Source organism: Streptomyces sp. NPDC006372 (assembly GCF_040612515.1).
Lineage (GTDB): Bacteria > Actinomycetota > Actinomycetes > Streptomycetales > Streptomycetaceae > Streptomyces.
Genome location: NZ_JBEXQJ010000002.1, coordinates 454,911 through 511,122 on the forward strand (window position 1 = coordinate 454,911; position 56,212 = coordinate 511,122).

The window sequence follows — 56,212 nt, forward strand, 5'->3', positions numbered from 1 at the left end:
ACTTGTCGCCGGCCTGGTCCCACCCATGGTGATCGATGCCTCCGGCTCAGAGACGAGTGACACCACCGATGTCGCGGTAGCGGTCGTGCTGGGCATTGTGCTGCTCGCCATCGTCGCTGTGCCCGCGCTGTTCATCCTCCGCGCACTGGGCAAGCGGTCGGCTCGACGCTTCGAACTGCTACGCCAGTGGGCGGCAGTAGACCGTGGACACGACGCGGACTTCCCCCGTCGCTACGGTGCGGAAGGTTACCCACACGGCCGTTTCTTCTACGCCGCGCTGGTGCTTGTCCTGGTCCTCTTGTCGGTGGTGGCCGTCCTCGCCGGCTTGTCCGACCCCACCGTCCTCGGCCTGCTGCCCTGCCTGATCGTCGCGGGACTCTTCGCTTGGAGCACGATCAGAAAGTACGCGGCTCGGTACGGCTGGTCCGAACGTGAGCAGGTGATCCGTACACGTGCGCGCAGGCGAGAGCTGTACCGCGCACAGCTGGCACAGGCGGCATCACCCCGCGCCGATTCTCCGATGGTCTCTCTGTCCGGCGTTCGCATTCACCCGGCTCTGCTCTACGCGGCCCTCTTCAGCCCGGCTGTCGTCGTCACCCTGGTCTTCGTCGTCGCACGCCCGCACGATGCCTCCGGCATGGCGGTAGCAGGCCTTCTGGCGTTGCTGGTCCTCGTATTGGGACTCCCCAAGGTCCTACGCATGCGCCGCCGCGAGCATGCCGAGCTCAATGCCGCGGCTGATTCTCTCGCCTCTGCTTTTCCGGGCGGAGCCGCCGTGCACCCTGTGCGTTACGGACTCGGCGAACCGGACAGCCAGTCCACTGTGTCAGCCTTCTCAGCCTGGGATCTCGGCCCTTCGCGCACGGGAGCCCTCGCAGTTGGCGCAAGTGCCCTGCAGGTTCGTGGGACAGACGGAGCCACGCTCGACCTGCCGCTCACCGAAGTGCAGGGCGCGGTCCTCGGCGCCAGTGGCGTGGCGTGGCTCCCCGCCTCGGTCGACGTGCTGCTTCGCTCGGGAGAGGCGATCGAGTTCCGATCCCCGGACGCCAAGAGCATCACGGACGCTTTGGCAGGGGCGGGCGTGGCCGTGACGACTGCCTAGCAGTCACTCTCGCCTGCGAGGCGGTGGTGCCGGCCAAGGCCCGCGCCACCGCTCACCCACCTGTCGGCCCGACCTAGCGCCGCCTGGCCGCTCGGCTCTTCCCCTTTTTGCGCAACCTCCGCAATCTCTCCCGCTCGCGCGCCGCCCGCTCTTCCGTCCGCGCGTTGATCCAGCGCCGGAGGAGCCAGCCAGCCACACCGACGGCAGCGACGTACGCCAGCAACGCGCCACCGGTGCCGGGAACATAGGCACAACTGGATGAACGGCAGTTCTTGCTGGGGAGCCCACCCAGGAGAAAGAAGAGCGGGCCGAATGTCGCTGCGTAGCATGACGCCAGACCGATCCCCCGCAGCACACGTGCCGGCCGCGTGCCTCCCGACACGGGAGCGGCGCACCTCAGCGCTCCGAGTGCCCCCAGGACAGAGATCAGCCCAAGGACACCACCAGTAGCCCAGGAGCCGGGCAGGTTCACCAGTACGGGCAAGGCCTCGCGCGCGAAGCGCTTCCAGAGGCCCATGGCCAGGAGGATCACGGCCAGGACGGCGCCCAGGAAGAGAATCGTCCCGGCGATGCCAAAGCCGTGCCGCGCCCGGAATCTAAGAAGCCCTGCGCCTCTTTCCGCTGCCCTTCCGGCCGGTCTCCCCACCCGTTGGTCTCCCCTCACACAGCCCTCGTCATTTGGAGCATCCAGACGTGACACATGCGCGTAAGCAGCGCCTGAAGGCGGCCCGCCTCGGCATCCAAGCCGAAGCCGCCGACTGGTGCTGGATCGACAAGATCCCGCAGCCTCCCGCAGACGTACTGCAGGCCGCGGGCAACCCCCGTCTCCGCCCCGCCAGACTGCCTCCACTGGGCATGATCGGCGCGGTGCTCGGTGCGCCGTTCATGCCTCTCCTCATGCTGTTGAGCCTTCTGGCCGACGCGGAAGAAGCCGTCAAGCGATCCCTCGGGACGAAGGAGGAGAAGGCGCGGTGGCGGGCCAAGAAGGAGGAGGACAAGCGCCGGGACGCCACCATCGCCCAGCAAGGCCTCGACAAGGTCTTCGACGGCGACTGGCACGGCAACGCCGGGCAGTTCCTGCTGCGTTGGTACAGCCACTCCACCCACCACCAGCGACTGCTCCTTGCGACCCAGGACGGAATCGTCCTGGCCGCTCCGCCGCGGCGCGTCAGCGTGGGGCGGGAGAAGCGCCTGGAGGTCGTTGCCCGCCTGACCGCCTCCGAGGCGACCCTCGTCGACCCGTTCTCCGGCGAGTTCGAGACGAGACTGCTGCTCATACGCTTCCCGGACGGATCCTGGCTGCGCGTCGACACGGAAGAGCTCCGCAGCGACCTCCACATGTACGTACTCCGGCAGCCCCTGCCCGACAGCTGACGGGACCCGGCCCGCCGGCCGCCTGCCCGGTGCATGCGGCATCCGCCGCCGCACCGGGCAGGCGGCAATCGGCTACTTACGAGCCTGCTTCGCCAGCTCGTCGTCGATCTGCTCGAACTTGTCCGCGGCCATGGTCAGGTAGTCCCCCATGCCGTCCAGACCGTCGAGCGTGTCCTTCGTGCCGCGCACGAACTCGTCGAAGTTCTCGTCGAACGCCTTCGACGAGCTCTTCGTGACGTAGCCGCCCTGCACGAGGTTGTTGATGTACTTGCGGAGGCCCTCCAGCTTCTCCTGGAGCTTCTCCTTCTCCTTCACGACATGCTTGGCAGCATCCCGCATGTCCTGATATGTGACATCAAGGTCCTTGGCCATGAAGCCGCTCCCTCTCACAACGCCGCAGGGCCAACCCCCGTGGCTCCCTGTTTGCGGACTCATCGGCCCCCAGGCCGAGTTACTGATCGCACGTGGCAACCGGTGTGATCGTCCGCTCTTGCGGTTGCAGCTTACGGGGGTGGCCTGTGATGCCCCATACCCGCCTTGTGAACGAGCCGTCATGAAGTCGTGCACAACGTTGCCATCGGGAACGTCACGACGCCTCCCCATTGCCCCATCGCCGTGCCGAACGGATATCGTCCCCTACGACTGTGACCCGCGTGGCTGAAGCGAAAGCACAACGACAGCACAGCGAGCAGCACAGCGAGCAGCACAGCGGACGCAGCAACGAAAACCACAGCGGCCATACCGGCCGAGTGGCAACGGGGAGGACAAGTCGTGCGCCTGACTCTGACCGTCGTCGACCCGTACGGCGGTGGCACCGCCGACGTCGTGCTCGATGCCGATCCTGAGTCCACCGTGGGGGACATCGCCCAGGAGCTGGCCAAGCACGTCGGGCTCAGCGGGGCGCAGGTCATCCCGCTCGGGCAGCACCGGCACGCGCCGGCGAACAACGCGCCCCTCGTGTACGTGGACGGATACCCCGTCGACCCCGGTGCCAACGTCGTGGGGTCGCCCCTGCGCGAGGGCGCCGTCGTCAGTCTTCAGGATCCGTCCGGGTGTCTGCCGGGTGAGCCGACCGGGCTCGTGGAGCTGCGCGTCGTCGGCGGGCCCGCCGCCGGGTTCGTGCACCGGCTCGGTGTCGGGCGGTACGACATCGGCAGCGGGGCGGCGTCGTACGTCCGTATCGACGACCCCGAGGTCGACGCCCGGGCCCTCACGCTCTCCGTCGCCACCGACGGCACCTGCCAGGTCGCCGTGCACATGGACAAGGAGACCGTCACCCTCGACGGCGCGTCCCTCGACGGGAACGACAAGGAAGAGAAGCGAGAGCAGGAGAAGAAGAGCGGCAGGAAGAAGGGCCAGGAGAAGAAGGAAGAGAAGAAGGACGGGCCTCTCGAGTGGCCCCTCGGGGGACAGATCGCCCTCGGCAACACCCTTCTCGAACTCACCCGCTACACGCCCCCGAACGCCGCCCTGAAGTGGTCCGAAGACGGCATCGGCCTCGACTACAACCGGCCCCCGCGGCTGCGTCCGCCCGAGCGGCAGACCAGCTTCCGGCTGCCGGCACCGCCCCGCGAGTACGAGGCGCGGCCGCTGCCCTGGCTGATGGCGCTGACGCCGCTGGTCGGTGCCCTCGTGTCGGTGATGATCTTCCAGAAGTGGTACTACCTGATCATGGCCGGGCTGAGCCCGATCCTGCTCTTCGCGAACTACTACAACGACAAGAAGCACGGGCGTAAGTCGCACGCCAAGCAGGTCCAGGAGTACGAGGAGCAGAAGGAGCGGATCGAGAAGGACGCGCAGGACGCGCTGGTCGCCGAGCGGAACGACCGGCGGCACGCGATCCCGGACCCGGCGACCGTGCTGGCCCTCGGGACCGGGCCCCGTACCCGGCTCTGGGAGCGGCGGCGCACCGACCGCGATCACCTCCTGCTGCGCGTCGGGACCGGGCAGTTGCCCTCCGAGGTGGTGCTCGACGACCCCGAGCAGGACGACCACCGCCGACAGGTGACCTGGAAGATCGAGGACGCCCCGGTCGCCCTGCATCTGCGCACCCTCGGGGTCATCGGCATGGCCGGGCCCGGGGATTCCGCCCGTGCCCTCGGGCGGTGGGCCGTCGCGCAGACCGCGACGCTGCACAGCCCGATGGACGTGCAGTTCTACGTGCTGAGCGAGAACGCCGCGCAGGAGTCCTGGGACTGGACGCGCTGGCTGCCGCACGCCCGGCCGTCCGGCGGTCAGGACGTCAACGTGCTGATCGGGACCGACGCCGAGACCGTCGGCGCCCGGATCGGCGAGCTGACGCAGATCCTCGACGCGCGCAAGAAGGCCGCCGAGCAGAACAAGTCGCAGGGTCCGTCGTCCTTCGGCGACCCCGACATCGTCGTCGTGTGGGACGGGTCCCGGCGCCTCAGGTCCCTTCCCGGCGTGGTGCGGCTGCTGCGCGAGGGGCCGGCCGTGTCCATGTTCGCCATCTGCCTGGACGCCGAGGAGCGGTTCCTGCCCGGCGAGTGCCAGGCGTACGTCGTCGCCGAGCCGAAGGCGCAGGAGTACGACCCGGCCCAGCAGGTCCAGCAGCAGTCCCAGCAGCAGGCCGCCGGTGGTTTCCCCTCCTTCCAGGCCTGGCACACCACCGCACAGCAGCCCGAACAGGCCGGGCGCAGCGAGCAGTTGCGGCTGCGCGTCGAGGAGGCCGGAGCGGAGCGGCTGAAGGACGTACGGCCCGACTTCGTCTCCGCGGCCTGGTGTCTGCGGCTCGCCCGGTCGCTGTCGGCGCTGCGGGACATCAGCGGTGAGACCGAGGACTCGGCGCTCCCGGGGTCGAGCCGGCTGCTGGACGTGCTCCAGCTGGAGCCGCCGACGAGCGAGGCGATCGAGGCGCGGTGGCGGATGGGCGGGCAGTCGACGCTGGCCGTCATCGGTGAGTCGTACGACGGGGCGTTCGGGATCGACATCCGCAAGGACGGACCGCACGGTCTCATCGCCGGTACGACCGGTTCGGGTAAGTCGGAGCTGCTGCAGACCATCGTGGCGGCGCTGGCGGTGGCGAACACGCCCGAGAACATGACGTTCGTGCTCGTCGACTACAAGGGTGGCGCGGCCTTCAAGGACTGTGTGCATCTGCCGCACACCGTCGGCATGGTGACCGACCTCGACGCCCACCTGGTGGAGCGGGCCCTGGAGTCGCTGGGTGCCGAGCTGCACCGGCGCGAGCACATCCTGGCCGCCGCCGACGCCAAGGACATCGAGGACTATCAGGATCTCGTACGCCGGGATCCGTCGCACCAGCCTGTACCCCGACTGCTCATCGTCATCGACGAGTTCGCGTCGATGGTGCGTGACCTGCCCGACTTCGTCACGGGCCTGGTGAACATCGCCCAGCGTGGCCGTTCCCTCGGTATTCACCTGCTGCTGGCGACGCAGCGGCCGTCCGGTGTCGTGTCTCCCGAGATCCGTGCCAACACCAACCTCCGGATCGCGCTGCGCGTGACGGACGGCGGTGAGTCGAGCGACGTCATCGACTCGCCGGAGGCCGGGCACATCTCCAAGAACACCCCGGGTCGCGCCTACGCCCGGCTTGGGCACGCCTCCCTGGTGCCGTTCCAGTCCGGGCGCGTGGGTGGCCGCAGGCCCGGGGCGGCCGATCCGGCCGTGCTCATGCCCTGGGTGGGGCCGCTGGGCTGGGAGGACCTCGGACGGGCGGCGCTGGTCAAGCCGAAGGCCGAGGCGCGCGAGGAAGAGGAGATCACCGACCTCAAGGTCCTCGTCGACACCATCCGTGACGCCAACAGCTCGCTCGGCATCCCGCCGCAGCACAGCCCGTGGCTGCCCGCGCTGGACGAGACGCTGCTGCTGGACGACGTGGAGCTGCCCGCGTTCGCCGGTGGAGCCGGCAAGCTGCCGCCGGCGCCGTACGGCATCGAGGACCTGCCGGCCAGCCAGGCCCGCCGTCCGGTGGTCGTGGACTTCGCCACGTTCGGCCACCTGATGATCGGCGGTGCCCCGCGCAGCGGCCGCTCCCAGGTGCTGCGCACCCTCGCGGGTTCGATCGCCCGCACCCACGCCGTCTCCGACGTGCACCTCTACGGCATCGACTGCGGCAACGGCGCGCTGAACGCGCTGACGCGGCTGCCGCACTGCGGCGCGGTGGTCGGCCGTAACCAGACGGAGCGGGTCGTGCGGCTGGTCAACCGGCTCAAGGGCGAGATGGGCCGCCGTCAGGACCTGCTGGCGGACAAGGGCTTCGCGGACATCGGCGAGCAGCGGGCCTCGGTCGCCGAGGACGAGCGGCTGCCGCACATCGTGGTGCTGCTGGACCGCTGGGAGGGCTGGGTGCCCACGCTCGGCGAGATCGACCACGGTTCGCTGACGGACGAGCTGCAGACAATGATGCGCGAGGGCGCGAGCGTCGGCATCCACCTGGTCCTGACCGGTGACCGCACCCTCCTGGTCGGCCGGATCGCGACCCTCACCGAGGACAAGTACGGTCTGCGGCTGGCCGACCGCAGCGACTTCTCGGCGCTCGGCATCCCGGCCCGCAAGGTGCCCGAGGAGATCCCGCCGGGCCGGGCCTTCCGCAACGAGTTCGGTACGGAGACGCAGTTCGCGCTGCTCTCCGAGGACACCAGTGGTCAGGGACAGGCCGCGGCGCTGGCGGCGATCGGTGAGGCGGCGGCCGCCCGGGACGCGGAAGTGCCGCGCTCGCGCCGCCCGTTCCGCGTCGACAGCCTGCCCAGCCGGATCTCCTTCCCGGAGGCCTGGGAGATGCGGGACCCGGACGCGTCGCGCTCGCGCCTGTGGGGTCTGGTCGGCATCGGCGGCGACGAGATCATCGGCTTCGGTCCCGACCTGGCGGAGGGCGTACCGGCGTTCGTCGTCGCGGGCCCGGCCAAGTCGGGCCGCTCGACGGTGCTGATGAACTTCGCCCACTCCTTCCTGGCCCAGGGCACCCGCCTGGTGATCGCGGCCCCGCGTCAGTCCCCGCTCCGCCAACTCGACGGTACGGAGGGCGTCCTGAAGGTCTTCACCGGCGACGACATCGACGAGGACGAGTTCGAGGAGCTCGTCGACCAGGCGTCCCAGGAGGAGCCGATCGCGGTCCTCGTCGACGACGGTGAGCTCCTGGAGGACTGCGACGCCGAGAGCCAGCTGAAGAAAGTCTGCTCGCGTGGCGCCGAGCGCGGCCTCGCCCTCGTCATCGCCGGTGACGAGGAGGACGTCTGCAGCGGCTTCTCCGGCTGGCAGGTCGACGCGAAGAAGGCCCGCCGCGGCATCCTCCTCTCCCCCCAGGAGTCCTCCAGCGGCGACCTCGTCGGCGTCCGCCTGAACCGCGGCATGGTCGGCGGCCAGGTCGCCCCGGGCAAGGGCATGCTCCACCTCGGCGACGGGGAGCTGCGGACGGTCGTCGTCCCCGGGTGAGTCGGTGAGGTGGTGAGCGGGGGTTCGGCTGCTCGTCGGGTACGACGACGGCAGGCCCCCGCTACCCCACCCTCGACATCCGAGCCTGCGGCCGGCCCGACTCCGCGCTCTCCGAGCGGTACTGGAGATCGTCGCCCACCGGCTTGAGATGGACGGTCGTCTCCGCCGGGTTGCAGCCGCTGTGGTTGGTCTTCGCGCCGGCCGACGTGGCGACGAGCTCCTTCTTCGTGACCTGCTTCAGGGTCAGTACGTCGACGCAGACGCCGCCGATCTGGTCGGTCTGGCGGAGGCGGCCCAGTTCCTCGCCCACCGCGGCCCGTTCGACGGTGATGCGGAACGTGCCGAGGGGCAGGTTGCCGTCCAGGGCGGTGCCCTGGCCCTCCCAGGTGCCGAGGTAGGCGGCGGGCACCGTGCCGGAGGGGGCGGTGCTCGCGGTCGCCGCCGGGGGCGAGTCGGAGCCGCTGCCCGAGTCCGCGTCGTCGTGGCCGCCCCGGTCCGGCAGCAGGTCGAAGACGAACACCGACCCGATCGTCACGGCCGCCATCGCCCCCGCGACGGCCAGGGCCACCGTGCAGCTCAGCTTCCGCACCCGCCCGCCGCCCTCCGGCGTGGACGTCGCCGCCACGGAGACGGAGACCTTGCCCGGGGGGCGGCGATCGGAGGGCTGTGTGCCGTCGCCGTCACGGGGGTCGGGGACGGCCGGAAGGGGCGTGGGCATGACCGGCGGCGGGCCGAAGACCCCGGCGTCGGCGGGTTCCGGCGCCCCCACCGACAGGCTGCTGAACCCGACCGGCCCGGACGGGCCCCCTGCCCCGGTCCCTGTCGCCTCCAGGTTCAGCAATCGCACGGCGCTCCGGCTCACCTGCTCCACCAGCGCTCCCGGCAGCCAGCCGCCCGACACCAGCCGGGCCGCGCCCTCCGGAGCCAGCCACCGGGCCACATCCCCCGGGGCGGGGCGCGCGCCCGGGTCCTTCGTCAGACAGGCCGCCGTCAGGTCACGCAGTTCCCCGTCCAGCGGGCCGAGCTCCGGTTCCTCGTGGACGACCTTGTAGAGGAGGGCCGCCGAGGAGTCCCCGGGGAAGGGCGGTTCGCCGGTCGCCGCGTACGCGAGGACCGCTCCGAGCGAGAAGACGTCTGCGGCGCCCGTGATCCCCTTGCCCAGGATCTGCTCGGGCGACATGTAGCCGGGTGAGCCGATCGAGACGCCCGTGGAGGTGAGGGACGCCGTGCCGTCCGTGGCCCGGGCGATCCCGAAGTCGATCAGGAGCGGGCCGTCCAGGGTCAGCAGTACGTTCGACGGCTTCACGTCCCGGTGCACCAGACCCAGCTCGTGCACCGCCGCCAGCGCCTCGGCGAGTCCCGCGCCCAGCGCCCGTACGGTGTGGGCCGGCAGGGGCCCGCCCTCGGCGATCGCGGCCGACAGCGACGGGCCGGCCGCGTACGCCGTCGCCACCCACGGCACCCGCGCATCCGGGTCCGCGTCCAGGACGGGCGCCGTCCAGGCACCGCCCACCCGGCGCGCGGCCTCGACCTCGCGCCGGAATCTCGCCCGGAACTCCTCGTCCAGCGCGAAGTGCGGGTGCACGATCTTCACCGCGACGGTACGGCCGCCGGCACTGCGCCCCAGATAGACCCGGCCCATCCCGCCGGAGCCCAGCCGGCCGAGCAGCCGGTAGGGCCCCACGACCGTGGGTTCGTCGGCTTCGAGCGGCCGCATGGCGTCACCCCTCCCCCGTGGGCGCACGGGGGCATCCCCCGTGCGCCCGCACTCCCCAGAAGAGTAGTGCCGCGACCACGCCCCGCTCAGGGCTGGAGCAGGTCCACCTTCACGTCCGCCGGGAAGCCGGTCGTCGGGCCGACGCGCCGTGCGAACTCGGCGACCGCCTCCAGCTGCGGGCCGCCGAAGCGGAAGTCGAGCGTCGTGAAGTACTGGGCGAGGGTCTCCTCGTCGAAGTCCTCCCAGCGGGCGGCCTGCTCGGCGACCTTGCCGACCTCTTCCAGGGAGAGGTTGCGGGAGGCGAGGAAGGCCTCGTGCACCTTGCGCGTGAGGACCGGCTCCCGCTCCAGGTAGTCGCGGCGCGCCGCCCAGACCGCGAAGACGAACGGCAGTCCCGTCCACTCCTTCCACAGCCGTCCCAGGTCGTGCACGTCCAGGCCGAAGCGCGGCCCGTCGAGCATGTTCGCGCGCAGCGCCGCGTCGCCGATGAGGACGGCCGCGTCGGCCTCCTGCATCATCAGGCTGAGGTCGGGCGGGCAGGTGTAGTAGTCGGGCCGTACGCCGTAGCGCTCGGCGAGGAGCAGCTGGGCGAGGCGGACGGAGGTGCGGGAGGTCGACCCGAGGGCGACGCGGGCGCCGTCCAGCCGGTCCAGCGGGACCTGCGAGACGATCACGCAGGACATCACCGGGCCGTCGCAGCCGACGGCGATGTCGGGGAAGGCGACCAGTTGGTCCGCGTGCTTGAGGAACTCGACCAGGGTGATCGGTGCGATGTCGAGTTCGCCCTGCACCAGCTTCTCGCTGAGCTTCTCCGGGGTGTCCTTCGTCAGCTCGAAGTCGAGGAGCGTGCCCGTTCTGGCGAGCCCCCAGTACAGGGGCAGGCAGTTCAGGAACTGGATGTGGCCGACGCGCGGCCGGTTGCGAGGATTGTCCACATCGTGAGGCTAGCCCTCACGGCCTAGCGGGCTGTGACCGGCCCCGCGGTCGGTCCGGGATGGGCGACGGAGGCCTTCACCGCCACTCGGCGGACACTGTTCAAACATTCGGGTGACGTGATCTTGACCCCTATTGCATTCCGGGGCCTGCGTGCTAGGCTCATCGCAAGTTGCAGTTTGGTTTCCCTTGCAGTACAGAGCCTGCGGAGCATGTGACCGCGGGCTCTCGTCATTCTCAGACGTATGCAGTTGTGCAGAATTCATCTTCACACTTGCTGGTTCTGGAGCAGGGCAACCCTTTTGGGCCCAAGGAGGGCTTATGGCTACCGGAACCGTGAAGTGGTTCAACGCCGAAAAGGGCTTTGGTTTCATCGCCCAGGAGGGCGGCGGCCCCGACGTCTTCGTCCACTACTCCGCGATCAACGCGAGCGGCTTCCGCTCCCTCGAGGAGAACCAGCAGGTGTCTTTCGACGTCACGCAGGGCCCGAAGGGCCCGCAGGCTGAGAACGTCACGCCGGTCTGATCAGTAGTACCCAAGGAGCCCCCCGCCGTCCAGGCGGGGGGCTCCTGCCTTTCCTTCCCTTTCTCCCTGGTGAATTCCGGGCGAATTCTGCGCCGGCCGGACCGTGGAAGGATGTCCGGATGCAGAGAGACGCCGAGAACGGTGGAGAAGACAGCGGGACGCCCGCTGACAAGCGCATGGCCACGGGTCTGTCCCTGGGGCTGTCCCTCGGCACGGCCGGGGGGATCGCGCTCGGAATGACCGTCTTCGACAACATCGCCCTGGGGCTGGCCCTGGGCCTGGGCCTGGGCACAGCGATCGGAGTCGGGGCAGGGCGGGCGCGCGGCGGCGGGGGCGACGGGGCGGCGGAGTAGCCGCAGGCGCCGTTCACGGAGCCCCGAGGCGCGCACCACACCGCCCGCGCCCGAGCGACGCCGCCCGCACGGGAATGGCCGGAACGCCGTCACGCCACCCCGGAGGCCCCGGCGCCCCCATAGGGTCGGCCCATGACCGACGCCGACTTCCTGATCGAGACCCGCACCTTCTACGACACCGTGGCCGAGGACTACGCCGTCCAGTTCAGCGACCCGCTCGGGGCCCGGCCGCTGGACCGGGGGCTGCTGGACGCCTTCGCGGAGCTCGTGGGCGTGGGCGGTGAGGTCGCCGACCTGGGGTGCGGGCCCGGGCGGGTGACGGCGTACCTGGCGTCGCGGGGACTTTCCGTGTTCGGCCTGGACCTGTCGGAGTCGATGCTCGCGATCGCCCGCCGCGAGAATCCGGACCTGCGGTTCGAGCAGGGCTCGATGCTGGACCTGGACCTGCCCGACGGCTCGCTCGCCGGGGTCGTGTCCTACTACTCGATCATTCACACCCCGCAGAACCGGCTGCCGGAGGTCTTCGCCGAGTTCGCCCGCGTGCTGCGGCCCGGCGGCCACCTGCTCCTCGCCTTCCAGGCCGGTGACGAGCCACGCCGCTACGAGGAGGCCTGGGGGCACCGGGTGGCGCTGGACTTCCGGCGGCGCAGGCCGGAGCGGATCGCCCCGCTTCTGGAGGCCGCCGGATTCTCCGTGCGCTCGCGCACCATGAGGGAAGCCGACGAGGAACTCGGGGAGCCGACCCCACAGGCACTCCTGGTGGCCCGCAAGCGGGCGGTGCCGGAGGTGGGGGCGGGGGCGGGGTAGGGGGCAGAGGCGTAGGGAGGTCCGGTGCCGCGCCCGCGGCCGATACCCACAGCTACCCACAGCGCGGCTGCAGGGGCTTCTGGGGCGCCGGAGCCGCCGCAACGCCGCGTGGCCCGAGGTCCCGGAAGCCCCGCGTGCCCCGAGGCCCCGTAACCCGGCGAGCCCCGGAAGTCCGCCCGCTCGCCGCACCTACAACGTTCCCCCTATGTCCCTCGCGGCGATGTACCCGAACGTCATCGCCGGGCCGATGGTCGAGCCCGCGCCCGCGTAGCTGTGGCCCATGACGGCGGCGCTCGCGTTGCCGGCGGCGTACAGGCCGCGGATCACCGAGCCGTCCTCCCGCAGCACGCGGGCGCGGGCGTCCGTCCGCATGCCGCCCTTCGTGCCGAGGTCTCCGGGGACGATGCGGAAGGCGTAGTAGGGCGGCAGCCAGAGCGGGGCGAGGCAGGAGTTCGGGAGGACGTTCGGGTCCGTGTAGTAGTGGTCGTAGGCGCTGTCGCCGCGGTGGAAGTCGGGGTCCTTGCCCTGCCGTGCCTGGGCGTTGAAGCGGTCGATGGTGGTGCGCAGGGCCGCCGGGGGGACGCCGATCGAGGCCGCCAGCGCGTCCAGGCTCCAGGCCTTGTGCGCGGCGCCCGAGTCGTACCAGTCGTCGGCGAGGGGCAGGACCGGCAGGACGTCCTTGAAGAGGTACCGGTTGCGGTAGTTCTGGTCGGTGATCAGCCAGCAGGGGATGGCCGGGTCCGTGTCGTGGACGTCGTACATGGTGTGGACGACGTCGCTGTAGGGCGCGGCCTCGTTGACGAAGCGTCTGCCCGCCCCGTTCACCAGCAGCCCGCCGGGCAGGGTGCGTTCGGCGAGGCAGAAGTACGGATCGCCGGGGAGCGGGATCGCCGGTCCCCACCAGGCGTCCTCCATGAGGTCGAGGGCCGCGCCGAGCCGCTCGCCCGCCCGGATGCCGTCGCCGGTGTTCTCCTTCGCGCCGACCGTCCAGTCCGTGCCGATCGGCTGCCGCTGGTAGCGGTCGCGCATCGCCGCGTTGTGCTCGAAGCCGCCCGAGCCGACGATCACGCCCCGGCGGGCCCTGATCAGGCCGGGGGTGCCGTCGCGGGTGACGACGGCTCCGGTGACGGTGCCGTTCTCGACGTGCAGGTCGGTCAGGGGCGTCTTGAGCCACACCGGCACCCCGGCGGACCGCAGCCCCGCGCGCAGACCGGCCGCCAGGGCCTGGCCCATGGTGAGGGGTTTCTCCCCCCGCAGGGCCGCCGCAGTGCCCCGCGCCAGTGCCTGTGCGGCCACGGCGGCGCCCTTGGCGTGCACCGCGGCCAGGGCGATCCACTTGTAGTCGGCGCCGAAGACGACCATGCCGGCGGGGACGTCCAGGTACGGCGGGTTCAGGCGGGCCAGTTCGGGGCCGAGGAGGCGGCCGTCGAGCTGGTCGGGTTCGATGGAGCGGCCGTTCGGGAGGCCGCCGGGCAGCTCCGGGTAGTAGTCGCTGTAGCCCTCCATCCAGCGGAACCGCAGGGGGCTGTGGGCCATGACGTGGGAGATCATCGCCGGGCCGTGGGTGAGGAAGGCGCGCTGCCGGTCGGCGGGGACGTCGGGGCCGACGACGGCGGCGAGGTAGGCGGCGGCCTTGGCCGGGGTGTCGGGGACGCCGGCCGTAAGGATCACCTCGTTGTTGGGGATCCAGATCCCGGCGCCGGAGCGGGCGGTGGAGCCGCCGAAGGTCGGGGCCTTCTCCACCACCACGCAGCTCAGTCCCTGCCCGGCGGCGGTCAGCGCGGCCGTCATCCCGGCCGCGCCGGACCCGATGACGACGACGTCGTACGTGCCGAGCGGGGGGAGGTCGGCGGCGTGGGCGTCCTGGGCCACCCCGGCGGCGACCGCCAGCCCGGCACCGGCGGCACCGGCCAGCACTCGTCTTCGGGACGGTGCTCCGGATGTACCCGCGGAGTTCGTGCTCGTGGTCATGTCCGCTCCAGCCCGAGAGGAACGCGAAGGGGTGGGGAATGTCGCGCGTGGGCCTTGCGAAGTCAAGAGGCGTGCGGAGAGGGCGAGTTCAGACCTGGTCCGCTGCGGCCCGGGCGCCCCCGCCCGGCACCCCCGAGGCCCGGCGCCCCCGCTACTCCAGGCCGATCGCCGCGCAGTCCGCCTTGTACTTCGGGGTGCAGATGTCCTTCACGGTGTACACGCCGTCCGTGATCACCGTCTCCTTGATGTTGTCCTTGGTGAGGGCGACCACCGGCACCAGCATCGCGGGGATGTTCTTCGCCGTCGGGCTGTCGACCGTCTCCCGGGTCAGCGCGGCGAACTCGATCGCGCGGCCCTGCACCTTGGCCACCGCGATCTTCGCTGCGTTCGTCGCCTCCAGCAGGAAGGACTTGTAGACGGTCATGTACTGCTCCCCCGACACCACCCGCTGCACCGCGTCGAGGTTGGCGTCCTGCCCGGTCACGGGCGGCATCTTGGTGGCGCCGGCGTCCTCGAGCGCCTCGATGACGGCGCCCGCCATCCCGTCGTTGGCGGAGTAGACGGCGGCGATGTTGTTCAGCCCGACGGCCTGGATCGCCTTCTCCATGTTCGCCTTGGCGATGGAGGGCTTCCACTCCTTGGTGTCGTACTGCTTGACGATGTCGACCTGGCCCTGGAGCTCGCTCAGGGCGCCCTCCTTGAACCGTGCGGTGTTCGGGTCGGCCGGGTCGCCGTTCATCATGACGACCTTGCTCTTCTCGGCCTTGTCACCGAGTTCGCCCATGATGGCGCGGCCCTGCACCTGCCCGACGAGTTCGTTGTCGTGGGACACGTACGCGTCGATGGGGCCCTCGGCGAGCCGGTCGTAGGCGACGACCGGGATGCCGGCGTCCTTGGCCTTGCGCACGTCCGAGGCGATCTTCTTCGAGTCCAGCGCGTCCACCAGGATGACGTCGACCTTGTCGTCGATCATCTTCTGGAACTGCTCGCTCTGTCTGGACACGCTCGCCTCGGCGTTGGCGTAGCGGACCGTGCCCTTGTTCTCGGTGAGGGAGGCGACCTCCTCCTTGATCAGCGGGTAGTCGAACTTCTCGAAGCGTGCCGTGTCCCGGTCGGGCAGCAGCAGCCCCACCGTGATGTCGTTGCTCGTCTTCGCACCGGCGGAGTCGTCGCTCCCACCGTCACCGCACGCGGCGAGGGACAGGGCCGACACGGATACCGCCAGGCCTACGGTGAGGGGACGCAGAGCGGTCCGACGGGTGTTACGCGCTTTCACTGGTGGTGCCTTCCGATGGGGGGAGCATCGCGACGAGATTGCTCGAAAGCCAAGGGGAGACGGCGTGCGGCGTCAAGGAATCCGTGTGAAGACCTCGCAAAGGCCGCGCGACGGACCCGCTCCACGGCAAGCCCTTCCCGCTCGGGGCGCTGAAGGCCGCGCCCTGTCTCACCTCGCGTACAGCTCCTCCACCTCCGTCGCGAACGTGCGCATCACCGCCTCGCGGCGGAGTTTCATGGAGGGGGTCAGGTGCCCCGCTTCCTCCGTGAAGTCGGCGGGGAGGATGGCGAAGCGGCGGATGGACTCGGGGCGGGAGACCAGTTTGTTGGCCTCGTCGACGGCGCGCTGGAGGACGGCGCGGAGTTCCTCGTCGTCGACGAGGAGGGTGGCCGGTACGGGGTGTTTGCCGTTCATCTGGCGCCAGTGGGTGATGCCGTCGGGGTCGAGCGTGATGAGGGCGGAGACGAAGGGGCGGCCGTCGCCGATGACCATGCACTGGGAGATCAGGGGGTGGGAGCGCAGCCAGTTCTCCAGGGGTGCCGGGGCGACGCTCTTGCCGCCCGCGGTGATCAGGAGTTCCTTCTTGCGGCCGGTGATCGTCAGGTAGCCCTCGTCGTCCAGTTCGCCGATGTCGCCGGTGGCGAGCCAGCCGTCGGGGGCGGCGGGGACGACGCCCCCGGCCTGGGGGTCCCAGTAGCCGCGCAGCACGTGGTCGCCGGCGAGGAGGATCTCGCCGTCGGCGGCGATGCGGACGCGGGTGCCGGGCAGGGGCCAGCCGACCGTGCCGAGGCGGGGTTTCAGGGGCGGGGTGACGGTGGACGCGCCGGTCGTCTCCGTGAGGCCGTAGCCCTCGAAGATCTCGATGCCGGCTCCGGCGTAGAACGCGGCCAGGCGCCGGCCCAGCGGTGAGCCGCCGCAGATGGCGTAGCGGACCCTGCCGCCCATGGCGTTGCGGATACGGCGGTAGACCAGCGGGTCGTAGAAGACCCGGGCCGCCTTGAGCGCGCGGTTGGGGCCGGGGCCGGTGCCCGTCTGCCGGGCCTCCATCGCCTCGCCGTAGCGCTGCGCGACGGACACCGCACGGTCGAACGACGACAACCGGCCGCCCGCCTCGGCCTTGGCGCGGGCCGAGTTGAAGACCTTCTCCAGCATGTACGGGATGGCCAGCAGACAGGTCGGGCGGAAGCTGGCGAGGTCCGGCAGGAGGTGGTCCGCCTTGATGCTGGGCGCGTGGCCCAGCCGGACGCGGGCGCGGATGCACGCGATGGCCACCATGCGGCCGAAGACGTGGGACATGGGCAGGAACAGCAGGACCGAGGCCTCTTCGCTGGTCTTCGCCTTGAAGACGGGGTAGAGCAGCTCGATGGCGTTGTCCACCTCGGCGAAGAAGTTGCCGTGGGTGAGCACGCAGCCCTTGGGGCGGCCGGTGGTGCCCGAGGTGTAGATGAGGGTGGCGAGCGTGTCGGGGCCCAGCATGCCGCGCCGCACCTCGACCTCCTGGTCGGTCAGGTGCGCCCCGGCCTCCACGAGCCGGTCCAGGTGTCCCTTCTCCACGACCCACACGTGCTGGAGGTCGGGCAGGCGTTCCCGCTCCGGGCCGAGGGCGGCGGCCTGTCCCCCGGTCTCGGTGACCAGGGCGACCGCGCCGGAGTCCTGGAGGATCCAGCGGGCCTGGTAGACGGAGGAGGTGGGATAGATGGGGACCGTGACCAGTCCGGCCGACCAGGCCGCGAAGTCCAGGACCGTCCACTCGTAGATGGTGCGGGCCATCACCGCGATGCGGTCGCCCGGCATCAGCCCCTCGGCGATGAGCCCCTTCGCCACGGCCAGCACCTGTCCGGCGAACTCGGCCGCCGTGACGTCGCTCCACTGTCCGTCGGAGTCCTTGCGGCTGAGCGCCACGGTGTCCGGGCCCGCGCTCGCGTTGTCGAACGGCAGGTCGGCGAGCGACCCGTGCGTCCACGGCGGCGCCAGCGGCGGTACGGACGCCTCCCGCACCGCCCCGTCCAGGCGCCGCGTCTCGGGCTCGACCAGGACCGGTCCGCCGTACACGTCGCCGTAGGCGGAGGAGGGATACGCAGTGGACACGGGCGGCTCCTGGGGCGTGCAGCGATGAACTGCTTGCTGCATGACGTACGTGCCTCGCACGCCGAGGCGCTCAACCGGCTGAACCCCCAGAAAGGGGTTACTGGCGGTAGGAACCGGATCGTACGGCCCTCACGTGGCGGGTTTGTGCGGGTTCGGGAATGGTCCGGAGCCGGGCCTGTGCATTCTCGGAGGTTACGTGAGGGACTTTCAGGTCTGGTACGTGCGCCGCGCTCAGGCCCGCTCCAGGATCGCCGTCACCCCCTGCCCGCCCGCCGCGCACACGGAGATCAGTCCGCGCGCGGGCGCGTCCCGTTCGGCGAGGAGCCGGGCCAGGGTGGCCACGATCCGGGCGCCGGTGGCGGCGAAGGGGTGTCCGGTCGCGAGGGAGGAGCCGGCGACGTTCAGCCGGTCGCGGTCCACGGTGCCCAGGCCCCGCTTCTCCCAGGCGGCGAGCGTCGCCAGCACCTGAGAGGCGAACGCCTCGTGGATTTCGACCAGTTCGAAGTCGGACAGCTCCAGTCCGGCCCGCTCCAGCATGCGCGGGACGGCGTACGCGGGTGCCATGAGCAGGCCGTCCTCGCCGTCGGCCACGTCACCGCCGACGAAGTCGACGGCCGCCGTCTCGTACGCCGTCAGGTACGCCAGCGGCTCCAGCCCGCGCTCGCGGGTCCACTCCTCGCTCGCCAGCAGTACGGTGGCCGCGCCGTCGGTCAGCGGGGTCGAGTTCCCGGCCGTCATGGTGGGGTTGGGTTGGTCGAGGCCGAACACCGGCTTCAGGGCGGCCAGTTTCTCCACCGTCGATCCGGGGCGCAGGTTCTGGTCGCGGGCCAGGCCGCGGAAGGGGATCACCAGGTCCTGGAAGAAGCCGCGTTCGTACGCGGCCGCCAGTCGCTGGTGGCTGGCCGCCGCCAGTTCGTCCTGAGCCTCGCGGCCGATGTCCCAGGCGCAGGCGGTGACGGCGGCGTGTTCGCCCATGGACAGGCCGGTGCGCAGCTCGGCGTTGCGCGGGATGTCGGGGACGAGGTGCGAGGGGCGCACCTTCGCCAGGGCCTTCAGCCGGCCGCCCGCCGACTTCGCCCGCCGGGCCTGAAGGAGGATGCGGCGCAGGGTGTCGTTGACGCCGAGGGGCGCGTCGCTGGCCGTGTCGGCGCCGCCCGCGACGGCCGACTCCGTCTGGCCGAGGGCGATCTTGTTGGCGGCGGCGATGACGGCCTGGAGGCCGGTGCCGCAGGCCTGCTGGATGTCGTAGGCGGGGGTGCGGGGGTCCAGTTTCGAGCCGAGGACCGTCTCGCGGGCCAGGTTGAAGTCGCGGCTGTGCTTGAGGACCGCGCCGGCGACGAACTCGCCCACCGCACCCGGCTCCTGGAGGTCGTACCGCTCGACGAGGCCGTCGAGGGCGGCGGTGAGCATCTGCTGGTTGGAGGCGGTGGCGTACGGGCCGTCGGAACGCGCGAACGGAATGCGCGTTCCGCCGACGACCGCCACGCGCCGCACCCGCGTTTCCTGGGGGCTCATCTCGACCGCTCCTCGCCTGTGACGTAGCCTTACCTTCGGTAACCTTACTCCAGAGTAAGCAAGAGTGCGCCTCTCCGCAGTGCGCCTTCAGTGAGCCGTCGTCGGGAACTGGGAGTTGGAATGGCCGACCGCTATCTGCGCTTCACCGGTACCGCGCCCGGCCGCTTCCTCACCCGCCGGCTCGGTCTCCCCCAGCCCGCGCCGCTGACCCGCTGGTCCGCCGAGCGGCCCGCCCTGGACGGCGGGCTGCTCCACCTCACCGCCGGCGGCTCCGGCCTCGACCTGGCGCCGGTCCTCGCCCGTACGGGGATCGCCCCGGCCGGCTCCGACCGGGCCGCCGCCGTCGTGCTGGACGCGACCGGAGTGCGGACCGTCGAGGAACTGGCCGACGTCCACGCGGCTCTGCACCCCGCCGTGAGGTCGGTCGCCGCGAGCGGGCGCGTGGTGGTGCTGGGCGCGCCGCTCGACCCCGCCGACCACCATCAGGCCGCCGCCCAGCAGGCCCTGGAGGGCTTCACCCGCTCACTCGGCAAGGAGATCGGCCGCGGCAGGACCGTGAACCTGGTCCGGCTCACGGACGCGCCCGCCGCGGAATCCACCCTCCGTTTCCTGCTGTCCCCGAAGTCGGCGTACGTGAGCGGGCAGGTGATCGAGGTCGGGCCCGGTGAAGAGCCCACCGCCTCTCCCGACCCGGACCGCCCCCTGACCGGCCGCACCGCCCTGGTCACCGGCGCCGCCCGCGGCATCGGCGAGGCGGTCGCCGAGACACTCGCGAGAGACGGCGCCCGGGTCGTCGTCCTCGACGTGCCGCAGGCCGAGCAGGACGCCCGGCGCGTCGCCGGCCGGCTCGGCGGCACCGCCCTGCTCCTCGACATCACGGCCGCGGACGCGGGCGCCCGGATCGCCGAGGCCCTGCCCGACGGCCTGGATCTGCTGGTCCACAACGCGGGCATCACCCGGGACCGCCGGCTGGTGAACATGCCGGCCGAGCGCTGGATCCCGGTGCTGGAGGTGAACCTGGCGAGTGTGCTGCGCACCACGGACGCACTGCTCAAGGCCGGGACGCTGAACCGCGGCGGCCGGATCGTGGCGACGGCCTCGATCGCGGGCCTCGCCGGCAACGCCGGGCAGACCAACTACGGCGCGAGCAAGGCGGGCGTCGTCGGCCTGGTCCGCTCCCTCGCGCCCCGCGCGCTCGCGGAACACGGGGTGACGGTCAACGCGGTCGCGCCCGGTTTCATCGAGACGAAGATGACGGCGGCCGTCCCGCTGTTCATCCGCGAGGCGGGCCGCCGGATGAACTCCCTCGCCCAGGGCGGCCTCCCCGTCGACGTCGCCGAGACCACCGCCTGGCTCGCCCACCCGGGCTCGGGCGCGGTCAACGGCCAGGTCGTCCGCGTCTGCGGCCAGAGCCTGCTGGGGGCGTGATGGCCGGCGCCGCTCTCGTCCTCACCCAGCCCCCCTCCCTCCCGCCGCTCCTCGCCCGCGGCGCCCTGCTGTCGCCCTTCAAACGGCCCTCCCCCGAAGCGGAGTTCCCCCGCACCCGGCTCGTCCTGCCCGGCCTGCGCGTCGACCTCGCGCGCCTGGCGGCGTACGAGCGGGTGTGCGGATTCCCCACCGGGGACGACGCGCTGCCGCCGACCTATCCGCACGTCCTGGGCTTCCCCCTGGCCATGCGGCTGATGAGCGGCCGGGACTTTCCGCTGCCACTGCTGGGCCTCGTCCACACGTCCATCACCGTCACCCGGCACCGGGGCATGCCGGCCACCGGCGCGTACGACCTCACGGTGCGGGTCGCGGGGCTGGCGCCGCACCGGCGCGGCACCGAGGCGACCGTCGTCACCGAGGTGCGCGAGGGCGGGGACGTGGTGTGGGAGTCGAGCAGCACGTATCTCGCCCGGCACCGCACCCGCCGCCCCGCCGGGGCTCCCGCCGGGACTCCTGGCGAGGAGGTGCCCAAGCCGCTGCCCGCCGTCGCCGAGTGGCGGATCGCCGAGGACGTCGGGCGGCGGTACGCGGCGGCGTCCGGCGACCGCAATCCGATCCACCTCCACCCGCTCACGGCCCGCCTGTTCGGCTTCCCCCGGGCCATCGCCCACGGCATGTGGACGGTCGCCCGCTGCCTCGCCGCCCACGGCACACCGGACTCCTGCCGGCTCCGCGCCGACTTCCGGGCACCGGTCCTGCTGCCCGGGACGGTGACGTACGGGGCGGAGGACGGCCGGTTCGAACTGCGCGGCCGGGACGAGCGGTTGCATGTGTCCGGGGAGGTCCGCCGGGCCTGAGGCGGGGCTAGGGGGTTTCCGCAGGCTCCTCCGGAGGTGACCAACGACGCCCCACCATGAGGTCCCCCAAGCCCGCCCACGCGAAGTTCATCAGGGTGGCCGCGGCCTGCCGGGCCGTGACGCCGGGGGTGGTGTTGGCCCATGCGGCGAGCGACTCGGCGGCGCCGACGAGCGCCTCGGCGAGGCCCCCGACCTCGCGCTCCGGCAGATCCGGATCATGGTGGGCTTCACGGGCGGCGGCGAGGATCAGCTGGGTCACGAACGCGACGATCTCCTCGCGCATCGCGGTGACCTCGGCGGCGAAGGGCTCGCCGTGGGTACGCGCCTGGAGGTGCAGCACGGCCCAGGCCTCCGGGTTGCGCCCCGTGTGCGTGAAGAACGCGCCCAGCCCTTCCCAGAGTTGCCGGTCGGCGGGCAGATCGCGCCGGACCCCCGCCCGTACCGCGTCGACGAGAGCCGCGGCCTCACGGCGGATGCAGGCGGTGAAGAGGTCTTCCTTGGAGTTCAGGTACAGGTAGACCAACGGCTTGGACACGCCCGCCAGTTCGGCTATCTCGTCCATCGACGCGGCCCGGTAGCCGCGCCGGCCGAAGATCTGCACGGCGGCGTCCAGCATCTGCTGTTCACGGACCGCACGCGGCATGCGCTTGGTCTTCACGGCACCCATGGCGCTTAGCGTACGGTCCCCCTGGCCGGCCCTCGGCCGGGAACCGAAGGGACCGGCCAGGGGGACCGGAGAAGCGTTGGCCGGGAAGTCGGCCGTCAGGCCGCCGCGGGCACCTGCTCGGGCCGCTCGTCGCGCGGCTCGTCCAGGGAGGAACCGTCGGCCGTGGCGTAGGCGTCACGGTCGAGCAGGTTCTCCCGGGCGGAGACCAGGACCGGGATCAGGGCCTGCCCGGCGACGTTGGTCGCGGTGCGCATCATGTCGAGGATCGGGTCGATCGCGAGCAGCAGACCGACGCCCTCCATCGGCAGGCCGAGGGTGGAGAGGGTGAGGGTCAGCATGACCGTCGCGCCGGTCAGGCCGGCCGTGGCGGCCGAGCCGACCACCGAGACGAACGCGATCAGCAGGTAGTCGCCGACACCGAGCTGGATGCCGAAGATCTGGGCGACGAAGATCGCGGCGATCGCCGGGTAGATCGCGGCGCAGCCGTCCATCTTGGTCGTCGCGCCGAACGGCACCGCGAAGGACGCGTACTCCTTCGGCACGCCGAGCCGCTCGGTGACCTTCTGCGTCAGCGGCATGGTGCCCACGGACGAGCGGGAGACGAAGGCCAGCTGGATCGCGGGCCAGGCGCCCTTGAAGAACTGGATCGGGTTGGCCTTGGCGACGGTGGCGAGAAGGACCGGGTAGACCACGAACAGGACGATCGCGCAGCCGACGTAGATGTCGACGGTGAAGGTGGCGTACTTGCCGATCAGGTCCCAGCCGTACGTGGCGATGGCATTGCCGATGAGGCCGACGGTGCCGATGGGGGCGAGCCGGATGACCCACCACAGCGCCTTCTGGAGCAGGCTCAGGACGGACTCGCTCAGGGTGAGGATCGGCTGGGCCTTCTCGCCGAGCTGAAGGGCGGCGATACCGGCGACGGCGGCCATGAAGACGATCTGCAGGACGTTCAACTGGGTGAACGGCGTGATCACGTCGGTCGGCACGATGCCGGTGAGGAAGTCGATCCAGGAGCCGGTGTCCTCGGGCTTCGCACCGTCCTTGGGTGTGAGGCCGGTACCGGCGCCCGGGTTGGTGAGAAGGCCGATGACGAGACCGATGCTCACCGCGATCAGCGACGTGGCCATGAACCAGAGGAGGGTGCGCGAGGCCAGACGGGCCGCGTTGTTGACCTTCCGCAGGTTGGTGATCGAGACCAGGATCGCGAAGAAGACGAGCGGCGCGACGGCGAGCTTCAGCAGCCCGATGAACGTGTCGCCGACCTTCTCCAGGGTCGTGACCAGCCAGGACAGGTCCTGGCTGCGGGCGAGCCAGCCGAGCAGCACGCCGAGGACGAGACCGGCGATGATCTGGGCCCAGAAGGGCACCTTGAAGGATTTCGTGTGTGAGGACACGGACCGACTCCGTTAGGGGACGCGTAGGGGAGCTGACGTGGGAGACGACGGGGTTGGCGTTACGTCAGGGACGATCAGGTAGCGGACGCGCACCGACAGAGATCCACGTGCAGGCGCGCCACGAGCGAGACGCTCTGGGGCGTGTGGGGCGCGACTGCTGACTTCATGACAATCACCTTAACACCTGAACTTTGAGGACCCCAAAGCCTGGCTTTGACAGGCGAAAACGCGGATGCACCCATACAAGGCAAAGCGCCCCGTTTCCGAGCATGTCCGGAAACGGGGCGCTGGACGCCTGTGAGGGGCGTTACGAGGTCTGGGCGCGGGACGTGTCGTCGGCCACGTCGTCCACATCCTCCTGGCTGCGGTTGGCCTCCATGGTGGCCTTCATCCGGTCGACCCGCTGCACGATCTGCACGGACGCCCGGTCCCGCTCCTTGCGCAGCACGATGAAGCTGATCGGCGCGGAGAGCAGCAGCGCGAGCAGCACGACCCACAGACCGTTGCTGTCGCCGAGGCCACGCGGGGCGAGGCCGGAGTAGACGAGACCCCAGACGACCACGAGGCAGCCCACGAAGATCCCGAGGCGCATCAGTGTGTAGCGGAGCATCTCAATCCACTCTTCCGATTCCAAAAAGGGCCACTGTTCAGTGAAGCACGCCCGGAGGCCGATCTTGCAGGGGGGTCGGTTCAGCCGGACAGAGGGTCAGTTCAGCGGAAGGAGCATGATCACGTCGTCCCGGTCGTCGCCCGGAGCGACCCGGATGGCGTCGGGAATCCGCCCGACCTCCTTGTAGCCGCAGGACCCGTAGAACCGCTCGAGCCCGAGCCCGCCCCGGCAGGTCAGCCGGATCGCCTCGATGCCGTCGAGCCCCCGGGCCGCGTCCGCCGCGGCGGCCAGCAGATCACGCCCGTACCCCTTGCCCTGGTGACGCGGGTGCACCATCACCGTGTACAGCCACAGCCAGTGCGCCATCAGCTGGTGCGTGTTGAGGGTGAGGAACGTGGTCGCCGCGACCCGCCCGTCCTCGTCATGACCGACGAGCAGCCGCACCCTCCCCTCCGACGTCGACGCGAAGTGCTTCAGCAGCGACGGCCGGATGTCCTCCCGCGTCACGGGCGGCACGAACCCGACGGCTCCGCCGGCGTTGGAGACGTCGGCCCACAGATCGAGGATGCCGTCGCGCAGCTCGGGGGTGACAGCGGGATCGAGCGTGAAGGTAAGGGGCATACGCGGATTGTAGCTATTACCCCAGCGCTCGCGCCGCCACTGTCAGATCAGACAGCAACCCCCGGTACGCCGCCTCCCGGTCGTCCGCCCGCAGCACCGAGGAGGGATGCACCGTCGGCACCAGCCGCTCCGGTCGCCCGTGGATCTCCTCCTCCAGCACGGTCCCGCGCACCTGCGTGACCCGGAACGAGGACCCGAGCAGCGCCTTCCCGGCGGTGGCCCCCAGTACGACGATCAGTTCCGGCTCCACGACGGCCAGCTCCGCGGCCAGCCAGGGCCCGCACGCGGTCATCTCACGCAGGTTGGGCGCCTTGTGGATCCGCCGCTTACGCGGCTCGGCCTGCGTGAACTTGAAGTGCTTCACGGCATTGGTGACGTAGGCCTCGGCGGGGTCGATCCCCGCCTCCTCCAACGCCCGGTCCAGCAACCGCCCGGCAGGCCCGACGAACGGCTTCCCCTGCCGGTCCTCCTGATCCCCGGGCTGCTCCCCGACGAGCATCACCCGGGCATCCTTGTCCCCCGCACCGAAAACGGTCTGCGTGGCGTCCCGGTGCAGGGGGCAGCCCCGGCAGTCGGCAGCGGCCCGCCGTAGAGCAGTCAGCCCACCCCGACCAGGAACAAAGGGTTCAGCGGTATAGGCGTCCTCAGGCGCCTCGGTGGCAACCATGCCGGCCGAGTACCCACCTCAGGGGCGCGGGGAACTGCGCGACCAGCCCCCACGCACCCGCACGCAAAAACTCAAACCCGCATCGGCTGCGGCGACTCCCGAAGCTCCGGATCAGGCCCGTCATACTCCCGAATGATCTCGTACCGCGTGTTCCGCTCAACCGGCCGAAACCCGGCATCCCGAATCAGATCCAGCAGATCCTCACGCGTCAGCTTGTTCGGCGTCCCGTAATTGTCCGCATCATGCGTGATCTTGTACTCGACGACAGACCCGTCCATGTCATCCGCACCGTGCTGCAGCGCGAGCTGCGCCGTCTGCACCCCGTGCATCACCCAGAAGACCTTCACATGCGGCACGTTGTCGAACAGCAGCCGCGACACCGCGAAGGTCTTCAACGCCTCCGCCCCCGTCGCCATCTGCGTCCGCGCCTGAAGGCGATTCCGCACCTTCCCGTCCTGCATGTCGACGAAGTCGTGCTGGTACCGCAGCGGAATGAAGACCTGGAACCCCCCGGTCTCGTCCTGCAGCTCCCGCAGCCGCAGCACATGGTCCACCCGGTGACGAGGCTCCTCGATGTGCCCGTACAGCATCGTGCACGGGGTCTTCAGACCCTTCTCGTGCGCGAGCCGGTGGATCCGGGACCAGTCCTCCCAGTGGGTCTTGTGGTCGACGATGTGCTGCCGGACCTCCCAGTCGAAGATCTCCGCCCCACCACCGGTGAGGGACTCGAGACCGGCGTCGATCAGCTCGTCCAGGATCTCGGACGCGCTCATCCCGGAGATGGTCTCGAAGTGGTGGATCTCGGTCGCCGTGAAGGCCTTCAGCGAGACGTGCGGCAGCGCGGCCTTCAACTCCCGCAGCGAACGCGGGTAGTACCGCCACGGCAGGTTCGGGTGCAGCCCGTTGACGATGTGCAGCTCGGTGAGGTTCTCCGACTCCATCGCCTTGGCGAGCTTGACGGCCTCCTCGATGCGCATCGTGTACGCGTCCTTCTCCCCCGGCTTGCGCTGGAAGGAACAGTACGCGCAGGAGGCCGTGCACACGTTCGTCATGTTGAGGTGACGGTTGACGTTGAAGTGCACGACGTCGCCGTTCTTGCGCGTCCGCACCTCGTGCGCCAGGCCGCCGAGCCAGGCCAGGTCGTCCGACTCGTACAGCGCGATGCCGTCCTCACGGGTCAGACGGACACCCGCCCTGACCTTCTCCTCCAGCTCGCGCTTGAGCCCGAGATCCATGCCCACACCTTTCTACGAAGACGTCCCCACCGTACGACTACTCGACTACTCCTCTTCGGGCAGCTCCCCGACCCGGTTCTCCCACTTGGTGGAGAGCACGACGGTCGTACGCGTCCGGGAGACGCCCTTGGTGCCGCTGAGCCGACGGATGATCTTCTCCAGGCCGTCCACGTCGGTCGCCCGCACCTTGAGCATGTACGAGTCGTCTCCCGCGATGAACCAGCAGTCCTCGATCTCCGAGAGGTCCCTCAGCCGCTGCGCCACGTCCTCGTGGTCGGCGGCGTCGGAGAGCGAGATGCCGATCAGGGCGATGACGCCGAGGCCGAGCGAGGCGGCGTCGACGGTGGCCCGGTAACCCGTGATGACCCCGGCCGCCTCCAGCCGGTTGATGCGGTCGGTGACACTGGGTCCCGACAGTCCGACGAGGCGTCCCAGCTCCGCGTAGGAGGCCCGGCCGTTCTCCCTCAGGGCCTGGATGAGCTGCCTGTCCACCGCGTCCATTGCGATCGAAGCCTTCCGCTGAAGTAGGTCTGTGATTGTGGTGAGGAGGTCTGGAGGGTGTGGCTCAGCCGGCGCGGTCCGATCCACCGCCGAGCTCACCTTGCCAACGCCGGTAGAGCCGGTGCGGCACGCCCGCCGCGTCGAGTACGCGTCCGGCTACGAAGTCCACCAGGTCCTGGATGTGCGTCGCCCCCGCGTAGAAGGCGGGTGAGGCGGGCACGACGATCGCGCCCGCGTCGTCGAGGGTGACCAGGTGCCGGAGGGTTTGGCCGTTCAGCGGGGTCTCGCGTACGGCCACGACCAGCATGCGGCCCTCCTTCAGGGTCACGCTCGCCGCCCGTTGCAGCAGGTCCTTCGACAGCCCGAGCGCGACTCCGGCCACGCTCGCGGTCGAGGCGGGCACGATCAGCATGCCCTTGGCCGGGTACGACCCCGAGGAGGGCCCGGCGGCCAGGTCGCCGGCGCTCCAGTGGCGCACGGCGTCGACGTCCACGGCGAAGGTGCCCGGCTTCCCGTCCGCGCCCCGGGACAGCCATTCCCGCAGGTCGTTCCGCCAGTGGGCGTCGCGGAAGGAGATGCCGGTCTCGTCGAGCAGGGTGAGCCGGGAGGCCCGGCTCACGACCAGGTCGACGCTCTCCCCCGCCTCCAGCAGCGCACGCAGCACCGCAGCCGCGTACGGCGTACCGGAGGCCCCCGAAACCCCCACGATCCAAGGCGTGCGCTGCGTTTCCCCTGCGTTCACATCTTGAGCGTACCGGTGGACGGGGCGGTCAGACGGTCAGCCCCCGCACCAGCAGGTCGAGCAGCGCGCACACGAACAGGGCGATGCCGATGAAGCCGTTGACGCTGAAGAACGCCCTGTTGACGCGGGACAGGTCGTGCGGCCGGACGATCGTGTGCTCGTAGAGGAAGGCACCCGCCACGACCAGCAGGCCCAGCCAGAAGAACACACCGGCGCCGGTGGCCAGGGCGTACCAGACGAACAGGGCCGTCGTGAGGGCGTGGCAGACGCGGGCGCCCCAGACGGCCGCCGGGATCCCGAAGCGGGCCGGGACGGACAGGACGCCGATCTCTCGGTCGGTCTCGACGTCCTGGCAGGCGTAGATCAGGTCGAAGCCGCCGATCCAGATGCCCACCGCGAGACCGAGGACGACCGCGTCCCAGGACCACTCACCCGTGACCGCAAGCCAGCCGCCCACCGGGCCCATCGCCTGGGCCAGACCCAGGATCGCCTGCGGGAAGTTCGTGAACCGCTTGCCGTACGGGTAGACCACCATCGGAATCACCGCGATGGGGGCCAGGGCCAGGCACAGGGGGTTCAGCAGAGCCGCCGCGCCGAGGAAGACGGCGAGAGCGATGAGCGCGCCCGTCCAGGCGTGCTTCACCGACATCGCGCCCGTCACCAACTCGCGGTGCGCCGTCCGCGGGTTGCGGGCGTCGATCTCCCGGTCGATGATCCGGTTGACCGCCATGGCGAAGGTCCGCAGACCCACCATGCAGACGGTGACGAGCAGCAGCCGCCCCCAGTGGATGTTCTTGTCCAGCTGGAACATGGCCGTGAGTGCGGCGATGTACGCGAAGGGCAGCGCGAAGACCGAGTGCTCGATCATCACCAGGCGCAGGAACGCCTTGGTGCGTCCCGGCTGGGGAATGGCGGCAGAGGCGCTGGTCACAACCCGTACTCCTTCCAGCGGCGGTCGACCTTCGCCGCCGTCTCGGGATCGGACTCGACCATGTCGGGCCAGCCGCCGTCGCGCGTGTAGCCCTCCTCGGGCCACTTCTTCGTCGCGTCGATGCCGGCCTTGCCGCCCCAGAACTGCTGGTAGGAGGCGTGGTCGAGGTGGTCGACGGGTCCCTCGACGATGCTCAGGTCGCGGGCGTAGTCCGTGTTGCCCAGCGCCCGCCAGGCGACCTCGTGCAGATCGTGCACGTCGCAGTCGGAGTCGACGACCACGATCAGCTTGGTCAGCGACATCATGTGCGCGCCCCAGACGGCGTGCATGACCTTCTGCGCGTGCTTCGGGTACTTCTTGTCGATCGAGACGATCGCGCAGTTGTGGAAGCCGCCCGCCTCCGGCAGGTGGTAGTCCACGATGTCCGGCACGATGATCTTCAGCAGCGGCAGGAAGAAGCGTTCCGTCGCGCGGCCGAGGGGCCCGTCCTCCGTCGGAGGCCTGCCCACGACGATCGACTGGAGCAGCGGCCGCTTCCGCATCGTCACACAGTCGATCTTCAGCGCCGGGAACGGCTCCTGCGGCGTGTAGAAGCCGGTGTGGTCGCCGAACGGCCCCTCGGGCAGCATCTCGCCCGGCTCCAGCCAGCCCTCGATCACGACCTCGGCCTGCGCAGGCACCTGGAGCGGGACGGTCTTGCAGTCGACCATCTCGATCCGCTTGCCCGCGAGGAACCCCGCGAACAGGTACTCGTCGATGTCCCCGGGCAGCGGCGCGGTGGAGGCGTACGTCACGGCGGGCGGACAGCCGAAGGCGATCGCGACGGGCAGCCGCTCGCCCCGGCGGGCGGCCACCTGGTAGTGGTTCCGGCTGTCCTTGTGGATCTGCCAGTGCATGCCGATGGTGCGCTTGTCGTGCCGCTGGAGCCGGTACAGCCCGAGGTTGCGGATGCCCGTCTCCGGGTCCTTGGTGTGGGTCAGCCCCAGGTTGAAGAACGACCCGCCGTCCTTCGGCCAGGTGAACAGGGCCGGAAGCTGGTCGAGGTCGACATCGTCCCCGGTCAGCACCACCTCCTGGACCGGCCCGTCCTTCACCTTCTTCGGCGGTACGTGCGTCATCGAGCCGAGCTTCCCGAAGGCCTCGCGCACGCCGACGAACCCGTGCGGCAGCTCGGGCTTCAGCAGCCCGCCGATCTTCTCGGAGATCTCGCCGTACGACTTCAGCCCCAGCGCCTTCAGCAGGCGCCGGTCCGTGCCGAACACGTTCATCGCGAGCGGCATGCTCGCCCCGCGCACGTTCTCGAAGAGCAGCGCGGGCCCGCCGGCCTTCTGCACCCGGTCGACGATCTCCCCGACCTCCAGATACGGGTCGACCTCGGCCTTGATGCGCTTGAGGTCACCCTCGCGCTCCAGCGCCCTGAGCAGGGAGCGAAGATCGTCGTAAGCCATGCGGTCCAGTATCCCCGAGCGGCTACCCTGGCCCTGAACCGCCCACCGCTTTTCGCTGAGAGGCCGCATGCTCCGGGTACTGATGTTCCTCGTGCCGCTGGCGCTGAGCGTGTACGCGTTCATCGACTGCATCAGCACGAAGGACGACGACATCCGCCACATGCCCAAGCCGCTTTGGGCGCTGCTCGTCCTGGTGTTCCCCCTCGTCGGCTCGATCTCCTGGCTCATCGCCGGAAAGAAGCGCAGCCCCGCCGCCGACGGCTGGTCAGGGGTCCGGGGCAACCGCTCCCGGCAGTGGGTGGCGCCCGACGACAACCCCGACTTCCTGAAGTCCCTCGACGACGACAGGGACAAGGACGACGACCCGAGGCGCGACGAGTCCTGAGGGGGTTCTGCGGGGCTTTCGGGAAACGGGTTGCCCTCGGAGACACGCATGGTCGTCAATGGTGTTCACACTGTGACCACCGGCCTTCAGAAGGACGCCATGGAGATCCAGCAGCCACCGGGGCAGTGGGACGTGCCGCCCCCGCCCTCCACTCCACCGCGCGCCATGACCGACGTCGAACTCCGCGTCCACAAGCGCCTGTTATGGGTCGGCGGCGCGGCCTATCCCCTGCGCAACATCGCCCGGGTGTACACGTTCACCCTCCGCCCCAAGCGCAAGGAGGCGGTCTTCCGCTTCCTGTCCCGGACCGGGATCATCGTGGCCGTGGCCATCGGCCTGTCGATCATCGGCGGCCTGATCTCCTTCGCGAGCAGTTCCAGCGGCCCGTACGAGAGTGAGCAGTCCAGCGGCGGCGGCGGACTGATCGTCCTCGTGTGGATCTGCTCCGGTGCGGCGCTGATCTACTTCTTCGTGGAGATGCTCTCCGTCGTCACGGCCCCGTCGCACTACGTCCTGGCCGTCGAGACGGCCGGCCCCTCCACCGCGATGGTGACCAGCCCCGACCCGCAGCACCTGGACCGGCTCGTGGGCTACGTCTCGGGGGCGCTGGAGAACCCTGACACCGAGTTCCAGGTGACGGTGGAGCGCCTGACGATCAACTCACCCACGAACTACCACTTCGGCGACAGCGTGAACATGTACGGCGGCAGCGGGAACACGGGGATCGCGGCATGAGCGGCAACAACTACTACTACGGCGACAACGTCAGCATGCACGGCGGCAGCGGCAACACGGGCATCGTGAAGAACGGCGCCACGGGCGACACCGACCCCGCCCTGCGGCTGGCCCTGGCCGAACTGATCCGCGAAGTCCGGGACTTGCGCGACCAGCTGCCGCAGCCGAGCGCGCAGCTCATCGACGAGTCCCTGCCGGTGCTGGCCGCGGACGCGGCACCCGCGCAGGAGCGGCACCGTGCGCTGATGGCTGTCGCCGCGATCGCCGCGGCCGTCGGGGCCGTGGGCCAGCCGGTCGCGGAGGCGGCCAACAGGATCCTGCAGATGGTGAGCGGGCAGTAGTCAGCGCACGGAGCCGATGAATGCCGCCCAGGCGGACCGGCCTACGACCAGGACCGGTCCGTCAGGGGTTTTGCTGTCGCGGACGGGGACGGTTTCGGGGAAATCGGGGGCTGCTTCGATGCAGTTGCCGCCGTTGGCGTCGCTGTAGGAGCTCTTGATCCACTTTGCGGCGCTGAGTTCGGGCTTCTTCATACTGCTCGTACCTCTCCATCACGACGCTGATCAGAGCGGCGGACTCGGGGGCTGACGGAGCGTCCGCCCTGAGCACATCATAGGAGTGGCTGTGGCGTGCATAGAGGGCCGGATCGTCGTTGAAATGGCCGCGATCCAGGGACTCCGAGTAGACCCACTCATGCCCGTCGGGCAGCTTGATCAGCGACATGGAGCCGCTGGGACGGAACAAGCCGAGGCGACCGGCAGGCGCGACCTGGATACGGATGTTGGGTCGCTGACCGACGCTGAGCAGGTGCGCGCACTGGTCCCTCATCAGGGCCGGGCTGCCGACCACGTTCCGTAGGCAGCTTTCGTCCAGGACGACGATGTACAGCGGGCCGCCCTCCGCCAGGAAGCGTTGCTGGCGGCTCAGCCTGGCTCGCACCCGCTCCTCCAACTCCTCACCACTCACGAGTCGGGAGAACAGCGCTCGGGCGTAGTCCGCCGTCTGCAACAGGCCCGGAATGACACGCTCCTGGTACTCGCGGAGGGCGATGGCCACCTCATCCATCTCAGCCCTGCGCCGGAACCAATCGGGATGCTCCACCTGGGGGTACCAGTCGATCCGCCCCCACAGCCGAGTCAACACCCCACCCGTGCCCAGGAGTTCATCGCACACCTTGGCGAACGAGTCCTGGGGCACACGCGTCCCCGCCTCCACTCGCGCCACGTGCGAACGGTCGCACGGGATCTGCCTGGCCAGGCCCTCCTGCGTGAGCAGAGCCGCCTCTCGGAAGTGCCGCAGCACCTCTCCGAACACGGCGGCCGTACTGGCCCCCGACTCCGCCCCACCGTTCCGTCGGCTCACGGCTCCCCCCCCTCCGTGACAGTGCACCGGTGTCACACGCCAAGCATTGAACCGGACGGTTCCCCTGCGCAACTCTCGATGTACCCAGAGTTACGGAGGTGCAGGGAATGGAACCGGGAACGCTCGTCTACGACCTGGAGTCGCGCAAGGTCGGCGAGTACCAGGACAGAACCGGCCCGTATGTGATGCTGCGCCCGGTCGGCGGCGGCCGGGAGTGGCAGGCGGACCCGGCGAGGATCCGTGAGGCGACCCGGGAAGAGCGACTCCGTGCGGGCGTACGCGCGGCCAATGACCGTTCCAGGGAGGGACTGCCGGCGGATCCGAACCGCCCTCCGGTTCCGGTGCCGGGGTGCGCGGCGTGCGAGGAGTCGGGCGGCCGCAGGATCTTCAGGTACGTGCCGTACTCGATCGTGCAGGACGCGTCGGCCCTGCCCGAGTACGAGGCACGCTGCGTCTCGGGCGAGGACGCGGACTGCGGGGCCGGTTCCGGGCCCTGCTCGGCCCCGGCCGAGGTGGAGGAGTGGCAGCGCAGGCACACCCAGGAGACGAGGCACCTGCGCTACCGCCGCAGCTTCGCCGACTACGCGGTGCTGGAGAGGCAGGGCTGACACAACTGTCGGGGCCACTCGCTTCTTGCCAGTGTCGTGCTTCCGCGGCCTGCCTCAAGGGCGCTTCGCGTCGGCTCCGCCGATCGGCCTGCGGCCGACCCTTGACCCAGCCCGCTCCAGCACGTGAGAGAAGCGAGCGAGCGGCCCAGGAGGAGTGGGTGGCCAACCATGCCTGCGGTCATCAGCCCGTTGCCTTGCCGCTCGGCATCGGGCGGACGCACCCGCGCCTCGCCAGCACGCCGGGTGCGCTCAGCGGCGAGCGGCGGGTGGGTGGCTGGGTTGGTGGGTCGTGCGCGGCAGCAGGGCGGGGGCATGCCCGGCCGGCTGCTTCGGCGGAGGCGGAAAGCAGTGAGTGGAGCGATTGGGCCACTTCAGCCTCACATCAGCCCAGGTAGGCGGGGTCCATGGCGGCCGAAATGCTCCAACTGCCTGCAGAACACCCGTTACCGAGGGACCCTCGCGCCACCGCAGCCCGAACCGGCCACCCGCCGCTGAGCCCACCCAGCGGGCCCCGCCACCGCGCACACCCACCCACCGCTCGCCGCTAAGCCCACCCGGCGTGCCCCACCCTCGCGGAGGCGCCTCCCCAATCCACCGCTCGCCGCTGAGCCCACCCGGCGTGCAGGCGAGGCGCGGGCGCGCTCCCTCTCGCCGGGTGGTTTCTTGAGGGGCGTGAGGGCGGACAGGGTGTGGCCACCCGCTCCTCTCCGGGCCGCTCGCTCGCTTCTCTCCCGTGCTGGAGCGGGCTGGGTCAAGGGTCGGCCGTAGGCCGATCGGCGGAGCCGACGCGGAGCGCCCTTGAGGCAGGTCGTGGAAGCACGACACTGGCAAGAAGCGAGTGGCCCCGAGAGCTCGTCTCAAGTCACCCTGCCAGAAACCCACCCGTCCGGGACGCCCTCACCCTCGACAGCTCCTGCGGGGTCCCCTCCCCCACCAACCGCCCCCCACCGGCCCCTCCCACGGGCCCGAGGTCGATCAGCCAGTCCGACGCGCGCATCACGTCCACGTTGTGCTCGATGGTGATGACGGAGTGCCCCGCGTCCACCAGCCGCTGGAGCACGTCCAGCAGCCGTGCCGTGTCCGCCGCGTGCAGTCCGGTCGTCGGCTCGTCGAGGACGTAGAGGGTGCGGCCGGTTGTCCTGCGGCCGAGCTCCTTCGCGAGTTTGAGGCGCTGGGCCTCACCCCCGGACAGGGTGGGCGCGGGCTGCCCCAGCGGGAGGTAGCCGAGGCCGACGTCCGCCATGCGCCGCAACCGGCCGGCCACGGTGGGCAGGTCGCGGAACACCCCCAGTGCCTCGTCCACCGTCGCCTCCAGTACCTCGGCGATGTCGTACCCCTGGTACCGGACCGCCAGCACCTCGGGGCGGAAGCGGCGGCCACGACACCCGGGGCAGCGGACCTGTACCGCCGGGAGGAAGTGCATCCGTACCGTGAGCACGCCCGCTCCCTCGCAGCGTTCGCAGCGGCCGCCCGGCACGTTGAAGGAGAAGTGGCTCGCCGTCAGGCGTCCCGCGCTGCTCGTGGCGAAGGCCTCACGGATGGGGGTGAAGACGTCCGAGTACGTCGCCGCGTTGGAGCGTGGGACGCGGCTGATCGGCTCCTGGTCGATGAGGACGGCCTTGGAGAGGTGCTCCCAGCCGTCGATTCCGTCGTGCTCGGCGGGTGGTTCGCCCGCTCCGTGGAAGTGGCGGCGGGCGGCCCTGCCCAGGATGTCCAGCAGCAGTGTCGACTTGCCCGAGCCGGACGGGCCCGTGACCGTCACCAGGCGGCTCAAAGGGATCCGTACGGTGAGGTTCTTGAGGTTGTGGGCCCTGGCTCCTCGGATCACCACGGCCGTATCGCTGTCGCCCCGCCCGCGGGAGGTCGGCACGGAGACGAGGCCGGAGAGGTAGGCGCCGGTCAGGGAACCCTCGGTCCGGGCCACCTCCTGCGGTGTGCCCGTGGCGACGATGCGGCCGCCGTCCCGGCCCGCCCCCGGGCCGACGTCCACCACGTGGTCCGCCGCCCGCAGTACGTCCAGGTCGTGCTCGACGACCAGCACGGTGTTGCCCAGGTCACGCAGGCGGCGCAGGACGCCGATCAGGCGGGCGGTGTCGGAGGGGTGCAGGCCGATGGTCGGCTCGTCGAGTACGTAGAGCACGCCCGTCAGGCCGGAGCCGAGCAGCGCGGCCAGCCGCAGCCGCTGGGTCTCTCCGGCGGAGAGGCTGGGCGTGGACTGCCCGAGGGTGAGGTAGCCGACCCCCACCTCCAGCAGGCGCCGTACCCGCTCATCGAGGTCCACGACGACCGGCTCCACGAGCAGCCACTCCTCCCCGGCCGACCGCTCCCTGAGGCCGGTCAGCCAGTCGCCGAGTTCGGTCAGCGGAAGCCGGGCCGCGTCCACGATGGTGAGGCCGTGCACGGTCACCGCCCGGCTCTCCGGGCGGAGCCGCACGCCCTCGCATCCAGGGCAGAGCTGCCTCACCAGCCCCTGCCGTTCTGCCTTTTCGCGGTACTCGGGGTCGTCGGCGCGGTCGCTGTAGCGGCGCAGCAGCGCCGTCGCGACCCCTTCGAAGCGGCCCGCCGACACGGTCGCGGGTGGATCGGTGTCCGGGAAGTGGCGGCGGAACTCGGGGCTTTCCGCTCCGTGGAGCAGCAAGTCCCGTTGATGTTCGTCCAGTTCATCGACCGGACGGTCCGCCTCGAAGACGAAGCCGTAGTGCTCGGCGGCGGCCCGCAGCCTGGGGATGCTCCACTCGGTGAACTTCGTGTTCCAGCCGCGTACCGCGCCCCCGGCGACCGACTTCGCGCCGTCGACCAGGCGCCGGACGTCGGGGCGGATCACCTCGCCGAGGCCGGTGCAGTCCGGGCAGGCGCCCGCGGGCTTGTTGAAGGAGAAGGAGCCCATCACCAGTTCGGGGACGAGGGTGCCGCAGTGCGGGCAGGGCCGCTGCTCGCCCTCAACGTCGTCGTCGGCCACCGTCTCCGTCTCGGCGGCGTCGGCGTACGAGGGCGGGATGCTCTTGCCGCAGTCGGGGCAGGGGCGGCTGCCGATACGGGACCACAGCAGGCGCAGGTACGTGAAGACCTCGGTGACCGTGCCGACCGTGGAGCGCGGGCTGCGGTTGGTGAGGTGCTGGTCGACGCTGATGGACGGGGACAAACCGGAGATCGAGTCGACGGCGGGCTTGCTGACCCAGCCGGTGACCATGCCCAGCGACTCCAGGTACTGCCGCTGGCCCTCCTGGTGGAGGGTGTCGAAGGCGAGGGTGGACTTGCCGGAGCCGGACAGGCCGGTCAGGACGACCAGCTTGTTCTTCGGCAGGGAGAGGGAGACGTTCCGGAGGTTGTGGAGGCGGGCACCGGTGACACGAATGCTGTTGTCCATTCCTTCAAGTCTTCCATTTAAGTGCCGTGTTGAGACTTTTGAGCTGTGAGCGGCACAGAGCCTGGCGTAACCTTCAAATCGATGAGTGACGAACGCCGTCTCCGGCCCGTCGACCTGGCCCGGCTGGCCGGGGTCTCGACGCAGCAGATCCGCAACTACGAGGACGCCGGGGTGCTCCCGCCGGCGGCCCGGACCGCGTCCGGCTACCGCGCCTTCACCGGGCTGCACCGCCGTGCGTTGCTGGCGTACCGGACGCTGCTGAGGGGGTACGGGCCGGTCACGGCGGCGCCGGTGATGCAGGCCCTGCACGCCGGGGACGTCCCGGGCGCGCTCGCGCTGGTGGACGCCGCGCATGCCGCCCTGCACGAGGAGCGGGTGTCGCTGCGGGCGGCGAGCGAGGCCCTTGAGCTGCTGGCGGTGGAGCCGCCCGCTCCGCTGCCCCGGTCCGGCGGGCTGCGCATCGGCGAGGTGGCGGCGCTGCTGGGGGTACGGACGTCGGCGCTGCGGGTGTGGGAGGGGGCCGGGCTGCTGGCGCCCCGGCGTGAGCGCGGCACGGGGTACCGGGTCTACGAGCCCGCGGATGTGCGCGACGCGCGGCTCGTGCAGACCCTGCGCCGCAGTCACTACCTGTTCGACCAGATCAGGCCGGTGCTGGAGGGGCTGAGGAAGGAGGGCAGCAGCGATGCCCTGCGGGCGGCGATCGCGGCGCGGGGGCAGGCCCTGACGGCTCGTAGCAGGGTGATGATCGAGGGTGCGGGCGCCCTCCACTCCTACCTCGACCTGCTGACCGGAGCCGGGATCGAGGACAGCGGCGTCAACTGAGCGCACCGGTCAGGGTTCGTATCGCCGTTCGAGATGCCATCCGTTCCATTGAATTGTGACGACACCCGCTGTCGCCGGTGGCGGGCTCGGCATTCGTTTGGTCGGGTCTATCCCACCTGCGAACGGAGACGTCCTGTGCGAATCACTGATATCCAGCGCTGCGAGGTCCGACCTGGGCGCCTCATCGAATGGACACTCAGTCCGGCGACCGTCGCGACGGCGAAGGCACTGCCGGAGGATTCCAGACCGCCGGCGTACATCCAGGAGTCGCACATCCGGACGGCGCGGTCCGTGCGCGAGGACGGCCTGTTCGTGCCGACCTGGCTGGGTGCGGCGTTCGACATCCCGGGGCGGGCCGATCTCGACGCGCTGGGTGAGGCGCTGCGCGGCTGGACGCTGCGGCACGAGACGCTGCGCAGCGGCTTCCGCTGGGCGGGCGGGCCCGGCGATTCGATCCGCCGCTTCACGCTCGACGCGTCCTCGGTGTCCCTGCACCGCGAGGAGGTCGGCGACTTCACCGACGCGGCGGCCCTGGCCCAGCACCTCCAGGACCGCTTCGACACCACGGCGGACGCCCTGCGCTGGCCCAACCTCATCTACACGGCCGTCGTCCGGGACGACTGCACCAGCGTGTACATGGCCTTCGACCACAGCAATGTCGACGCCTACTCCATCCACCGCATCCCCGCCGAGATCCACGAGCTGTACGAGGCCGGGCTCGCGGGCAAGGCGGTGGGGCCGGAGCCGGTGAGCAGTTACGTCGACTTCTGCGAGGCGGAGCGGGCGGACGCCGACCGGATCGACGCGGACCACGACATCGTCGCCCGCTGGCGGGAGTTCATCCAGCGCTGCGACGGACGTCTGCCGAGCTTCCCGGTCGACCTGGGTCTGGACCCCGAGGGCGGGCTGCCCACGCAGAAGTTCATGCGGGAGATGATGGCGGACGCGGAGGCCGCCGCCGCGTTCGAGGCGTACTGCCGCCCGTACGGCGGGAGCCTGGTGGGTGTCCTCGCGGCCACCGCCCTGATCGTCCAGGAGATCGGCGGCGAGCCGGTCTACCGCACGGTCGTGCCGTTCCACACCCGGGTGAAGTCCCAGTGGTCGGAGTCGGTCGGCTGGTACGTGGGCGGCGCCCCGATCGAGATCCCCATGTCGGAGGCCTCCGACTTCCCGAGCGCGCTGCGCACCGTGCGTGCCGCCCTCCAGGCCAACCGCCGGCTGGCCCGTATCCCGCTGGCTCGCGTGCTGCACCTCCTCGGGGCCGACTTCCGCCCCACCTCCCCCGACCTGTACTCGATCGTCTCGTTCGTCGACACCCGCGGTATCCCCGGCTCCGAGGCGTGGACGGACCAGAAGGCGTACGGCCTGCTCAGGGTCTCCTACGGCGACCAGGTCTGTGCCTGGATCTCCCGCCTCCACGAGGGCCTGTGGTTCGCGGGCCGCTACCCGGACACGGACATCGCGCAGAAGAACCTGCGGCTGTACGTCGAGCGGCTGCGGGACATCGTGACGGGCACGGTCGGGCAGGTCTAGGAGACGGGCGAAGGCCGGTTCCGCCGACTCGGGTCAGCGGAACCGGCCTTCGGTGTGCCGGGGGCTCAGACTCCCGCGTACGAGTGCTTGCCGGAGACGAAGATGTTCACGCCGTAGTAGTTGAAGAGCCAGCAGCCGAAGGCGATCAGGGCCAGGTAGGCGGCCTTGCGGCCCTTCCAGCCGGCGGTGGCGCGGGCGTGCAGGTAGCAGGCGTAGGCGACCCAGGTGATGAAGGCCCAGGTCTCCTTGGGGTCCCAGCCCCAGTAGCGACCCCAGGCGTCACCGGCCCAGATGGCGCCCGCGATGATCGTGAACGTCCACAGCGGGAAGACGGCGGCGTTGACGCGGTAGGCGAACTTGTCGAGGGAGGCGGAGGAGGGCAGCCGCTCCAGGACGGAGGTCGCGAAGGTGCCGGGGGTGCCGCCGCCCGCGAGCTTGGTCTCGTGGGAGTCCTTGAAGAGGTACAGGATCGTGGAGACCGCGCCGACGTAGAAGACCGCGCCGCACAGGATCGCGGTCGAGACGTGGATGTACAGCCAGTACGAGTGCAGGGCGGGGACCAGCTGGTCGCTGGCGGTGTAGAGGACGGTGACCGCGAGACCGAGGTCGAGCAGGACCGTGGTGATGAGGAACAGGCCGAGCCAGCGGACGTTCTTCCGCAGGGCCAGCAGCGTCACGTACACGCCGACGGCGACCGTGGAGAAGGTGATGTTGAACTCGTACATGTTGCCCCACGGCGCCCGCTCCACCGAGGCCGCGCGGGCGATGACCCCGCCCAGCTCGACCAGGAAGCCGAGCACCGTGAGGGAGACGGCGATGCGGCCGTACAGGTCGCCCTGCTCGTCGCCGCCGTGTGCTCCGGGGCCGTCCGGGACGTCCCGCTGACCGGCCGACGCGCGCACGGTGACCTTCGGCCGCTCCAGGACGGCGGTGCCGCCGGCCTGGTTGACGGTGACGGCGGGCCCCTTCTTCGCCTCCGCAGGGTCGGCGGTGAGCGCGGCGGCGGTCTTGGCGACCTTGCTGCGGCTGCCGAAGAGCCATTCGGCGATGTACGCGAAGAAGGCCAGGGTGTAGACGGCCATCGCTGAGTAGATCAGCACATTGCTGATGTTCGCGAGGTTTTCGTTGGTGGCGGCGGCGAGGGTCACTGCTTCTCAGCCCCTTCGGCAGGTACAGAGGTGTCGGTACCCGGCTCCGGATCGGGGTCGGGGGAATCTGCGGGGTCGTCGGCCTCGGGCGCGGCGGGTGTCTCGTCGTAGAGGCTCCCGGCGAGGTCCCCGAGCTCCTCGGGGACCTTGGCGGACTCGCTGCGGCCGAGGCCGGCCATCTCGACGACGGTGACACCGTCGGCGCCTTGGACCGCGCGCACCCAGACGCGGCGGCGCTGGATGAACAGGGAGGCGGCGAGGCCGCCGATGGCGGCGATGGCGCCGCCGAGGGCCCAGCCGCTGCCGGGCGCCTGGACGACCTGGAAGCCGGCCCACTCCTTGATGTCCTTGCCGAAGGTGACCGAACCGGCGCCGTTCGGGAGCTTCATGGTCTCGCCGGGCCGCAGCAGCTTCTTGAACAGCTTGCCCTTGGAGTCCTTGAACTCCTTCATGTTGGTCTTGTCCATCTGGTACACGCTCTGCGGGATGCCGGAGTCGGCCCCGAGGTCGCCGTGGTAGGCGGACAGCGCGAGCACCGGATGGTCCAGGGCGGGGAACTGCGACAGCATCGTGCCGCTGGCGGCGCCGCCGAAGGTGGGCACGAAGAACGCGTTGAAGCCGAGCTGTTCCTTCTTGCCCTGGGGGTTGCGGTAGCCGTCGAGGACCTTGACGGCGCCGGAGGAGGTGACGTTGGCGTCGAGCGGCAGCAGTGGTACGGCGCTGTCGTAGACGACCTCGCCCTTGCCGTCCCGGACGGTGATGACGGGGGCGTAGCCGTGGCTGACCAGGTAGACCTTGGAGTCGCCGATCTCCAGCGGGTGGTTGACCTTGACGGTGTCCTTCTGGTCCTTGCCGTAGGGGCCCGTGCTGTAGTCGAGGGCGGCCTGGTAGGTGCGCGGGGTGCCCTTGTTGGGGCCGGTGCGCTCGTAGGTGCCGGTGAACTTCTTCAGGTTGAAGCTGAACGGCACCAGGTCGTCGGCGGTGAAGAGGTTGCCGGACTTGAAGTCGTCGTACTGGGTGAGGGTGTTGGAGAAGCCGTCGCCCTCCACGACCAGCTTGTTGCCCTCGGACTTGTACAGCTGGCCCCAGGCGAAGGCGACCAGCATCACGATGAGGGCGACGTGGAAGAGGAGGTTGCCCAGTTCGCGCAGGTAGCCCTTCTCGCCGGCGACGGAGTCACCGGTGAGGTGGGCGCGGAAGCGGCGCTTCTTCAGCAGGGCGAGGGCGGCCGTGTGGACCTGCTCGGGTTCGGCCGTGGTGCGCCAGGTGGTGTGGGCGGGCAGCCGGGTCAGCCGCTTGGGGGCGCCCGGCGGCAGGCCGCGCAGCTGGCCCACGAACTGCCAGGTGCGGGGCACGATGCAGCCGATGAGGGAGATGAACAGCAAGATGTAGATCGCGGAGAACCACACCGAGCTGTAGACGTGGAACAGCCCGAGCTTGTCGTAGACGTCGCCGAGGGTGGGGTTGTTCGTGCGGAAGTCGGCGACCTTCGTCTCGTCCTGGCCGGACTGCGGGATGAGGGAGCCGGGGATCGCGCCGAGGGAGAGCAGCAGGAGCAGCAGGAGAGCGACCCGCATGGAGGTCAGCTGCCGCCAGAACCAGCGGGCCCAGCCGATGACGCCCAGGGAGGGCAGGTGGGGCGGCTCCTCCGTGGGGGCGGTGGAGAGCTGGGCGCCGGCTTCGCCCAGGTCCTGGTTCTCGGCGGCGGACGGGGCCGGGCCGGAGGCGGTGGTCTTGCTCATGGATCAGATCCCCACAGTGAATCCGGCGGACCAGGACTGCATGTGCTGCACGAGGGTGTTCCAGACGCCCGTCAGCAGGAGCAGACCGGTGATGATCATCATGGTGCCGCCGAGCCGCATCACCCAGACGTAGTGACGCTTGACCCAGCCGAAGGCGCCGAGCGCCTTGCGGAGGGCGACCGCGGCGAGCACGAACGGCACACCGAGGCCCAGGCAGTACGCGACGGTCAGTATGGCACCGCGGCCCGCGCTGGACTGCTGCGAGGACAGGGCGAGCACGGAGGCGAGGGTCGGGCCGATGCAGGGGGTCCAGCCGATGCCGAAGAGCGCACCGAGCAGGGGCGCGCCGACCAGTCCCGTCACGGGCCTGCGGTGGAAGCGGAACTCGCGCTGGCTCATCCAGGGCATCAGCCCCATGAAGAACACGCCCATGAGGATCATGAGCGCGCCCAGCACCTTGGACAGGACGCCCTGCTCCTGCTGGAGCGTCGCCCCGAAGTAGCCGAAAAGGGCGCCGCCGGACACGAACACGACGGTGAAGCCCACGACGAACAGGGAGGCGCCCGCGACCATCCGGCCGCGCCGGGCCTCGGCGAGGTCGGTGCCGGTGACGCCGGTCACGTAGGAGAGGTAGCCGGGGACCAGCGGCAGTACGCACGGCGAGAAGAAGGAGACCAGCCCGCCCAGCAGCGCCAGGGGCAGCGCCGCCAGCAGGGCGCCGTTGAGCACGGTCTGGTTGGGGTCGGTGGCCGCGGCGAGGAGGGTGACGTCGGTCACGTCACTTCTCCGCGACGACCGGCTTGAGCATCTTCAGCAGCCGTTCCTCGCTGAGCGCGGAGAGCGAGCGGGCCGCGATCTTGCCGTTGCGGTCGAGGATGAGGGTGGAGGGGATCGCCTGCGGGTTGAGGGTGCCCTTGTCGAAGCGCAGCAGCAGCTTGCCGGTCGGGTCGTAGAGGCTGGGGTAGGTGATGTCCCAGTCCTTCTCGAAGGCGAGCGCGGCGCCGGTGGAGGTGTCCCGGGTGTTGATGCCGACGAACTGCACGCCCTTGCCGGCGTACTCCTTGGAGACCTTCGCGAAGTACTTGGCCTCGGCGCGGCAGGGGTTGCACCAGGAGCCCCACACGTTGAGGACGACGACCTTGCCCTTGTAGTCGGCGACGTCGAGCGTCTTGCCGGCGATGGTCTTGCCGGACAGGTCGGGGGCCGGGGTGCGCTCGCCCTTGGCGACGGTGGAGATGCCGTCGGTGCCGGTGACGAAGTTGGTGTTGCCGCCCCCGCCGGAGGTGCCGCCGGAGCCGCACGCGGAGGCGAGCAGCGCGGCCACGGCCGCGCCGGCGGTCAGGGCGGCACGGCGGCGGAAGCGGCGGGTGCGGTTCGAGCGCAGGGGGGCGCGGCTGGCGGCACTCATGTGAAAAGTTTCGCATGCCCGTTCTGAGGCTCTCGCCCACCCCCCTTGCGGGTGGAAAACCGCATTTCAGGCGGCGTTCCGCGAGGGCGTCCCGGCCCCCTGCGGGGTCTTCTCGACGAACCCCTTCCAGCCCCCGGCCGGTTGCTGCCCGACCTCGAGCGTCCGGAGCTTCGCGAGGACCTCGGGCTTCTGCACGTCCAGCCAGTCGGTGAACTGCCGGAAGGAGACGAGACGCACATCCGCACCCTTCTCCTTCTCCCGCGCGATGTGCTTGAAGGCCTCCTCGACGGCGTCCATGTAGATGCCGCCGTTCCACTGCTCGAAGTGGTTGCCTATGAAGAGAGGCGCCCGGTTTGTCTCGTATGCCCGCTTGAATCCCTGGATGTACGCCTGGGCCGACTGCTCCCGCCAGCCCGGGTAGTTGTGCGCCGGCGCCTTCGTGCTGTTCAGGGACTGGTTGGCCAGCATGTTGTAGTCCATCGAGAGGACCTCGAAGCCGCGGCCGGGGAAAGGTATCTGCTGGAGCGGAAGATCCCAGATGCCCTGCCGCTTCACGGGCCACACCTGGCGGCCGCCGGGCGAGGAGGCGTCGTAGCGCCAGCCGAGCTCGCGGGCGGTGGGCAGCAGGTTGTCCTGGCCGAGCAGGCAGGGCGTACGGCCGCCGACGAGCTCCTTGTCGTAGTCGAACGGCAGCGACGGCAGGTCGGTCCAGCCGGAGTTGGTGCGCCACTCCTTGACGAAGGACTTCGCCTGGTCTATCTCGCTGCGCCACTGCTGGGGCGTCCAGTTCTTGACCGAGCCGTGGGTCTCGCCGCAGAAGTGCCCGTTGAAATGGGTGCCTATCTCGTGGCCCTCCAGCCACGCCCGGCGGACGTACTTCAGGGTCGCCTTGACGTGGTCGTCCGTGAGGTAGCCGATGTCGGAGGCGCCGCGCGGGTTGTTCGGCGGGTCGTAGAGGCGCTTCTTCGACTCGGGCAGCAGGTACAGCCCGGACAGGAAGAAGGTCATGCTCGCGCCGTGCTCCTTGGCCAGGTCCAGGAAGCGCGGGAAGAGACCGTTGCCGACCTCGCCGGCGCCGTCCCAGGAGAACACGACGAACTGCGGCGGTGTCTGACCCGGCTCCAGCGGCTCGGGCTTCGCGGGCTGGTGGGGCTGCTTGCCGGTGTAGGCGGTGGAGCCGTCGCCGATGGGCCGGGCGGCGGGCTTGGGCTTGGAGCCGCCCTGGGGAGAGTCCTTGGAACCATCGGCGTGACTGGAGTCATCCGACCCGGTGAGGCCGCCGCAGCCGGCGAGCGAGACGGCGGCCGCGGCTCCCGCGCCGATTCCGAGCATTCCCCTGCGGGAGTAAGGGCGCATGGCATCCCCGTTCGTCACGTTCTCTGGTGGTCACCCAGTCAGAGGACGTGACGGACGGGGAGGTTCCTTCGAAACCTGCAAATTTCGCAACGAAGGGATCAGAAGCGAACAGAAAGGGTTTACGCGCCGTGGGTGGCTTACGCGCCGAACGCCTTGGCCTGCCCCTTCACCGGCTTGGCACCGGCGAGGAGATGGGCCGGGACGAGGTCGCGGGCCGGCTCGGTGTAGCCGACGGAGACGATCCGGTCGCCCTGGTACGTGAACGTCGTCAGCGAGGCGAGCGTGCACTGCCGCTTGCGCGGGTCGTGCCACAGCCGCCGCCGCTCGACGTACGACCGCACGATCCAGATCGGCAGCTGATGGCTGACCACGACCGCCTCGTGCCCCCGGGCACGGTCCTTCGCCGCGCTCAGTGCGCTCGTCATCCGGACCACCTGGTCGACGTACGGCTCGCCCCAGGACGGCCGGAACGGGTTGACCAGGTGCTTCCAGTTGCCGGGATTGCGCAGCGCCCCGTCCCCCACACCGAACGTCTTCCCCTGGAAGATGTTGTCGGCCTCGATCAGCCGCACGTCGGTGGCGAGGTCCAGCCCGTGCGCCTTGGCGATCGGCTCCGCCGTCTCCTGGGCCCGCTCCAGCGGGGAGGCGACGACGTACGTCACGTCGCGGGCCGCCAGGTGCTCGGCGACCCGGTCGGCCATGCGCCGGCCCAGCTCGGACAGGTGGTAGCCGGGCAGCCGCCCGTAGAGGATGCCGTCCGGGTTGGCCACCTCGCCGTGCCGCATGACGTGGACGACGGTGATGTCGTCTTCGCCGCCGGCGCTGCTGCTCTTGTTGCTCAGGTCGCTCATGCCGTGGCCTCCGCGGCCGCTCGGGCCGCCGCCGGGAGGGCGTCGGCGATCCGCTGCACGGCCCGCTCGTCGTGCGCGGTGGACACGAACCAGGACTCGAAGGAGGACGGCGGCAGGTAGACGCCGCTCGCGAGCAGGGAGTGGAAGAAGGCGGTGAAGCGGAACGACTCCTGCGCCTTGGCGTCCTCGTAGTTCCGCACGGGACGGTCGGTGAAGAACACCGAGAACATGTTGGAGGCGTTCTGCAGCGTGTGCGCGACGCCCTCCTTGGTCAGGGCGCCGGTGACGAGGCCCTGGATCTGCTTCGAGACGGCGTCGACCTTCTCGTACGCGGCGTCGTCCAGCAGCCGCAGCTGGGCGAGCCCGGCGGCGGTGGCGACCGGGTTACCGGAGAGGGTGCCTGCCTGGTAGACGGGCCCGGCCGGAGCGAGGTGCGCCATCACGTCGGCCCGTCCGCCGAAGGCCGCGGCCGGGAAGCCGCCGCCCATGACCTTGCCGAAGGTCATGAGGTCGGGGACGACGCCGTCGACGCCGAACCAGCCTGCGCGGCTGGTGCGGAAGCCGGTCATGACCTCGTCGGAGATGTAGAGGGCGCCGTTCTCGGAGCAGAGGTCCTTGAGCCCCTGGTTGAAGCCGTCCGCGGGCGGTACGACGCCCATGTTGCCCGGGGAGGCCTCGGTGATCACGCAGGCGATCTCGCCCGGGTGGGCGGCGAAGGCGGCCCGCACGGCGTCGAGGTCGTTGTAGGGCAGGACGACGGTGTCGCCTGCCTGCGCGCCGGTGACGCCCGGGGTGTCGGGCAGCGCGAAGGTCGCGACGCCACTGCCGGCCGCGGCGAGCAGCGAGTCCACGTGGCCGTGGTAGCACCCCGCGAACTTGATCACCTTGGTCCGCCGGGTGAACCCGCGGGCGAGCCGGATGGCGGACATGGTCGCCTCGGTCCCGCTGGAGACGAGCCGCACCTGCTCCAGCGGCGCGACCCGCGCGACCATCTCCTCCGCGAGAGCGACCTCGCCCTCACCGGGCGTGCCGAAGGACGTACCGCGGGCGACGGCGTCCTGCACGGCGGCGATCACCTCGGGGTGCGAGTGCCCGAGGATCATGGGCCCCCAGGAGCACACGAGGTCGACGTACTCCCGACCGTCGGCGTCCGTCAGGTACGGCCCGGTTCCGGACACCATGAACCGCGGTGTGCCGCCGACCGCGCGGAAGGCCCGCACCGGCGAGTTCACGCCACCGGGCGTGACCGCCGCCGCGCGGTCGAACAGAGCCTGCGAGGCCGGTGCTTCGTACGGATATGCCAGTTCGCTCATGACCTGCGACTTCTCCGACCTTCTCCGACGTTGTCGGCTCCGGGGGACGAGGGACCTGTTCAGGGTAGGACAGCGGAGATGAGAGAAGGCACGGGCGAGGGGACTGGTCCGGGATCACGTCCGCGTTTCCCGGGCGTCTGCGAGACTGGACCTGATACACACAGCTCAAACGGCCCACGGTGGTCGGAGGCTGCGAAGATCCTGCGGGCAGTTGATTCAGCGCACGTTTCGGCGGGCGGCCGTGGGGGAGGTCACTGACACGATGATCGGGTTGCGCGGCGGGGGCGACGCGTCCTAGAAAAAGCAGTCGGGTGGAGATATGCATCGCGGTGGCGGACTGGGCGAGGGGACTGATGACCTGGGTCCTCGACGTGCCCGGCGGGGAAGGCACCGGCGCGAGGCGGAGGACACGCAGGAACGTCGGACGCAGGGCCCCCCGAGTGAACCGGAGCGGCTCCACGGCCGTAATGAAAGTCCTGAACATCAGGTGGACGATCTTCGGTCCGGGAGCAGGAATGGTGGTCGGGTGGGGGTGACGTACAAGTACTTCGGCGCGCCGGACGGCGCGACCGCGGCCCGCGTCCCGATTTCGATGCGTCCGGAGGAGCTCGGCGGCGACGAGCTCGGTATGAACGGCATGTTCACGAAGATAAAGCCGGAGACCATGGCGGCGATGGTCCTGACGGGCATCGAGGGTGTCCCCCTGAACAAGGTGCCGCCTCTGGAACTGGTCGTCCTGCACCCCGACTACGCGGTCGTCAAACTCCCGATGACGGTCGTCGACCCCCTGCGGGGCATCGGCGAGGAGGCGGTGGGCGCGGCGGCCTTCATCTGGTCGACGGTCCCGGACCGCGGCGGGCCACGGGACGCGTTCAACGTGTACCAACTGCTGCACGAGTGGCAGGACTTCAGCCACCGGCTTCATGAGGCGGGGCATCAGCCGTACTGCTTGGTGTGGCCCTGAGCCTGTTGCGGTTTCGGTGATCTGGGGCGGGGCTTTCGAGTCCCGCCTTCGTCATGTTCCGGGGGCATGTCGACGCCCTCCGGCACGGTGAGGAACCTCAGGTGCCGCCGGACCTCTCGCTTCGCCCGCGGCGGGCATTCGTGGTGCGATGGAATCGGGGGGCGGAAGGAGAGCGATCATGCCCGCAGCGAAGCGAACGGGTGTCGCCGCCTCGGTGTCGGTCCGCCCGCTGGTCGAGCCGGACCTGGACAGGGCCGACGCGATCTTCAGGGTCGCCTTCGGGACCTTCCTCGGGGCCCCTGAGCCGGAGACGTTCTTCGGGGCCGCCGACTATGTCCGCACCCGCTGGGCGGCAGCTCCGCACGCGGCCTTCGCAGCGACCGTCGAGGGCGAGGTCGTCGGATCGAACTTCGCCGCCGACTGGGGCAGCGTCGGGTTCTTCGGCCCGCTGACCATACGTCCGGATCTGTGGGACCAGGGCATCGGCAGGCGCCTCATGGAACCGGTCATGGCCTGCTTCGACACCTGGGAGAACCGGCACCTCGGCCTGTTCACCTTCTCGCACAGTCCCAAGCATCTCGAGCTCTACCGCCGGTACGGCTTCTGGCCCCGTTTCCTCACGGCCATCATGAAGAAACAGGTCGCCGTCAGTGCCGCGGTTCACGGCCGAGTGCTGTACAGCGAGCTGACCGCCGCTGAGCGGCCCGAGGCACTGAGCCTCGGTCGGGCACTGACGGGGGCCGTGTACGAGGGCCTGAGCCTGGATCGCGAGATCACGGCCGTACAGGCGCAGGGGCTCGGTGACACCATCCTGCTCGAGGGCGCCGGCTCCGGCCTCGACGGTCTTGCTGTCTGCCACTGCGGAGCGGGGTCGGAGGCCGGTGAGGACGTGTGCTTCGTCAAATTCGGCGCCGTACGCCCTGGCCCGGACGCCGCGGACCGGTTCGAACGACTGCTGAACGCGTGCGAGCAACTGGCCACCGAGAAGGGACTGGGGCAACTGGACGCCGGCATGAGCCTGGCCCGCCAGGATGCCTACCGGCGCATGGTCGGCCGCGGTTTCCGTACCTGGCTGCAGGGCGTGACCATGCACAAGCCCAACGAACCCGGCTACAGCCACCCGGACGCCTATGTGATCGACGACTGGCGCTGAGGCCACCGCCGCGCTCGGCTTCGGGTTCAGCAACCGTGCGGCGCCGCCTTCCTGGCCGCGTGGGCGCGAGCGTCGATCATCCACTGTCGGCTGTCCGAGGAGATGCCGGCCCCGGTGGTGTCGACTGCCTGGAGGGACTGGCACGAATCAGCAATGTGGCAGCAAATCATCTGCAGGATTTCGGGATCGGCGAAGTATGAGGTGTGGACCATGAACTTCCCGGCGGTATCTAGCTGATGGTCTGCGAGGACTGCTGACAGCCCCTTGCCGTTCATGGCTGCGCGAGTGATCAGTTGGCGCACTTCGAGGCCGAGCAGCCCGGCGTGCGACGCCGCGCCCTTTTCCAGTGCCTTGTCGACGCGGTCCGGCAAGCCGGCGGCCCCCGCATCGATGGGCACCGGCCAGGGCGAGACGTAGACGAGGTCGACGTACGGAATGTCGCACCCCTGGGCGCTGCGCAGCAGACGATGAGCCAGGAATCTGTTGATCCTCGGCATGATCCACCTGTTGACACCGCCGTAGATGTCGTCGATCAGCGTGGTGCGGGGGTGGTAGTACCCATAGCCGAACGAGACCTCGGGGGCCAGGGCAACGTGCTTGATCGGGGCGTTCAGGCGCAGCAGGGTGGGTGGTTCAGGCCACGTCGCGGCCGTTTTCCGCGGGCGTGTGCGCTGCGTGGGCGCCAGGTACAGGCTCGAGTAGTCGGGGGCGTGGGGCGGACACAGCGATCGAAGTCCCGTGATGGCCTCGTCCGTCGTCGCGTACAGGCCCAGCCACCGCGCGGAGAAGCGTTCGAACGCCGACCGGGCGAGCTTCGCGCGGATGGTCACCGCGCGAGTGGCCTCGCCCCTCACGATGAACGAGATCGTTATCCGGAGAGCCGTCATGGCCGATGCCAACCAGACGAAAATCCACAGCGGGCCGGCCATCGCAAAGACTGCCAGCGCCACACCCACCAGCATGTTCACCGCGAAAACGATGGAGAAGAGCCATGTAGTCCAGCGTGGAGCTTTGGCGTCCTCGGCGCTCACAGCGCCTGCCAACGAGAATGCGTGGTGGCGCCATCCCCTGAAGACCCCACCACCTTCAGGCAGGTGACACAGGAACGGCGTTCCGACCGTCGTCCAGCTCCGCAGGTGGTCGAGCTCCAGCTCTCGGCTCAGATCCTGATACAGGCGAGTGCTGAATCGACTCCCCTCCACAGTGGGATTGAGGCCCTCGTCCGGGAGAACCCCCCGACGTACCAGCGCGTAGTACAAGTGATCAACCAGCATGCCCCTGCGCTGAAGAACGTGGCACGTCAGAAGGGCTTCCCAGATGACCGAACCGCCATGGCTGTGGCCGACCAGATGGTACCCGCGGCCCTGTCGCTCCAACTCGACAAGGAGCGCCAACAGGTCCATGGCGGCGGCCAGTCGCGCCGACTGTGTGTTCGCGCCACTCCAGTGAAAGAGCCTGCCGTCCTGCGGCAAGCTGGTTCCGGCAGGGAGATTGCGTTCCAGCCATCTCCACGTATCGCTGCCGCGCTGCCACCATCGGTTCCCCGAATCGCTGCCGTCCTTGTCACCGGCGAAAGTGCCGTGCACAAGGATCACCAACTCGTCCCGGTTCTGCGCGTCCGAAGGTAAGTCCGCCACCCATACATCATGCCCAGGCAGGACAAGCAGCGAAGCCCTTGTCACCACGCCGAGGCCGAACAGGGCCCGCCGCGCACGTGGGCGGGGTGCCGAACGCGCGCCACGGGAATTGTGGTGCAGCTCACCAGGAAAAGGTGACAGGGGGTTGTCGCGGAAGGCTGGGACTGTGGAGGGCATGGTCATCACCGATGAGGACTGCCTCGCCGAGACTCTGGCATTCAACAAGGAATTCGAGGCCGCTGCCGCGAGCAGCCCGGCGGGCGACGAGACGCCGGACGCTGCCACCCTGGCGGCCCTTCGGCGCAACCGGCTCGGTGGCGACACGCCTCCGGTGCGACTGCCGCAGGGCCAGGACCGCGTCATCGCCGGTGGGGTGAGGGTCCGGGCGTTCCTGCCCCACCGCGTCGACGGCGTGTATCTGCACTTCCACGGCGGCGGCTGGGTGTTCGGCTCCGCGGACGGGCAGGATGAAAGGCTGTGGCGACTCGCCGAGCAGACTCGGCTCGCCGTGGTCAGCGTGGAGTATCGCCTTGCGCCGGAACACCCCTTCCCCGCCGGGCCCGACGACTGCGAAGCGGCCGCCCGGTGGCTGGTGGACCACGCCGCAGCCGAGTTCGGCACCCAACGGCTGCTGATCGGCGGTGAATCGGCCGGTGCACACCTGAGCGTCACGACGCTGCTGCGCCTTCGTGACCGGCACGGCATCACGGGCGCGTTCCGGGGAGCCCACCTGCTCTTCGGTCCCTACGACCTGTCGATGACGCCGAGCCAGCGGTCGTTCGGCTCCAAGCGACTGCTGAGCAACACCGACACACTGCGGCGAACCTATGGGCTGTTCACACCCGGCATGGAGGCGGAACAACGCCGCGATCCCGAGGTCTCGCCACTGTTCGCCGGCCTTGCCGGTCTGCCGCCCGCACGGATCGTCGTCGGCACCCATGATCCGCTGCGGGACGACTCGCTGTTCCTTGCCCAACGGTGGCAGGCGGCAGGCGCGCCCGTGCAGCTCGGCGTCGTCGCCGGCGCCATGCACGGCTTCACCCTCTTCCCGCTGACCATCACCGAGCGGGAGGCGCGACGCCAGCGGGACTTCCTGTCCGGCACGGGGCGGTAGCGTCGCCGGCATGAACCGCACTGCCCGGCTCTACGCACTGGTGGAGGAGCTGCGCGCGGTGGCACCGCGGCCTGTGACGGTCGCGGCGCTCGCCGCGCGCTTCGAGGTGAGTACCCGCACGGTGCAGCGCGATCTCCAGGCGCTGATGGCGACCGGCGTGCCGGTGCGCACCGCGCCCGGACGTGGCGGGGGATGGTCGATCGACCCGGAAATGACCCTGCCCCCGGTCCGCTTCACCCCTGAGGAAGCCTCGGCGCTGGCCGTCGCCCTCGCCGCGACCGGCGCCACCGCACCGTACGCCGGTGCGGCCCGTACGGCAGCCCAGAAGATCGCGGCCTCCATGACGGGAGCCGCGTCGGTGGCAGCACAGGAACTGGCGACCCGGATCGTCGCGCTGCCCGCGCCGTCCGACGCCACGGTCCGCACCGCGGTGGAACAAGCTCTCACCACCAGCACGGCCCTCCGGCTGTCCTACACGGACGCGGCAGGACGCGAAAGCGACCGCGTGGTGGAACCGGCCGGACTGCTCACCGCCGATGGCCGGTGGTACCTCATCGCCTGGTGCCACACGCGACAGGCCGGCCGGGGCTTCCGGCTGGACCGCATCACAGCAGCGGCGCCGACCACCGAGCCGGCACACCCCCACGACCTGACCGAGCTGCTGCGCGGCTCGGCCGCGGCCGGCGCGGTGCGGCCCGCCACGCTGGCCTCACTCGCGCCGGCCCGCGTGACGTCCTGAGCCGGTGTGGCGGACCGTCCTCAGTCCTCCACACACTTGGGGTACTTCGACCCCCGGTTGCAGTCGTGGTAGTCGTACTTGCTGACCCGGAACTTGGTCTGCTCGCCCCCCTTGGCGGGGTCGACGACGAGGTAGAACTTCTTCCCGTCCTTGACCTTCTCGGCGACCTTCCCCTCGGGTCCCTTGTCGAAGTCCTGCGCACATCCGGCGAGTGCGAGGACGCTGACTGCCAAAGCGGCAGCGAGGCGACGCATGTCATGCTCCGATCATTTGGAAAAACCGGGCACAGTCTAGGCGAGCACTTCGCAGTCGCGATCAAGGATCTCAGGGTGGAGGGTGAAGGACCTCCGTCGTGGGCAGTACATCCACGGCATCGTCAACACCCGTTCTCCACAACCTATCTGAAGGGGCATCATGCCTGATCTCGCGGACTCGATCGAATCCATGGAGCAGCTCGCCGCCGTCTGGCGCGTGATGGTGCTCGACCGGGATTCGCACGCGGACGTGTCCGATCTGCCGGGTGTCGCCGTCCGCTGGGCCGACTGCCGGTTCGCCTTCTGGAACTGTGTCACGCTGACCGAGCACGGCACGGGTGCCGGGCTGCTGAAGCAGCGGCTGGGTGAGGCCGCGGAGATCATGCGGTCCAAGGAGCGGCCCGGATTCCTCTGGGTCTTCGAGGATCTCCTCGACGACGAGGCGCGGATCGGGTTGGGGGACGCGGCCGAGCAGGCAGGGCTCGAGTTCGCCTTTCCGGGGACGGGTATGGCGGGGGATTTCCTCCCCCTCCCCGAGCCCGCCCACCCGGATCTCACATTCGTGCGCGTGACCACCGACGAACAGCTGCGCGACTACGCGGACATCAACGCGCGGGCGTACGGATTCCCCTTGGAGGACGGGCGGGACGGGCTCGGCCGGTCCGTGCTGTGGAAGGAGCGGGTGCACGCCTATCTGGGCGTGCGCGACGACGGCACACCCGTGAGCTGCGCCGCCACCGTCGAGGCCGAGGGGCGGCTCTTCGTCCTGCTCGTCGCCACCCACCCGGAGTGGGAGCGGCGGGGATACGGGGAGGCGGTGACACGGAAGGCCCTGTACGAGGGCGCTCGCGCCACCGGACTGACCCGGGCGACGCTGCACGCGACCGCCGCCGGAGCGCCCGTGTATCCGCGCATCGGCTTCCGGCCGAACTCCCCGATGCGCTTCTTCGCCCTCAAGGGCTGAAGCAGGCCGGCCGCCGGGTCAGTCTCCCTGCGACCAGGCGGCCACCGGGAGCGAGAGATACACGCCGAAGTCGCGCAGGCCCGTCGCCGTCGCGATGCCGTCGTACAGCTCGTCGACTCGCTCCTGGCGGTTCGCCGCCCTGCTCTCGAACCACTTCGAGCGCACCTCGACGACGAGGTCGAGGCCGCCGCGGTCCAGGGGTCCGAGTCGCCGGAAGCGCAGCTCCACGTCCCCGGGCCGGAGATCTCCGTCGTAGGGCTCCTCGGGGCACTCGACCGCAAGGGACACCAAGTGCGGGAGGACCGAACCGAGTTCGCGGAGCTTCGCCTCGGGGACGTGGGGGGCGTACGTGATCTCGACCAGCGGCATCGGTCCAACGTAGCCAACCCCCCTACGTGTTGTCCTCCGCGTCCCGTGCCTGTGCCACCGGTGCGGTCGTCTCCCGGGGGATCACGTGGGTCGGCAGGACGATGTGCCGCTCGTGGTCGGCGGCGGAGTCGATGAGTTTCAGTGCCAGTTCCCCGGCCTGCCGCCCCATGTCCGACGGTGACTGGGCGACCGTCGACAGGTCGAACCAGTCGGCCAGCGGCTGGTCGTCGAAGCCGAGGACGGAGATGCGTTCGGGGACGGGGATCTGGGTCTTGCGCAGGTTCCAGATGAGGGCCACGGCGACCTCGTCCTGTTCGGCGAAGATCGCGGTGGGGGGCTCGCGCAGGCTCAGCAGGGTACCGAGGGACTCGGTGGCGGCGCGCTTGCTGCCGACCAGGGTGGACACCACCAGGTCGTCGTCGAGCGGCACACCCGCTTCGGTGAGCGCCTGCTGGTAGCCGAGCAGCCGCTCGTTGGAGCTGAAGGAGAAGCCGCTCGCGCCCACGGTCTGGACGAAGGCGATCCGGCGGTGGCCGAGGTTGAGCAGGTGCCGGGTGCCGTGCAGGGCGCCGGCCACGTCGTCGACGTAGACGCTCGGGCGTCCGTCGACGTGCTGGCTGACGTAGATCACCGGCATGCCGAGGTCGTCCAGCCGGGCGGTCTCCTCGTCGGTGAGGTCGAAGGAGAACACCAGGAGCGCGTCGGCGTTGCGGCGCGCCGGGAGGTGTTCGAAGAACGCGGTGCGCTCGGTCAGGTCGGGGATCTCGTAGACGTTCAGCTGCATGCCCGCGGCCCGCAGCAGCGGGGCCAGGCTGGACAGGGCGGATCCCATGAACCACGAGTTGAGCGTCGGGACCATCACGGCGACCGTGCCGGTCCTGCCCGTGACCAGGCTGGCGGCCTGCCGCGACACGGCGAAGTTCAGCTCGCGCGCGGCCTTCTCGACGCGGGCCCGGACCTCCGGGGACACGGTCGACAGGCCGCGCAGGGTGCGCGAGACGGTGGAGGTGGAGACCCCGGCCCGTTCGGCCACGTCGGCCATGGTGGGGTGCCGCTGAGCTGGTGGCATGAGCGGACGGTAGCACAGCGACCACGCCGGATCCGGGCTCTTGTGACAGCGCTTTCACGGAGTGGAGAGCCAAGTGGTCAGCCGATTACCGCCAGGTAACGCATTGACTTCGGCACAGCACGCCCCTAGCTTGCAAGCGTTGTCCCGACGGCCGCGAAGCTCTTGCAGTCAAAACCCCTATCTCATCCCTGACCTGCGGTTTCGCCTTCTCGATTTCATGACAACGCAGTCTCACAAGCCGTGACCCGGTTCCGCACGACCAGGAGAGACAGTGACCACCAGAACCACCGCCAGAGCGACCGCGCTCGCTGCCACCGGGCTCCTCCTCACCGCCTGTGGCAGCGGCACCGGAGAGCCCGCGAAGCCGTCGTTCGAAGGGCGCGGCCCCATCACGTACGTGGCCGGCAAGGACACCACCGGCACCGTCCAGCCGATGCTCGACCGCTGGAACAAGGCGCACCCGAAGGAGAAGGTCACCTTCATCCAGCTGCCGACGGACGCGGACGCGCAGCGTCAGCAGATGATCCAGAACGCGGAGACGAAGTCCGACGCCTACACGGTGCTGTCCCTCGACGTCGTGTGGACCTCGGAGTTCGCCGCCCACCGATGGATCGAGCAGCTGCCCCAGAAGCGGTTCCCGCTGGGGAAGATGCTGAAGCCGGTGGTGGAGACCTCGCGCTACCGCGGCGGTCTGTACGCGGTGCCGAGCAGTTCGGACGGCGGCATGCTCTACTACCGCACCGACCTGCTGAGGAAGGCCGGCGTGACCCGGCCTCCGGCCACCTGGGGCGAGATGACCGCCGCCTGTGCCAAGGTGAAGAGGCTGCCCGAGGCGAAGGGCATGTCCTGCTACGCCGGGCAGTTCCAGAAGTACGAGGGGCTGACGGTGAACTTCGCCGAGGCCGTTCACTCCGCGGGCGGCCGGGTCACCGACGCGAACGGCACGCCGGACGTCGACACACCGGAGGCGAAGAAGGGCCTGGACTTCCTCGTCGGCTCCTTCGAGGACGGGACGATCCCCAAGGAGGCCGTCACCTACCAGGAGGAGGACGGCCGCCAGGCCTTCCAGGCCGGCAAGCTCGTCTTCCTGCGCAACTGGCCCTACATGTACTCCCTGGCCCAGAAGAGCGGCGTCGAGG

Annotated in this window: 50 protein-coding genes and 1 pseudogene (2 of these 51 only partly in view); 20 read left to right on the forward strand and 31 right to left on the reverse strand. The window is 70.1% G+C overall.

The window, feature by feature from the left end:
• Together ABZ016_RS06550 and ABZ016_RS06555 are read left to right on the forward strand one after the other, a co-directional pair.
• Positions 1–1,102, forward strand: the 3' portion of a protein-coding gene (locus ABZ016_RS06550) for a hypothetical protein (RefSeq protein ID WP_356915396.1). It extends 212 nt beyond the left edge of the window; only the last 1,102 of its 1,314 coding nucleotides appear in the window; the start codon falls outside the window, past its left edge; it ends in the stop codon at positions 1,100–1,102.
• A gap of 693 nt (positions 1,103–1,795) precedes the next feature.
• Entirely contained in the window at positions 1,796–2,476 is a 681-nt protein-coding gene (locus ABZ016_RS06555; RefSeq protein WP_356915397.1) for a hypothetical protein, read from the forward strand.
• Between the two features lie 72 nt (positions 2,477–2,548).
• On the opposite strand, the gene ABZ016_RS06560 is transcribed toward ABZ016_RS06555, so the two are convergent.
• Positions 2,549–2,848, reverse strand: a complete 300-nt coding sequence (locus tag ABZ016_RS06560; protein ID WP_345660890.1) for a WXG100 family type VII secretion target — start codon at positions 2,846–2,848, stop codon at positions 2,549–2,551.
• Positions 2,849–3,247: 399 nt separating this feature from the next.
• Between ABZ016_RS06560 and ABZ016_RS06565 the strand changes: the two genes are divergently transcribed.
• Positions 3,248–7,891 carry an FtsK/SpoIIIE domain-containing protein gene (locus ABZ016_RS06565; protein ID WP_356915398.1) on the forward strand — a complete coding sequence of 1,548 codons (4,644 nt, stop codon included), beginning with the start codon at positions 3,248–3,250 and terminating at the stop codon, positions 7,889–7,891.
• Between the two features lie 61 nt (positions 7,892–7,952).
• Here ABZ016_RS06565 and ABZ016_RS06570 read toward each other — a convergent pair whose 3' ends face one another.
• Complete coding sequence (locus ABZ016_RS06570) at positions 7,953–9,608, reverse strand: serine/threonine-protein kinase (RefSeq protein ID WP_356915399.1); 1,656 nt, start codon at positions 9,606–9,608, stop codon at positions 7,953–7,955.
• A gap of 86 nt (positions 9,609–9,694) precedes the next feature.
• Positions 9,695–10,543: a menaquinone biosynthesis protein gene (locus tag ABZ016_RS06575; protein ID WP_356915400.1), complete on the reverse strand. Its 849-nt coding sequence runs from the start codon at positions 10,541–10,543 to the stop codon at positions 9,695–9,697.
• A 319-nt stretch (positions 10,544–10,862) separates the two neighbouring features.
• Here ABZ016_RS06575 and ABZ016_RS06580 point away from each other — a divergent pair, with 319 nt between their 5' ends.
• From ABZ016_RS06580 to ABZ016_RS06590, 3 genes are all read left to right on the forward strand, one after another.
• Entirely contained in the window at positions 10,863–11,066 is a 204-nt protein-coding gene (locus ABZ016_RS06580; RefSeq protein ID WP_003992177.1) for a cold-shock protein, read from the forward strand.
• A gap of 119 nt (positions 11,067–11,185) precedes the next feature.
• Positions 11,186–11,419: a hypothetical protein gene (locus ABZ016_RS06585; protein ID WP_356915401.1), complete on the forward strand. Its 234-nt coding sequence runs from the start codon at positions 11,186–11,188 to the stop codon at positions 11,417–11,419.
• Between the two features lie 132 nt (positions 11,420–11,551).
• Positions 11,552–12,226: a methyltransferase domain-containing protein gene (locus ABZ016_RS06590; RefSeq protein WP_356915402.1), complete on the forward strand. Its 675-nt coding sequence runs from the start codon at positions 11,552–11,554 to the stop codon at positions 12,224–12,226.
• Positions 12,227–12,415: 189 nt separating this feature from the next.
• Here the strand turns inward: ABZ016_RS06590 and kstD are convergent, their stop codons facing one another.
• The 4 genes from kstD to ABZ016_RS06610 all read right to left on the reverse strand — a co-directional run bounded on the left by kstD (position 12,416) and on the right by ABZ016_RS06610 (position 19,076).
• Entirely contained in the window at positions 12,416–14,197 is a 1,782-nt protein-coding gene (gene kstD / locus ABZ016_RS06595; RefSeq protein ID WP_356915403.1) for a 3-oxosteroid 1-dehydrogenase, read from the reverse strand.
• Positions 14,198–14,348: 151 nt separating this feature from the next.
• The gene (locus ABZ016_RS06600) at positions 14,349–15,473 is read right to left on the reverse strand and encodes a substrate-binding domain-containing protein (protein ID WP_356915404.1); all 1,125 of its coding nucleotides are present in this window, start codon (positions 15,471–15,473) and stop codon (positions 14,349–14,351) included.
• A 168-nt stretch (positions 15,474–15,641) separates the two neighbouring features.
• Positions 15,642–17,561: an AMP-binding protein gene (locus ABZ016_RS06605; protein ID WP_356915405.1), complete on the reverse strand. Its 1,920-nt coding sequence runs from the start codon at positions 17,559–17,561 to the stop codon at positions 15,642–15,644.
• A gap of 231 nt (positions 17,562–17,792) precedes the next feature.
• Positions 17,793–19,076 (reverse strand): acetyl-CoA C-acetyltransferase, encoded by a 1,284-nt coding sequence (locus ABZ016_RS06610; protein WP_356915406.1) that lies wholly within the window; start codon positions 19,074–19,076, stop codon positions 17,793–17,795.
• Positions 19,077–19,196: 120 nt separating this feature from the next.
• On the opposite strand from ABZ016_RS06610, the gene ABZ016_RS06615 reads away from it, so the two are divergent.
• On the forward strand, positions 19,197–20,504 hold the full coding sequence (locus ABZ016_RS06615; RefSeq protein ID WP_356915407.1) for a 3-oxoacyl-ACP reductase: 1,308 nt from the start codon (positions 19,197–19,199) through the stop codon (positions 20,502–20,504).
• Complete coding sequence (locus tag ABZ016_RS06620) at positions 20,504–21,361, forward strand: MaoC/PaaZ C-terminal domain-containing protein (RefSeq protein WP_356915408.1); 858 nt, start codon at positions 20,504–20,506, stop codon at positions 21,359–21,361. The genes ABZ016_RS06615 and ABZ016_RS06620 overlap by 1 nt, the downstream gene beginning before the upstream one ends.
• A 7-nt stretch (positions 21,362–21,368) precedes the next feature.
• Here ABZ016_RS06620 and ABZ016_RS06625 read toward each other — a convergent pair whose 3' ends face one another.
• From ABZ016_RS06625 to ABZ016_RS06670, 10 genes are all read right to left on the reverse strand, one after another.
• On the reverse strand, positions 21,369–22,028 hold the full coding sequence (locus tag ABZ016_RS06625; RefSeq protein WP_356915409.1) for a TetR/AcrR family transcriptional regulator: 660 nt from the start codon (positions 22,026–22,028) through the stop codon (positions 21,369–21,371).
• 95 nt (positions 22,029–22,123) lie between these two features.
• The gene (locus tag ABZ016_RS06630) at positions 22,124–23,425 is read right to left on the reverse strand and encodes a dicarboxylate/amino acid:cation symporter (RefSeq protein WP_356915410.1); all 1,302 of its coding nucleotides are present in this window, start codon (positions 23,423–23,425) and stop codon (positions 22,124–22,126) included.
• Positions 23,426–23,732: 307 nt separating this feature from the next.
• Complete coding sequence (locus ABZ016_RS06635) at positions 23,733–24,035, reverse strand: DUF4229 domain-containing protein (RefSeq protein ID WP_356915411.1); 303 nt, start codon at positions 24,033–24,035, stop codon at positions 23,733–23,735.
• A 96-nt stretch (positions 24,036–24,131) separates the two neighbouring features.
• Positions 24,132–24,656, reverse strand: a complete 525-nt coding sequence (locus ABZ016_RS06640; protein ID WP_356915412.1) for a GNAT family N-acetyltransferase — start codon at positions 24,654–24,656, stop codon at positions 24,132–24,134.
• A 16-nt stretch (positions 24,657–24,672) separates the two neighbouring features.
• On the reverse strand, positions 24,673–25,323 hold the full coding sequence (locus ABZ016_RS06645; protein WP_356915413.1) for a UdgX family uracil-DNA binding protein: 651 nt from the start codon (positions 25,321–25,323) through the stop codon (positions 24,673–24,675).
• Positions 25,324–25,394: 71 nt separating this feature from the next.
• Positions 25,395–26,558, reverse strand: a complete 1,164-nt coding sequence (gene mqnE, locus ABZ016_RS06650; protein ID WP_356915414.1) for an aminofutalosine synthase MqnE — start codon at positions 26,556–26,558, stop codon at positions 25,395–25,397.
• A 45-nt stretch (positions 26,559–26,603) separates the two neighbouring features.
• Positions 26,604–27,059: an Lrp/AsnC family transcriptional regulator gene (locus ABZ016_RS06655; protein WP_356915415.1), complete on the reverse strand. Its 456-nt coding sequence runs from the start codon at positions 27,057–27,059 to the stop codon at positions 26,604–26,606.
• A gap of 64 nt (positions 27,060–27,123) precedes the next feature.
• Positions 27,124–27,801, reverse strand: coding sequence for a UbiX family flavin prenyltransferase (locus tag ABZ016_RS06660; RefSeq protein WP_356915416.1), 678 nt, complete (start codon positions 27,799–27,801; stop codon positions 27,124–27,126).
• A 28-nt stretch (positions 27,802–27,829) separates the two neighbouring features.
• The gene (gene mqnP / locus ABZ016_RS06665; protein ID WP_356915417.1) at positions 27,830–28,732 is read right to left on the reverse strand and encodes a menaquinone biosynthesis prenyltransferase MqnP; all 903 of its coding nucleotides are present in this window, start codon (positions 28,730–28,732) and stop codon (positions 27,830–27,832) included.
• On the reverse strand, positions 28,729–30,180 hold the full coding sequence (locus tag ABZ016_RS06670) for a menaquinone biosynthesis decarboxylase (RefSeq protein WP_356915418.1): 1,452 nt from the start codon (positions 30,178–30,180) through the stop codon (positions 28,729–28,731). Before ABZ016_RS06670 ends, mqnP begins: the two co-directional genes overlap by 4 nt.
• Positions 30,181–30,247: 67 nt before the next feature.
• On the opposite strand from ABZ016_RS06670, the gene ABZ016_RS06675 reads away from it, so the two are divergent.
• The 3 genes from ABZ016_RS06675 to ABZ016_RS06685 all read left to right on the forward strand — a co-directional run bounded on the left by ABZ016_RS06675 (position 30,248) and on the right by ABZ016_RS06685 (position 31,641).
• Positions 30,248–30,565 carry a PLD nuclease N-terminal domain-containing protein gene (locus ABZ016_RS06675; protein WP_356915419.1) on the forward strand — a complete coding sequence of 106 codons (318 nt, stop codon included), beginning with the start codon at positions 30,248–30,250 and terminating at the stop codon, positions 30,563–30,565.
• A gap of 72 nt (positions 30,566–30,637) precedes the next feature.
• Positions 30,638–31,300 (forward strand): DUF6232 family protein, encoded by a 663-nt coding sequence (locus tag ABZ016_RS06680; RefSeq protein WP_356915420.1) that lies wholly within the window; start codon positions 30,638–30,640, stop codon positions 31,298–31,300.
• A complete protein-coding gene (locus ABZ016_RS06685; protein WP_356915421.1) occupies positions 31,297–31,641 on the forward strand; it encodes a hypothetical protein in 345 nt (114 codons plus the stop codon). Before ABZ016_RS06680 ends, ABZ016_RS06685 begins: the two co-directional genes overlap by 4 nt.
• Here ABZ016_RS06685 and ABZ016_RS06690 read toward each other — a convergent pair.
• Together ABZ016_RS06690 and ABZ016_RS06695 are read right to left on the reverse strand one after the other, a co-directional pair.
• Positions 31,642–31,749 (reverse strand): annotated as a pseudogene (locus ABZ016_RS06690) (DUF397 domain-containing protein); the annotation flags it as partial.
• Complete coding sequence (locus tag ABZ016_RS06695; protein ID WP_356915422.1) at positions 31,703–32,662, reverse strand: helix-turn-helix transcriptional regulator; 960 nt, start codon at positions 32,660–32,662, stop codon at positions 31,703–31,705. The pseudogene ABZ016_RS06690 and the gene ABZ016_RS06695, both read right to left, overlap by 47 nt.
• A 107-nt stretch (positions 32,663–32,769) precedes the next feature.
• Between ABZ016_RS06695 and ABZ016_RS06700 the strand changes: the two genes are divergently transcribed.
• A complete protein-coding gene (locus ABZ016_RS06700; RefSeq protein ID WP_356915423.1) occupies positions 32,770–33,270 on the forward strand; it encodes a hypothetical protein in 501 nt (166 codons plus the stop codon).
• A gap of 862 nt (positions 33,271–34,132) precedes the next feature.
• Here ABZ016_RS06700 and uvrA read toward each other — a convergent pair.
• Positions 34,133–36,637: an excinuclease ABC subunit UvrA gene (gene uvrA, locus ABZ016_RS06705; protein WP_356915424.1), complete on the reverse strand. Its 2,505-nt coding sequence runs from the start codon at positions 36,635–36,637 to the stop codon at positions 34,133–34,135.
• 81 nt (positions 36,638–36,718) lie between these two features.
• Here uvrA and ABZ016_RS06710 point away from each other — a divergent pair, with 81 nt between their 5' ends.
• Together ABZ016_RS06710 and ABZ016_RS06715 are read left to right on the forward strand one after the other, a co-directional pair.
• Entirely contained in the window at positions 36,719–37,459 is a 741-nt protein-coding gene (locus ABZ016_RS06710; RefSeq protein ID WP_356915425.1) for a MerR family transcriptional regulator, read from the forward strand.
• 135 nt (positions 37,460–37,594) lie between these two features.
• Positions 37,595–38,992 carry a condensation domain-containing protein gene (locus tag ABZ016_RS06715; RefSeq protein WP_356915426.1) on the forward strand — a complete coding sequence of 466 codons (1,398 nt, stop codon included), beginning with the start codon at positions 37,595–37,597 and terminating at the stop codon, positions 38,990–38,992.
• Positions 38,993–39,057: 65 nt separating this feature from the next.
• Here the strand turns inward: ABZ016_RS06715 and ccsB are convergent, their stop codons facing one another.
• From ccsB to hemL, 7 genes are all read right to left on the reverse strand, one after another.
• Entirely contained in the window at positions 39,058–40,140 is a 1,083-nt protein-coding gene (gene ccsB, locus ABZ016_RS06720; protein ID WP_356915427.1) for a c-type cytochrome biogenesis protein CcsB, read from the reverse strand.
• On the reverse strand, positions 40,137–41,882 hold the full coding sequence (locus ABZ016_RS06725; RefSeq protein ID WP_356915428.1) for a cytochrome c biogenesis protein ResB: 1,746 nt from the start codon (positions 41,880–41,882) through the stop codon (positions 40,137–40,139). The genes ccsB and ABZ016_RS06725 overlap by 4 nt, the downstream gene beginning before the upstream one ends.
• A 3-nt stretch (positions 41,883–41,885) precedes the next feature.
• A complete protein-coding gene (locus ABZ016_RS06730) occupies positions 41,886–42,659 on the reverse strand; it encodes a cytochrome c biogenesis protein CcdA (RefSeq protein ID WP_356915430.1) in 774 nt (257 codons plus the stop codon).
• Position 42,660: 1 nt separating this feature from the next.
• Positions 42,661–43,290, reverse strand: a complete 630-nt coding sequence (locus ABZ016_RS06735; protein WP_356915431.1) for a TlpA disulfide reductase family protein — start codon at positions 43,288–43,290, stop codon at positions 42,661–42,663.
• A gap of 66 nt (positions 43,291–43,356) precedes the next feature.
• A complete protein-coding gene (locus ABZ016_RS06740; RefSeq protein WP_356915432.1) occupies positions 43,357–44,646 on the reverse strand; it encodes a polysaccharide deacetylase family protein in 1,290 nt (429 codons plus the stop codon).
• A gap of 137 nt (positions 44,647–44,783) precedes the next feature.
• Positions 44,784–45,497, reverse strand: a complete 714-nt coding sequence (locus tag ABZ016_RS06745; RefSeq protein ID WP_356915433.1) for a histidine phosphatase family protein — start codon at positions 45,495–45,497, stop codon at positions 44,784–44,786.
• The gene (gene hemL / locus ABZ016_RS06750) at positions 45,494–46,810 is read right to left on the reverse strand and encodes a glutamate-1-semialdehyde 2,1-aminomutase (protein ID WP_356915434.1); all 1,317 of its coding nucleotides are present in this window, start codon (positions 46,808–46,810) and stop codon (positions 45,494–45,496) included. The genes ABZ016_RS06745 and hemL overlap by 4 nt, the downstream gene beginning before the upstream one ends.
• A gap of 526 nt (positions 46,811–47,336) precedes the next feature.
• Here hemL and ABZ016_RS06755 point away from each other — a divergent pair.
• Entirely contained in the window at positions 47,337–47,774 is a 438-nt protein-coding gene (locus ABZ016_RS06755; protein ID WP_019061278.1) for a hypothetical protein, read from the forward strand.
• 178 nt (positions 47,775–47,952) lie between these two features.
• On the forward strand, positions 47,953–48,927 hold the full coding sequence (locus ABZ016_RS06760; RefSeq protein ID WP_356915435.1) for a GNAT family N-acetyltransferase: 975 nt from the start codon (positions 47,953–47,955) through the stop codon (positions 48,925–48,927).
• Between the two features lie 26 nt (positions 48,928–48,953).
• Here ABZ016_RS06760 and ABZ016_RS06765 read toward each other — a convergent pair whose 3' ends face one another.
• Positions 48,954–50,564, reverse strand: a complete 1,611-nt coding sequence (locus ABZ016_RS06765) for a hypothetical protein (protein ID WP_356915436.1) — start codon at positions 50,562–50,564, stop codon at positions 48,954–48,956.
• A 175-nt stretch (positions 50,565–50,739) separates the two neighbouring features.
• On the opposite strand from ABZ016_RS06765, the gene ABZ016_RS06770 reads away from it, so the two are divergent.
• Together ABZ016_RS06770 and ABZ016_RS06775 are read left to right on the forward strand one after the other, a co-directional pair.
• The gene (locus tag ABZ016_RS06770) at positions 50,740–51,678 is read left to right on the forward strand and encodes an alpha/beta hydrolase (protein ID WP_356915437.1); all 939 of its coding nucleotides are present in this window, start codon (positions 50,740–50,742) and stop codon (positions 51,676–51,678) included.
• A 10-nt stretch (positions 51,679–51,688) separates the two neighbouring features.
• Positions 51,689–52,417 carry a YafY family protein gene (locus ABZ016_RS06775; protein WP_356915438.1) on the forward strand — a complete coding sequence of 243 codons (729 nt, stop codon included), beginning with the start codon at positions 51,689–51,691 and terminating at the stop codon, positions 52,415–52,417.
• Between the two features lie 20 nt (positions 52,418–52,437).
• On the opposite strand, the gene ABZ016_RS06780 is transcribed toward ABZ016_RS06775, so the two are convergent.
• On the reverse strand, positions 52,438–52,671 hold the full coding sequence (locus ABZ016_RS06780) for a hypothetical protein (protein WP_356915439.1): 234 nt from the start codon (positions 52,669–52,671) through the stop codon (positions 52,438–52,440).
• Positions 52,672–52,831: 160 nt separating this feature from the next.
• Here ABZ016_RS06780 and ABZ016_RS06785 point away from each other — a divergent pair, with 160 nt between their 5' ends.
• Positions 52,832–53,635 carry a GNAT family N-acetyltransferase gene (locus tag ABZ016_RS06785; protein ID WP_356915440.1) on the forward strand — a complete coding sequence of 268 codons (804 nt, stop codon included), beginning with the start codon at positions 52,832–52,834 and terminating at the stop codon, positions 53,633–53,635.
• 18 nt (positions 53,636–53,653) lie between these two features.
• Here the strand turns inward: ABZ016_RS06785 and ABZ016_RS06790 are convergent, their stop codons facing one another.
• Positions 53,654–54,004, reverse strand: a complete 351-nt coding sequence (locus tag ABZ016_RS06790; protein ID WP_356915441.1) for a hypothetical protein — start codon at positions 54,002–54,004, stop codon at positions 53,654–53,656.
• 22 nt (positions 54,005–54,026) lie between these two features.
• Complete coding sequence (locus ABZ016_RS06795) at positions 54,027–55,046, reverse strand: LacI family DNA-binding transcriptional regulator (RefSeq protein WP_356915512.1); 1,020 nt, start codon at positions 55,044–55,046, stop codon at positions 54,027–54,029.
• A 298-nt stretch (positions 55,047–55,344) separates the two neighbouring features.
• Between ABZ016_RS06795 and ABZ016_RS06800 the strand changes: the two genes are divergently transcribed.
• Positions 55,345–56,212 carry the 5' portion of an ABC transporter substrate-binding protein gene (locus ABZ016_RS06800; RefSeq protein ID WP_356915442.1) on the forward strand. The gene runs 407 nt beyond the window's last position, so 868 of the gene's 1,275 nt are visible here — the first part of the coding sequence; the start codon lies at positions 55,345–55,347; the stop codon falls past the right edge of the window.

What these genes read in the sequence shown, in the direction of transcription:
- ABZ016_RS06560 (WP_345660890.1), bottom strand. Translation starts at nt 2,848, where the DNA reads ATGGCCAAGGACCTTGATGTCACATATCAGGACATGCGGGATGCTGCC.
- ABZ016_RS06570 (WP_356915399.1), bottom strand. Translation starts at nt 9,608, where the DNA reads ATGCGGCCGCTCGAAGCCGACGAACCCACGGTCGTGGGGCCCTACCGG.
- ABZ016_RS06580 (WP_003992177.1), top strand. Translation starts at nt 10,863, where the DNA reads ATGGCTACCGGAACCGTGAAGTGGTTCAACGCCGAAAAGGGCTTTGGT.
- ABZ016_RS06585 (WP_356915401.1), top strand. Translation starts at nt 11,186, where the DNA reads ATGCAGAGAGACGCCGAGAACGGTGGAGAAGACAGCGGGACGCCCGCT.
- ABZ016_RS06590 (WP_356915402.1), top strand. Translation starts at nt 11,552, where the DNA reads ATGACCGACGCCGACTTCCTGATCGAGACCCGCACCTTCTACGACACC.
- kstD (WP_356915403.1), bottom strand. Translation starts at nt 14,197, where the DNA reads ATGACCACGAGCACGAACTCCGCGGGTACATCCGGAGCACCGTCCCGA.
- ABZ016_RS06610 (WP_356915406.1), bottom strand. Translation starts at nt 19,076, where the DNA reads ATGAGCCCCCAGGAAACGCGGGTGCGGCGCGTGGCGGTCGTCGGCGGA.
- ABZ016_RS06615 (WP_356915407.1), top strand. Translation starts at nt 19,197, where the DNA reads ATGGCCGACCGCTATCTGCGCTTCACCGGTACCGCGCCCGGCCGCTTC.
- ABZ016_RS06620 (WP_356915408.1), top strand. Translation starts at nt 20,504, where the DNA reads ATGGCCGGCGCCGCTCTCGTCCTCACCCAGCCCCCCTCCCTCCCGCCG.
- ABZ016_RS06625 (WP_356915409.1), bottom strand. Translation starts at nt 22,028, where the DNA reads ATGGGTGCCGTGAAGACCAAGCGCATGCCGCGTGCGGTCCGTGAACAG.
- ABZ016_RS06635 (WP_356915411.1), bottom strand. Translation starts at nt 24,035, where the DNA reads ATGCTCCGCTACACACTGATGCGCCTCGGGATCTTCGTGGGCTGCCTC.
- ABZ016_RS06640 (WP_356915412.1), bottom strand. Translation starts at nt 24,656, where the DNA reads ATGCCCCTTACCTTCACGCTCGATCCCGCTGTCACCCCCGAGCTGCGC.
- ABZ016_RS06645 (WP_356915413.1), bottom strand. Translation starts at nt 25,323, where the DNA reads ATGGTTGCCACCGAGGCGCCTGAGGACGCCTATACCGCTGAACCCTTT.
- mqnE (WP_356915414.1), bottom strand. Translation starts at nt 26,558, where the DNA reads ATGGATCTCGGGCTCAAGCGCGAGCTGGAGGAGAAGGTCAGGGCGGGT.
- ABZ016_RS06655 (WP_356915415.1), bottom strand. Translation starts at nt 27,059, where the DNA reads ATGGACGCGGTGGACAGGCAGCTCATCCAGGCCCTGAGGGAGAACGGC.
- ABZ016_RS06670 (WP_356915418.1), bottom strand. Translation starts at nt 30,180, where the DNA reads ATGGCTTACGACGATCTTCGCTCCCTGCTCAGGGCGCTGGAGCGCGAG.
- ABZ016_RS06675 (WP_356915419.1), top strand. Translation starts at nt 30,248, where the DNA reads ATGCTCCGGGTACTGATGTTCCTCGTGCCGCTGGCGCTGAGCGTGTAC.
- ABZ016_RS06685 (WP_356915421.1), top strand. Translation starts at nt 31,297, where the DNA reads ATGAGCGGCAACAACTACTACTACGGCGACAACGTCAGCATGCACGGC.
- ABZ016_RS06700 (WP_356915423.1), top strand. Translation starts at nt 32,770, where the DNA reads ATGGAACCGGGAACGCTCGTCTACGACCTGGAGTCGCGCAAGGTCGGC.
- uvrA (WP_356915424.1), bottom strand. Translation starts at nt 36,637, where the DNA reads ATGGACAACAGCATTCGTGTCACCGGTGCCCGCCTCCACAACCTCCGG.
- ABZ016_RS06710 (WP_356915425.1), top strand. Translation starts at nt 36,719, where the DNA reads ATGAGTGACGAACGCCGTCTCCGGCCCGTCGACCTGGCCCGGCTGGCC.
- ABZ016_RS06725 (WP_356915428.1), bottom strand. Translation starts at nt 41,882, where the DNA reads ATGAGCAAGACCACCGCCTCCGGCCCGGCCCCGTCCGCCGCCGAGAAC.
- ABZ016_RS06735 (WP_356915431.1), bottom strand. Translation starts at nt 43,290, where the DNA reads ATGAGTGCCGCCAGCCGCGCCCCCCTGCGCTCGAACCGCACCCGCCGC.
- ABZ016_RS06740 (WP_356915432.1), bottom strand. Translation starts at nt 44,646, where the DNA reads ATGCGCCCTTACTCCCGCAGGGGAATGCTCGGAATCGGCGCGGGAGCC.
- ABZ016_RS06745 (WP_356915433.1), bottom strand. Translation starts at nt 45,497, where the DNA reads ATGAGCGACCTGAGCAACAAGAGCAGCAGCGCCGGCGGCGAAGACGAC.
- hemL (WP_356915434.1), bottom strand. Translation starts at nt 46,810, where the DNA reads ATGAGCGAACTGGCATATCCGTACGAAGCACCGGCCTCGCAGGCTCTG.
- ABZ016_RS06760 (WP_356915435.1), top strand. Translation starts at nt 47,953, where the DNA reads ATGCCCGCAGCGAAGCGAACGGGTGTCGCCGCCTCGGTGTCGGTCCGC.
- ABZ016_RS06770 (WP_356915437.1), top strand. Translation starts at nt 50,740, where the DNA reads ATGGTCATCACCGATGAGGACTGCCTCGCCGAGACTCTGGCATTCAAC.
- ABZ016_RS06775 (WP_356915438.1), top strand. Translation starts at nt 51,689, where the DNA reads ATGAACCGCACTGCCCGGCTCTACGCACTGGTGGAGGAGCTGCGCGCG.
- ABZ016_RS06780 (WP_356915439.1), bottom strand. Translation starts at nt 52,671, where the DNA reads ATGCGTCGCCTCGCTGCCGCTTTGGCAGTCAGCGTCCTCGCACTCGCC.
- ABZ016_RS06785 (WP_356915440.1), top strand. Translation starts at nt 52,832, where the DNA reads ATGCCTGATCTCGCGGACTCGATCGAATCCATGGAGCAGCTCGCCGCC.
- ABZ016_RS06790 (WP_356915441.1), bottom strand. Translation starts at nt 54,004, where the DNA reads ATGCCGCTGGTCGAGATCACGTACGCCCCCCACGTCCCCGAGGCGAAG.
- ABZ016_RS06795 (WP_356915512.1), bottom strand. Translation starts at nt 55,046, where the DNA reads ATGGCCGACGTGGCCGAACGGGCCGGGGTCTCCACCTCCACCGTCTCG.